The sequence below is a fragment of the Polaribacter sp. genome (assembly GCF_051251875.1).
Taxonomy (GTDB): Bacteria; Bacteroidota; Bacteroidia; order Flavobacteriales; family Flavobacteriaceae; genus Polaribacter.
Genome location: NZ_JBPOGL010000019.1, coordinates 1 through 57,671, shown reverse-complemented (window position 1 = coordinate 57,671; position 57,671 = coordinate 1). Strand labels below are relative to the sequence as shown.

General features: G+C 30.7%; 50 protein-coding genes and 1 pseudogene (1 of these 51 running past the window's edge). 17 read left to right on the top strand and 34 right to left on the bottom strand.

Annotated features, from left to right (window positions below; genetic code table 11):
* The 3 genes in view from ACSHW5_RS10090 to ACSHW5_RS10080 are tightly spaced (at most 58 nt apart) and all read left to right on the top strand, a layout consistent with a single transcriptional unit that may run on beyond the window.
* Window positions 1-479, top strand: partial view of a DEAD/DEAH box helicase gene (locus ACSHW5_RS10090; protein WP_435676006.1) — the 3' portion only. 133 nt of this gene lie to the left of the window's left edge; the window shows 479 of its 612 coding nt (coding positions 134-612); the start codon falls outside the window, past its left edge; its stop codon occupies window positions 477-479.
* A 49-nt stretch (window positions 480-528) separates the two neighbouring features.
* A complete protein-coding gene (locus ACSHW5_RS10085; protein ID WP_435676005.1) occupies window positions 529-1,164 on the top strand; it encodes a thiamine phosphate synthase in 636 nt (211 codons plus the stop codon).
* Between the two features lie 58 nt (window positions 1,165-1,222).
* Window positions 1,223-2,473, top strand: a complete 1,251-nt coding sequence (locus ACSHW5_RS10080; RefSeq protein ID WP_435676004.1) for a mechanosensitive ion channel family protein — start codon at window positions 1,223-1,225, stop codon at window positions 2,471-2,473.
* A gap of 260 nt (window positions 2,474-2,733) precedes the next feature.
* Here ACSHW5_RS10080 and ACSHW5_RS10075 read toward each other — a convergent pair whose 3' ends face one another.
* From ACSHW5_RS10075 to ACSHW5_RS10030, 10 genes are all read right to left on the bottom strand, one after another.
* Window positions 2,734-3,399, bottom strand: a complete 666-nt coding sequence (locus tag ACSHW5_RS10075) for a peroxiredoxin-like family protein (RefSeq protein ID WP_435676003.1) — start codon at window positions 3,397-3,399, stop codon at window positions 2,734-2,736.
* A 32-nt stretch (window positions 3,400-3,431) separates the two neighbouring features.
* A complete protein-coding gene (locus tag ACSHW5_RS10070; RefSeq protein WP_435676002.1) occupies window positions 3,432-4,085 on the bottom strand; it encodes a DsbA family oxidoreductase in 654 nt (217 codons plus the stop codon).
* A 4-nt stretch (window positions 4,086-4,089) separates the two neighbouring features.
* A complete protein-coding gene (locus tag ACSHW5_RS10065; protein ID WP_435676001.1) occupies window positions 4,090-4,785 on the bottom strand; it encodes a haloacid dehalogenase type II in 696 nt (231 codons plus the stop codon).
* Between the two features lie 152 nt (window positions 4,786-4,937).
* A complete protein-coding gene (locus ACSHW5_RS10060) occupies window positions 4,938-5,495 on the bottom strand; it encodes a carboxymuconolactone decarboxylase family protein (protein ID WP_435676000.1) in 558 nt (185 codons plus the stop codon).
* Between the two features lie 73 nt (window positions 5,496-5,568).
* A complete protein-coding gene (locus ACSHW5_RS10055; RefSeq protein WP_435675999.1) occupies window positions 5,569-6,132 on the bottom strand; it encodes a TetR/AcrR family transcriptional regulator in 564 nt (187 codons plus the stop codon).
* Window positions 6,133-6,276: 144 nt separating this feature from the next.
* Entirely contained in the window at window positions 6,277-7,812 is a 1,536-nt protein-coding gene (locus tag ACSHW5_RS10050) for an SDR family NAD(P)-dependent oxidoreductase (RefSeq protein ID WP_435675998.1), read from the bottom strand.
* Window positions 7,813-8,134: 322 nt separating this feature from the next.
* Window positions 8,135-8,779 carry a DUF4291 domain-containing protein gene (locus tag ACSHW5_RS10045; RefSeq protein WP_435675997.1) on the bottom strand — a complete coding sequence of 215 codons (645 nt, stop codon included), beginning with the start codon at window positions 8,777-8,779 and terminating at the stop codon, window positions 8,135-8,137.
* Window positions 8,780-8,848: 69 nt separating this feature from the next.
* Complete coding sequence (locus ACSHW5_RS10040; protein ID WP_435675996.1) at window positions 8,849-9,079, bottom strand: hypothetical protein; 231 nt, start codon at window positions 9,077-9,079, stop codon at window positions 8,849-8,851.
* Window positions 9,080-9,310: 231 nt separating this feature from the next.
* Entirely contained in the window at window positions 9,311-10,852 is a 1,542-nt protein-coding gene (locus tag ACSHW5_RS10035; RefSeq protein WP_435675995.1) for an SLC13 family permease, read from the bottom strand.
* A gap of 37 nt (window positions 10,853-10,889) precedes the next feature.
* Window positions 10,890-12,164, bottom strand: a complete 1,275-nt coding sequence (locus tag ACSHW5_RS10030) for a porin (RefSeq protein WP_435675994.1) — start codon at window positions 12,162-12,164, stop codon at window positions 10,890-10,892.
* A 228-nt stretch (window positions 12,165-12,392) separates the two neighbouring features.
* Between ACSHW5_RS10030 and ACSHW5_RS10025 the strand changes: the two genes are divergently transcribed.
* Window positions 12,393-13,562 (top strand): hypothetical protein, encoded by a 1,170-nt coding sequence (locus ACSHW5_RS10025; protein WP_435675993.1) that lies wholly within the window; start codon window positions 12,393-12,395, stop codon window positions 13,560-13,562.
* An 84-nt stretch (window positions 13,563-13,646) separates the two neighbouring features.
* Here the strand turns inward: ACSHW5_RS10025 and ACSHW5_RS10020 are convergent, their stop codons facing one another.
* The 15 genes from ACSHW5_RS10020 to ACSHW5_RS09950 form a co-directional block, all read right to left on the bottom strand.
* Complete coding sequence (locus ACSHW5_RS10020; RefSeq protein WP_435675992.1) at window positions 13,647-14,270, bottom strand: DUF6515 family protein; 624 nt, start codon at window positions 14,268-14,270, stop codon at window positions 13,647-13,649.
* A 436-nt stretch (window positions 14,271-14,706) separates the two neighbouring features.
* Entirely contained in the window at window positions 14,707-15,009 is a 303-nt protein-coding gene (locus ACSHW5_RS10015; protein WP_435675991.1) for a hypothetical protein, read from the bottom strand.
* 216 nt (window positions 15,010-15,225) lie between these two features.
* Entirely contained in the window at window positions 15,226-15,972 is a 747-nt protein-coding gene (locus ACSHW5_RS10010) for a hypothetical protein (protein WP_435675990.1), read from the bottom strand.
* A gap of 197 nt (window positions 15,973-16,169) precedes the next feature.
* A complete protein-coding gene (locus tag ACSHW5_RS10005) occupies window positions 16,170-16,868 on the bottom strand; it encodes a thioredoxin family protein (RefSeq protein ID WP_435675989.1) in 699 nt (232 codons plus the stop codon).
* Between the two features lie 10 nt (window positions 16,869-16,878).
* Window positions 16,879-17,379, bottom strand: a complete 501-nt coding sequence (locus ACSHW5_RS10000; RefSeq protein WP_435675988.1) for a TlpA family protein disulfide reductase — start codon at window positions 17,377-17,379, stop codon at window positions 16,879-16,881.
* Between the two features lie 349 nt (window positions 17,380-17,728).
* The gene (locus tag ACSHW5_RS09995; RefSeq protein ID WP_435675987.1) at window positions 17,729-18,457 is read right to left on the bottom strand and encodes a LytR/AlgR family response regulator transcription factor; all 729 of its coding nucleotides are present in this window, start codon (window positions 18,455-18,457) and stop codon (window positions 17,729-17,731) included.
* 3 nt (window positions 18,458-18,460) lie between these two features.
* The gene (locus ACSHW5_RS09990; protein WP_435675986.1) at window positions 18,461-19,495 is read right to left on the bottom strand and encodes a sensor histidine kinase; all 1,035 of its coding nucleotides are present in this window, start codon (window positions 19,493-19,495) and stop codon (window positions 18,461-18,463) included.
* Between the two features lie 61 nt (window positions 19,496-19,556).
* Entirely contained in the window at window positions 19,557-21,938 is a 2,382-nt protein-coding gene (locus tag ACSHW5_RS09985; RefSeq protein WP_435675985.1) for a TonB-dependent receptor domain-containing protein, read from the bottom strand.
* 229 nt (window positions 21,939-22,167) lie between these two features.
* Window positions 22,168-23,388: an ABC transporter permease gene (locus ACSHW5_RS09980; protein WP_435675984.1), complete on the bottom strand. Its 1,221-nt coding sequence runs from the start codon at window positions 23,386-23,388 to the stop codon at window positions 22,168-22,170.
* 2 nt (window positions 23,389-23,390) lie between these two features.
* Window positions 23,391-24,134 (bottom strand): ABC transporter ATP-binding protein, encoded by a 744-nt coding sequence (locus tag ACSHW5_RS09975; RefSeq protein WP_435675983.1) that lies wholly within the window; start codon window positions 24,132-24,134, stop codon window positions 23,391-23,393.
* Between the two features lie 6 nt (window positions 24,135-24,140).
* Window positions 24,141-25,346: an efflux RND transporter periplasmic adaptor subunit gene (locus ACSHW5_RS09970; RefSeq protein WP_435675982.1), complete on the bottom strand. Its 1,206-nt coding sequence runs from the start codon at window positions 25,344-25,346 to the stop codon at window positions 24,141-24,143.
* Between the two features lie 11 nt (window positions 25,347-25,357).
* A complete protein-coding gene (locus tag ACSHW5_RS09965; protein WP_435675981.1) occupies window positions 25,358-26,689 on the bottom strand; it encodes a TolC family protein in 1,332 nt (443 codons plus the stop codon).
* A gap of 151 nt (window positions 26,690-26,840) precedes the next feature.
* Window positions 26,841-29,300, bottom strand: coding sequence for a S8 family peptidase (locus ACSHW5_RS09960; RefSeq protein WP_435675980.1), 2,460 nt, complete (start codon window positions 29,298-29,300; stop codon window positions 26,841-26,843).
* 6 nt (window positions 29,301-29,306) lie between these two features.
* Window positions 29,307-30,284: an AAA family ATPase gene (locus tag ACSHW5_RS09955; RefSeq protein ID WP_435675979.1), complete on the bottom strand. Its 978-nt coding sequence runs from the start codon at window positions 30,282-30,284 to the stop codon at window positions 29,307-29,309.
* A 144-nt stretch (window positions 30,285-30,428) separates the two neighbouring features.
* Complete coding sequence (locus ACSHW5_RS09950; protein ID WP_435675978.1) at window positions 30,429-31,205, bottom strand: patatin-like phospholipase family protein; 777 nt, start codon at window positions 31,203-31,205, stop codon at window positions 30,429-30,431.
* Between the two features lie 338 nt (window positions 31,206-31,543).
* Between ACSHW5_RS09950 and ACSHW5_RS09945 the strand changes: the two genes are divergently transcribed.
* Complete coding sequence (locus ACSHW5_RS09945; protein ID WP_435675977.1) at window positions 31,544-32,443, top strand: EamA family transporter; 900 nt, start codon at window positions 31,544-31,546, stop codon at window positions 32,441-32,443.
* Window positions 32,444-32,616: 173 nt separating this feature from the next.
* Here ACSHW5_RS09945 and ACSHW5_RS09940 read toward each other — a convergent pair whose 3' ends face one another.
* Window positions 32,617-33,237 carry a MarC family protein gene (locus ACSHW5_RS09940; RefSeq protein ID WP_435675976.1) on the bottom strand — a complete coding sequence of 207 codons (621 nt, stop codon included), beginning with the start codon at window positions 33,235-33,237 and terminating at the stop codon, window positions 32,617-32,619.
* 608 nt (window positions 33,238-33,845) lie between these two features.
* Between ACSHW5_RS09940 and ACSHW5_RS09935 the strand changes: the two genes are divergently transcribed.
* The 7 genes from ACSHW5_RS09935 (at window position 33,846) to ACSHW5_RS09905 (ending at window position 39,954) form a co-directional block, all read left to right on the top strand.
* Window positions 33,846-35,069, top strand: a complete 1,224-nt coding sequence (locus ACSHW5_RS09935; RefSeq protein WP_435675975.1) for an alginate lyase family protein — start codon at window positions 33,846-33,848, stop codon at window positions 35,067-35,069.
* A 199-nt stretch (window positions 35,070-35,268) separates the two neighbouring features.
* The gene (locus tag ACSHW5_RS09930) at window positions 35,269-35,703 is read left to right on the top strand and encodes an RrF2 family transcriptional regulator (protein WP_435675974.1); all 435 of its coding nucleotides are present in this window, start codon (window positions 35,269-35,271) and stop codon (window positions 35,701-35,703) included.
* Window positions 35,704-35,747: 44 nt separating this feature from the next.
* Window positions 35,748-36,206 carry a hypothetical protein gene (locus tag ACSHW5_RS09925; protein ID WP_435675973.1) on the top strand — a complete coding sequence of 153 codons (459 nt, stop codon included), beginning with the start codon at window positions 35,748-35,750 and terminating at the stop codon, window positions 36,204-36,206.
* Between the two features lie 2 nt (window positions 36,207-36,208).
* Window positions 36,209-36,538 (top strand): 2Fe-2S iron-sulfur cluster-binding protein, encoded by a 330-nt coding sequence (locus ACSHW5_RS09920; protein ID WP_435675972.1) that lies wholly within the window; start codon window positions 36,209-36,211, stop codon window positions 36,536-36,538.
* Window positions 36,539-36,549: 11 nt separating this feature from the next.
* Entirely contained in the window at window positions 36,550-37,272 is a 723-nt protein-coding gene (gene ric, locus ACSHW5_RS09915) for an iron-sulfur cluster repair di-iron protein (RefSeq protein WP_435675971.1), read from the top strand.
* Between the two features lie 8 nt (window positions 37,273-37,280).
* Window positions 37,281-39,509: a nitric-oxide reductase large subunit gene (locus ACSHW5_RS09910; RefSeq protein WP_435675970.1), complete on the top strand. Its 2,229-nt coding sequence runs from the start codon at window positions 37,281-37,283 to the stop codon at window positions 39,507-39,509.
* Between the two features lie 58 nt (window positions 39,510-39,567).
* Entirely contained in the window at window positions 39,568-39,954 is a 387-nt protein-coding gene (locus ACSHW5_RS09905) for a group III truncated hemoglobin (protein WP_435675969.1), read from the top strand.
* A 165-nt stretch (window positions 39,955-40,119) separates the two neighbouring features.
* On the opposite strand, the gene ACSHW5_RS09900 is transcribed toward ACSHW5_RS09905, so the two are convergent.
* From ACSHW5_RS09900 to ACSHW5_RS09890, 3 genes are read right to left on the bottom strand one after another with little or no spacing between them, the layout of a single operon-like run.
* Window positions 40,120-41,001 carry a carbohydrate kinase family protein gene (locus ACSHW5_RS09900; RefSeq protein WP_435675968.1) on the bottom strand — a complete coding sequence of 294 codons (882 nt, stop codon included), beginning with the start codon at window positions 40,999-41,001 and terminating at the stop codon, window positions 40,120-40,122.
* A complete protein-coding gene (locus ACSHW5_RS09895) occupies window positions 41,002-42,501 on the bottom strand; it encodes a mannitol dehydrogenase family protein (protein ID WP_435675967.1) in 1,500 nt (499 codons plus the stop codon).
* Window positions 42,502-42,517: 16 nt separating this feature from the next.
* Entirely contained in the window at window positions 42,518-42,922 is a 405-nt protein-coding gene (locus ACSHW5_RS09890) for a hypothetical protein (RefSeq protein ID WP_435675966.1), read from the bottom strand.
* A gap of 319 nt (window positions 42,923-43,241) precedes the next feature.
* Between ACSHW5_RS09890 and ACSHW5_RS09885 the strand changes: the two genes are divergently transcribed.
* Entirely contained in the window at window positions 43,242-43,979 is a 738-nt protein-coding gene (locus ACSHW5_RS09885; protein ID WP_435675965.1) for an NUDIX hydrolase, read from the top strand.
* On the top strand, window positions 43,979-44,638 hold the full coding sequence (gene hxpB, locus ACSHW5_RS09880) for a hexitol phosphatase HxpB (RefSeq protein ID WP_435675964.1): 660 nt from the start codon (window positions 43,979-43,981) through the stop codon (window positions 44,636-44,638). Before ACSHW5_RS09885 ends, hxpB begins: the two co-directional genes overlap by 1 nt.
* Here hxpB and ACSHW5_RS09875 read toward each other — a convergent pair.
* The 5 genes from ACSHW5_RS09875 to ACSHW5_RS09855 form a co-directional block, all read right to left on the bottom strand.
* The gene (locus tag ACSHW5_RS09875) at window positions 44,635-45,597 is read right to left on the bottom strand and encodes a fatty acid desaturase family protein (RefSeq protein ID WP_435675963.1); all 963 of its coding nucleotides are present in this window, start codon (window positions 45,595-45,597) and stop codon (window positions 44,635-44,637) included. The genes hxpB and ACSHW5_RS09875 overlap by 4 nt on opposite strands.
* Before the next feature lie 485 nt (window positions 45,598-46,082).
* A complete protein-coding gene (locus ACSHW5_RS09870; protein WP_435675962.1) occupies window positions 46,083-49,778 on the bottom strand; it encodes a metallophosphoesterase in 3,696 nt (1,231 codons plus the stop codon).
* Between the two features lie 181 nt (window positions 49,779-49,959).
* Entirely contained in the window at window positions 49,960-52,404 is a 2,445-nt protein-coding gene (gene priA / locus ACSHW5_RS09865) for a replication restart helicase PriA (protein WP_435675961.1), read from the bottom strand.
* Between the two features lie 244 nt (window positions 52,405-52,648).
* Window positions 52,649-52,870, bottom strand: a complete 222-nt coding sequence (locus ACSHW5_RS09860; RefSeq protein WP_435675960.1) for a VF530 family DNA-binding protein — start codon at window positions 52,868-52,870, stop codon at window positions 52,649-52,651.
* On the bottom strand, window positions 52,871-54,508 hold the full coding sequence (locus ACSHW5_RS09855) for an aminopeptidase P N-terminal domain-containing protein (RefSeq protein ID WP_435675959.1): 1,638 nt from the start codon (window positions 54,506-54,508) through the stop codon (window positions 52,871-52,873).
* Window positions 54,509-54,637: 129 nt separating this feature from the next.
* On the opposite strand from ACSHW5_RS09855, the gene gcvT reads away from it, so the two are divergent.
* The 3 genes and pseudogenes from gcvT to ACSHW5_RS09840 form a co-directional block, all read left to right on the top strand.
* Window positions 54,638-55,723, top strand: a complete 1,086-nt coding sequence (gene gcvT / locus ACSHW5_RS09850; RefSeq protein ID WP_435675958.1) for a glycine cleavage system aminomethyltransferase GcvT — start codon at window positions 54,638-54,640, stop codon at window positions 55,721-55,723.
* A 149-nt stretch (window positions 55,724-55,872) separates the two neighbouring features.
* Window positions 55,873-56,988: an SDR family oxidoreductase gene (locus ACSHW5_RS09845; protein ID WP_435675957.1), complete on the top strand. Its 1,116-nt coding sequence runs from the start codon at window positions 55,873-55,875 to the stop codon at window positions 56,986-56,988.
* Window positions 56,989-57,006: 18 nt separating this feature from the next.
* Window positions 57,007-57,591 (top strand): annotated as a pseudogene (locus tag ACSHW5_RS09840) (metal-dependent hydrolase); the annotation flags it as partial.
* Between the last annotated feature and the right edge of the window lie 80 nt (window positions 57,592-57,671).

Sequence of the window (57,671 nt, the reverse complement as noted above, 5' to 3'; positions counted from 1 at the left end):
AAGAAAGTGGTAAAACAACCACACTTGTACTGACCACCCTACAAAAACTAAAATGTGAAGAAGTTGGAACTGCGCCCAGAGCCATCGTTTTGGTAGAAAATAGAGAAAAAGCACTAGAGGCAAACGATGCCTTTTCAAAATTTACAAGATTTACAGAAGTACGCGTTTATATGTGTGATGACAAATTTCATATAGATGTCTTAAAATCAGAAATTTTTGAAGGCGTAGACATCTTAATTGTCACACCTAAAACCATGAACAAGTTGCTTTTATTAGAAGGATTAAACACCAGGCAACTAAAAATATTTAGTATTGATGATGCTGAGTTTTTAGCTCAAAAATCTGCTTATACAGATCTTATGGCCATTACACAGAGCATACATAAATGTCAGTATGTAATTTATTCTGAGAAAATAAATCCAATGTTAACACGTTTGGAAACTCATTTTATGCAGTATTCTAAAAAAATAGTTGTGTAAGTGTTTGCGTATACATTGATCTAATTCCCAAACAAAAATAGCATACAAAATGATACCGAAACTACAGTATACATCGCAAGGAAACATGCCAAAAGAACATATAGAAAATATTCAAAAAGCATGTTCTGCGGGGGCAGAATTGGTGCAATTGCAGGTTCTAAATCTTTCGGAACAAGCACATTTAAAATTGGCAAAAGAAGCGAGAGAAATTACTTCTTTTTTTCAAACGAGATTGCTGATACATAATGATTACAAAATAGCACGGGCAGTAAAGGCAGATGGTGTACATATCAGCGATATAAATATTTCTGCAACCAAAGCCAGAGTGCATTTATACACGTGGCAAATTATTGGTGCTACTGCAAATACTCTACAAGAATGCGAAACATTGCTTGGCCAACAAGTAGATTATATTGGTCTGGGTCCGTTAAAGGCGACAACCACAAATAATGGTTCAACGGTTTTAGGGTACAAAGGCTATGATGTTATTATAGACGCTTTACAAACGGACACTCCCATTATTGGTTTTGGAGGAATTACAACAGCAGATGTTTCCGCTGTTTTAGCAACAGGAATTTCCGGAATAGCTGTTGGAACTGAAATTACTGGGAATTTTGATATTATAAAAAAATTCAACCAATTGTTAAGCGCTTCATCAACAAAAGAGCAACGTCATACTTTTTAATTGAATTGGAAATTCTATTGTAAACAACCATAGAGATTCTCTTTAAAATTTTGTACTCATGAAAATTGAACATCTATTATATGATTATTTAGTGGAAACAGGCATCTCTGCTGCTTCAGCAGCCTATATAAATATGTTTGCGTTGCTAACGGCCGTATTAATCATTGCTTTTTTAATAGATTTTATCATTAGAAAAATTATTGTTCAATTGTTTACACAGTTTACCGTTAAAAGTAAAACTAATTTTGATGATTTATTAGTAAAGAATAAAGTACCACGTAATATTGCTCATATTATTCCGTTAATTTTTACGTTAGAATGCACACCACTTGTGTTTATCGATTTTCAGTATATCGAAAATATCATTCAAAAAGGATTAGAAATATTTACCATCGTTTTAACCCTTTGGATTGTACGAAGCCTACTAAATGCCCTTAAAGACTACTTTAAAACCTTACCGCGTTTAAAAGACAAGCCTATAGATAGTTACATTCAGGTATTTATGATCTTTGCCTGGTCATTTGGATTTTTATCTGCTTTTGCTATTCTAACGGGTATCGAATTTATCAAATTTATCACCACAATTGGTGCGGCTTCAGCGGTTATTATTTTGGTTTTTAAAGATACCATTTTAGGTTTTGTTGCTAGTATTCAAGTTTCTATTAATGACATGGTACGCATTGGAGACTGGATTACTTTTGAAAAATTTGGTGCCGATGGTGATGTCATAGAAATAAACCTATCTACAGTAAAAGTTCAAAATTTTGATAAAACTATAACGACCATTCCTACTTACTCTTTAATTTCTGACTCTTTTAAAAACTGGAGAGGAATGGCAGATTCTAATGGAAGACGTTTAAAAAGATCTTTGAACATCAAGTTGAATAGTATTCATTATTTGTCTGAAAAAGAAGTAAGTGACTTTAAAAAAATTCAATCTATTACCGCTTATTTAGAAACGCGTCAAGCAGATATTGATAGCTACAATAAGCATCAAAACATCAATAAAGAATTGCTTTTAAACGGCAGAAACCTAACAAACATTGGTGTTTTTAGAAAATATATAGAAACCTATATAGAAAATCATTCGGGTACAAACAAAGAAATGATGATTATGGTGCGTCAATTAGCGCCAGGAACTCAAGGAATACCGTTAGAAATATATGCGTTTAGCAACGACAAACGCTGGAAAAATTACGAATACATCATGTCTGATATTTTTGATCATATTATTGCAGCAGTACCTTATTTTAATCTTGAAATTTTTGAATTGCCAAGCAATACTAATTTTATCAATCCAAAACAATAGCCACTCTTTTACTGCTCTTTAATCAAACATCAAAACAAGACAATTGATCACTGACTGTAGTGGTTGAAATCAGAAAAAAAAAAAGAAAGAAAGATGTTACTTATATATTAGGTTGATATCTATAAAATAAATCTTATAGCATCACAGTAAGTTGCAGAAAAAAATTAGAAAATTACAAATAGTTCATTCGTTCAGTTTTATTTGTAAAAGGTTGTCTTTAATAGACAACCTTTTTTATTGTACATAAACCTACAATTGGTTTATTTCAACTTTTTTAAGGACGCTAAGATTTCTAATGGTTCTGCTCTTTCTCTATAATCTGCATTTAAAAAAGCATACTGAATAATTCCATTGGTATCAACAACATAGGTTGCCGCTAAAGGTAATTCATTACTATTATCACCATTTTTTTCACTCAAACCAAAACCAGCTTCATAGATAGCAGCTACCTCATCTGTAAGTGTAAAAACAACACCATATTTTTTTCCTATAGTATTGCCAACATCACTTAACACATCAAACTTTAAATTGTTTTTCTCTGAAGTGCTTAAGGAATTATCGGGTAGCTCAGGTGTTACGGCAAGTAGTGTTGCTCCTGCTTGTTCAAATTCTGGTAATTTTTCTTGTAAATAATGCAAGGTAATATTACAATAAGGACACCAACCTCCTCTGTACCACGTTAAAACAACAGGTCCTTTTTCTAATTCAGTATATAAAGAAACTGGTTTGTTTAGGGTATTATTTAATGTAAAATTGGGTGCTTTATCGCCTATATTTAATGCGTGTTTAAGAACACCAGAATCGGCAACGCTTGTAATACCATCCGCATAAATTTTATTCTTTTCTTTGGTGAATTTCGCAGCGCCTTCTTTGCGTTTTTCAGCTAATAAAGCCTTTAATTCCCCTTTATTTTTTGTGGATTCCATTTTATCTGTTTTTCTAAAAATTATAAAGCGTTTTAAACTGTTTGTTGCTCTTTGATGAATTCTGACAATACTTGCTTAAAAATAGCAATGGGTTGAGCACCCGTTACGGCACTTTTTCTATTAAAAACAATAGTAGGCACTGAATTAACGCCTAAATTTTTCCAATAGTTTTGTTTGAATCTTACTTGGTTTCGTACTTCTTCATTGTCTAATTTAGCCAGACCTTCTTCTGCATTTAAACCAACCTCTAATAAAGCTTGTTTTAAAATATCTCTCTTAGAAACATCTTTGCGTTCACTAAAAAAGGAAGTTGTTAAGCGCATTTTTAATTCGGTTTGTTTACCAAAATCTTTGGCATATTCTAATAAAACATGAGCGTTAAAGGTGTTTACCATGCGCATGTCATCAAAATAATCGAAAGTAAAACCTAATTCCTCTCCAACTTCCGTCATGTTTTGTTTCGACTCTTCTTGTTGTGCTGCAGTTGCACCATATTTTTCTGCAAGATGTTCTGTAATATTTTGACCTTCTGCAGGCATATTCGGATTCAACTCAAAAGGGTGCCATTCAATTTCTATTTGGTCTTGAATATCAAGTGCTATAATTGCCTTTTCTAAACGTTTGTATCCGATGGTACACCAAGGACAAACAACATCAGAAACGATGTCTATTTTTAATTTTTCCATATTATTATTTATAAGTTACGAGTATCTCTACTATTTTTTTTAAGTTTGATGCTACAATTTCTGGTTTGGGAGCTAACGGGAACAATTGTTGGCCAGGTCTTGCCACAAAAGCAGTTCTAAAACCGGCATTCATTGCGCCATATACATCCCATCCATGAGCTGCAATTAACATACATTCTGCTGGCTGAACATTCATTTTAGAAGCTCCCCAAAGATACGTCTCTGTATGTGGTTTAAACTTACCGGTTTCTTCTACACTAAGGCTCTTATCAAAAAAATTAGTGAGTCCGGCGTTTTCAAATTGATTTTTTAAACCTATGGTTGAAGAGTTGGTAAACGCAACTAATTTGTAACCCTCTTTTTTTAATTGAGACAATGCTTCTTTTACTTCTTTATGAGGAGGTAAATTTTGCATTGCATGTACAATTACGTTGCGCGCATTTTCTTCTGAGACTGAAATGCCATGATTTGCTGCAACCATTTGTAAAGCAGCAGCGCCAATATGTCCAAAAGGTTTATAATTTCCGCATGCGGATGTCACTAAAGAATAATGCAACATTGTTGTAAACCATAAAGGCAGTAATTCTTCCTTTCCGCCTAAAGCATCGCCTACCTGTTTTTTCATTTGGGTAAGATCTAACAGCGTTTCATTTACATCAAAAAAAAGTACTTTTGGTTTTAAGGTATGGTTGTTTTTCATCTTTAAAAAATAATGAAGTTATATCTTTTATTTTCTCTTTTTACCAACTTTTTAGTTTGGATAATTCACAGAAATTTCAAACAGTTTTTAATGCTGATAAACCTTCTGAATACGTCAGAAGGTTTAAAATGGTTTTTTTATTTGATAAAGGATTATACCGTTTCTTTACTCCAAGCAAACGCTTTAAAAGGAGCATCTACTGGTGTATTTGCAATGTGGTTTGTATAGTTACTAATTACTTTTTGAGACAAACCTAAAATAATTTCTAACACTTGTTGCTCACCGTAACCAGCTGCATAAAATGCTGTTAAATCTTCTTGATTTACATGACCTCTATTACGAGTAATTGTTAAGGTTAACGTACGTAAAGCTTCTAATTTAGCATTTTCTAAAGGAGTTTCATTACGCAAAGCCTCTGTAATAGTGTCATCTACTTTCATCATTTTTGCAATACCTGTGTGAGCAGGCACACAATAATGACATGCATGTTCTACATTAATTGTTTGCCAAACAACCGTTAATTCTTCTGCATTAAAGGAAGTTTCTGTAAATAATTGATGTAGCGTTTGGTAAGCTTCAAAGGTTTGTGGAGATGATGATAAAACACCGTGTAGTCCTGGAATCATACCGAATCCTTTTTGAGATTTTTCTAACAATGCTTTGCTTCCTTCTGGAGCAGTTTCTATGTTGTTAATTTTTAAAGTTGTCATAATTTCTATTTTAATTTATTATTTATGTTTATTTTAACTAAACAATCGTTTAGTTATTAGGTAAAAAAAATGTTTATATATTTTTAAAAGTCATTTCTATATAATCTTCAATTTCTTGCTTATCGTTTACCCTTGCTGCAGCTGCCAAACCATGTTTTGCTAAGAGTAAAAAATTAGCTTGCTTTTGAACGGTTTCTAAACTTCTTGTTCCCTCCATTTTTAATTTCTCTATGATTAACTCTTTTAAATTATCCATAAAAGCATTCATTTGTTCTTTGATTAACGCATCTTCTGTATTTGAAAACTCATTATACGTATTTGTTACCAAACATCCCTTTATATGGTCGTCTTTAAAATTAGAACTTACAGAATCATAAAAAAATTGTTTGATATCTTCCACTCCATTAGAAGCATTTTTAAATTTATCTAAAACCACATGTACCCTTGCTTTGTAGCATTTTAAACTTTCTAGAAAAAGACCATGTTTATTTCCAAAACTAGCATAAATAGAAAACTTATTAATGCCCATTTCTTTCTCTAGCATTTGCATAGACGTGGTTTCATACCCTTTTCGCCAAAAAAGTTTCATTGCTTTTTCAACAACCTCGTCTTCATTATATTTCTTTTTTCTTGCCATTGGTTCTAAGTACGCCACAAAACTAAACAATCGGTTAGTAATAAAAAAATATTTTAGGTTTTAATTTTATTTTGTGACAACAATTAAGAACAACTTCAAATGCCAACACTATAAATTACATAACATTGAAGATATCATTTTATGCTACCAATCTATAGGAAAATAATCTTTTAAGAATTTACCAGACCAATGTTTACCAGTGTTAATTCCATCAATTAACGGATCCATTACACGGGCAGCGCCATCTACAATATCTAAAGGAGGCTGAAAATCATGCACATCGACCTTTTTCTTTGACAATTCTGCAGGATCTTCATCTGTAACCCAACCTGTATCTACAGCATTCATATAAATACCAGATTTTGCAAATGTTGCTGCCGAAGTATGCGTTAACATATTTAAAGCTGCTTTTGCCATATTTGTATGCGGATGCCTGTCTTGTTTTTTAAATCGGTGAAACTTCCCTTCCATTGCCGATACGTTGATAATATGCTTTTTACCCGTATTTTCCTTCATCATTACATTAGACAAACGATTGCAAAGCACAAAAGGAGCTACAGCATTTACTAATTGCACTTCTACCATTTCTGTAGTTTCAATTTCGCCCAATTTTAAACGCCAACTATTTGTTTTTCGTAAATCTACTTGTTGCAAATCTGCATCTAATTTTCCTTCTGGAAACACTTCTGCCGCTTGTAAAGAGTTATCGAAACTATACGGAATTTGAGATAATTCTGCCGAATTACGCAAACCAATTCCTGGTTCTGGTCCATGCCAAGTTACCGGTAAAACATTGTTCTTACTGGTTTTAGCAGCACTAACACTTAAGTTTGATAATTCTGCCAAACAACTTTCGTGATCTTTAAGCAGCCTTTGTGCTAGTTTTGGTAATTGATTTATAGGTAATTTTTCATTTTCCATTAAATGGAAATAAAAGCCAGACGGTCTTCTTACTGTTTGAGCAGCGTTATTTATTAAGATATCTAATCGATTGTATTTTTGCTCAATATAATTACAAAAAATTTCTACACTTGGTATGTGTCGTAAATCCAAGCCATGAATATGCAAACGATCGCTCCATTGTTTATAATCATCTTCTTTAGAAAACCTAATTGCAGAATCTGCGGGGAAACGTGTAGTAGCAACAACCGTAGCACCAGAGCGCAATAACATTAAAGTAATATGATACCCAATTTTTAAACGAGAACCTGTAATTACTGCTACTTGATCTTTTAAATCTGTAGTTTGAAAACGTTTTGCATAATTTAAATCACCACATGAAGTACACATGGTATCATAAAAATGATGCAATTTGGTAAATACCGCTTTGCAGACATAACAGTTTCTTGGCGATTCTAATTCTGGAGTATCTTCAGGAATTGAAGCCGTAGCTAATAATTTTGGAGCAACAAACAAAGCAGATTCACGAGCAGAACGAATTCCGGTTGATTTTCTTGCATGCTTATCGCTTTCTATCATTTTCCGTTTCGCCGCTTTTTTAGCATCTTTTCTTCTTCGTTGAAACTCGTCTCTATTGGGTCTTGTTAAAGCACCTGCCGCTTTAAAAAGCGCCACTCTTTGTTCTTCAGGAATTTCGAAAATTTTATTGGTATCTTCTAATAAACTCTCTAAGGTAACAATGCAGGCTTTTATATCTAGATTATTGATGCTTTTACTCATAACAACTACTTATTTTTATTCCTTTTAATGATGTTTAACAATGATTATTCATGCTTTTACAAAAAGCCCAAAACTCTTTGTTTTTTTATAAAAAATAAGATTGCTTTGATGTTTTTGAAATCTAAATTAGTTTGCAAAGATAAAACCAATAATTTAGATGACCATTAAAATTTTCTGTGTACCAATTTTCTTACTTTGCTCCTATTCTGAAGGTTAAAATAATATTTTAGTTCAGCTGTAAAATAGCCTTTGGAAAGCATTTTTATCACGAACTATTTTTTAGTTTTAGCAAATGGGCACACATCTTTCACTTAAAATTAGGTTATTCTTCCACCTTTATTTTTAATTTATTGTTTACCTTTTTATCCATCGATATAAATGGTTTTTCTAAAGGAATTACTAATTTATTTAAGTGATTGTTTTTAACATGAACTTGTTGTGCTCTCACAAATTCTGAAATATCTTCAATTTCAAGAATACTTTCTTTCGCATAAGAAGCAATTTCCTTATTTCGAATGCCTAATTGAATGGCTCTACGTTCTAATTTATTTCCGTAGGGATCATGGTCCGGATCCCACTGCAATCTTACACTAGAATTTTTAACAGCTTCTTGCCAATTTTCTTTGGTTTTGTAGATATCTTCTTGATAATTAGAATACACAGCTTCCGCTAAGTAGTGTTCAAAAGATTCACGTTTTAAATGCACGGCTAAAACTATTTCTTGACCTACTTTTTTACCCCAGCCATTTCTGTACATCATCCATAAAAAATTGGGTTTTATCCAAGTCATTCTATTCAAACTAAAAGCACCACCAAAAAATTGATTTTCTACTGCAAAATTTCCAATTTCGGGTCTGTAAGACTGATACACTATCACTTTTTCTTCATTAAATTGTGCCATTATATGATGACCAGATTCTGGCCATTCTTGTAATTGTTCTGTATATAATTTTGTTTTTAATTTCATTTTATGAATGTATTAAAATTGCTTTTTCATCAGCAATTGATATTTCTACTTTACTCTCGGCATTAAAATTTAAAAATCAGCCTCAATACCATCACTAAAAATAATTCCTTTTGTGGGCATATTCGATTCAATTTTTAACGTATTATTTTTTGTAATACTACCATGACCAATAGTAATTTGTGACAACTTACTTAGAAATGGTTCTCTAACTACAAAAATTAGTTTTTGAGCATTCCAACCTAAATTGCTTGTAGCAATAGGAGATTTTTTATGATAAAATTTGCCAATAATATTTGTCATATTAAAGATGGAACTTAGCATGTAAATACTACTCGTAAAATATATTTTATTTTTAAATATTGCTCCAGCAAACGTAATAAATACTTTATAAACAAAATAAATTTAGCATGGTAAAACAAAAAATGTAGCTAAAGTCTTTATAGAAACAATAGCTACATTTTTATAAAATAGGGTGTACAATAATTCTTTAAAAAGTAAAATTGATGAGAATTTTACTTTAAAACACTACCATTAATGCTTTATTACTTTAACGGCTTGTTCTGCCCATTCTGGATACACAGAAGGATCAATATCAAAAATAATAGTTCCCCAAATTATGGTCATGATTACAATAATAATTGTTGCAAAAATATCGATAATAATACCTGTTTTTATCATCTGAAACATTTTTAGTTTTCCCGTACCAAAAACAATTGCATTTGGTGGCGTTGCAATAGGTAGCATAAAAGCCATTGATGCTGCCAAGGTAACAGGAATCATAATTAACAAAGGGTTTACTTTAATTTCTGTTGCCAATCCGGAAATAATTGGTAACATCATTTCTGTAGTTGCTGTATTAGAAGTAAATTCTGTAAGTGTAGACATTATTGCCGTTAAAGTACCCACAAGCATTACAGGAGACATGTCTTTTGTTCCGCTTAAAAGTGCGCCAACATAATTAGACAAACCAGAATCTATAAATCCTTTTGCCAATGCAAAACCACCTCCAAAAAGAAATACAATATGCCAAGGTAATTTAATCATAATTTTCCAGCCCACTAAAGCTTGCCTCTTTTTAGTTGAAGGCACAATAAATAATAACATTGCCACAAAAATAGCTACGGTACCATCATTTAAAAATTTCGGATTTTTAAAAAGAGAACTCCAACCCGGAATGGTTGCAAAACCTATGTTAAGATTAGATCTAAACACCCATAAAACGGCCAAAGAAACAAATAAAATAAACACTCTTTTTTGTTCTGCACTTACTTTGCCCAATGCTTTGTATTTATCACTAAAAAAAGAAGCATCTAGTTTTTCAATTTTCCCTTTTGGTTTATAGGTAAAGTACAATAGAAATAATGAAAAAACAAAAATCATTATTGTAATTGGAAAGGCAAACGTAATCCATTGTCCAAATGAAATTTCTGGAGCTCCAGGATAAATAATCTGAAAAATTCTTAAAAATGATAAATTAGGAGGCGTACCAACCAAGGTTGCAATACCACCAATAGAACAAGCGTGTGCAATAGATAATAACAAACCTGCGGCAAACGAACTTATTTTTCCTTCACCGTACACTTCTTCTAAAGCAGCTGTTACAGAAAAAGCAATAGGTAACATCATCATAGCGGTTGCTGTATTAGACATCCACATAGATAAAAAGGCAGAAGCCAACATAAACCCAAGCATAATTCTAAAAGGGCTACCGCCAACAATAGCGAGTATTTTTAAGGCTATTCGTTTATGAAGTTCCCATTTTTCCATGGCCAAAGCCATAATAAAACCACCAATAAATAAAAAGATGACATAATTAATATATGCGTTTGATATTGCTTTTCCGTCTAAAACGCCAAGAACTGGAAATAAAATAATAGGTAACAAAGAGGTTATACCTATTGGTAAAGCTTCTGTAACCCACCAAAAGGCCATTAAAACAGCAATTGCTGCTGTATAAGTAACCTCTGGTTTACCGGGTTGTAGATCTACGAAAAAAATCATACCAAAGAACACCAGGAGTCCGGCAATAATTAATTTCATATTAATTTCTGTATTCGCTTCAAAAGATGACATAGTTAATTGCTTTTAGTTAATTGTTATAAAGTTGTTACTAGTTAATTTCTATTTGGTACTGCAATACCAACATTCCTTTACGCTGATCAACTTTAAGTTGATTATTTATATTTTGAAAAACGGGTCTACTTTGATATCCGAGACTTAATTTATTGCTATGTCCTTTAAAGAAACAGTTAATTCCTACATCGTACACAACCATTTTATCTTGCAAAGCATCAAAATCTGAATATTGAATCGCAATATTTGGTTGTAATTGATACCTCTTTTTTTGTTTAGAGAGTGCATATCCTAATTGAAAGAAAACGGTGTTTCCTGTTCCCATCATCGGAAAATCATTACCGCTACCATTAAAAGATGTTCCGCCAGAAGTGATGTCATTTGCACCAACATTTCTAATATAATTTGGACCAAAATCTGTAGCATAATATCCTAAATACGTAGTTATTGCGGTTCCTTTTTCTTTATCAATAGGAGCATCATAAAAGACATCAACTGCCCAATTATTAAAATCGTAATATTTTTCTACTCCATTTACAAGTTGTGATGTCATTTTAGGTTGATTCATAAAACCAGCACCTAAGTTTAAAATATTCTTAGTTCCTATATAAGTTCCTGCGCCACCACTATAGGCAGATTTGTTACTTTCATTATCTAGAAACTCATATTTCACATAGCCAGAAACTCTTTTTCTTGGTTTGTTAATGGCATAATCCACTTTTCCTTCTGTTGCTGCAACGCCATATTGTACCGTATTTTTTAAAGACAAAATATAATCGAACTTATGAATTTGTCCTTTTGCCCAGATTCCTAAACCACGAGCAATATCATCATTTTTATTAACGGTAAGCAATGTAAATAAAGGAGCATCTATTGCCATTAAAGATTTACTACTTCTAACATTCCATCGGTTTAAACCTTCCCATCCAGATTCTCCAAAACCTAATGCAAATTCTTTTGCAAATTCATATTCGGCATATAAATCTAACACACCAAACTGAAAATCTCTTTCCGATTTACTATTCATATTATTTCCTCCAAATAATGAATACACATAAAGTTTTGGAGTTAATTGTGCAGAAATTCCCATTCTTAATCTTCTCATAGAAATGTCGAACACATTATTGGCGGCTTCACCATTAATAGTAGTACCGGGATTAGAATCGAAATACCGTGCCCATAATTGCATTCTTACGGACGCTTTTACATAAGTTTTACCAGATTCATCTAGATTTAATTTTAATTTGTTACTCTGCGCATAGCTGCTACTATAAATTAGCATTAGTAACATTAAAAGTTTTTTTGTACTCATCTTAAAATAGTTTTAGTTGGTTTTTAGTTATTAATTAATTGTTTCAATTGATCAAAAATTTTACATGATAATTTTTTATGATCATATTTGATTCGGCCAAACTAAGTTTTAATTTTACAAAATAACGGACTGTTTACATCATTTTACAGTATTTTACAGTATTTTGGCTAGCTTTACGGCGCATCATACGTGATATTACGTAGGTTTAAAACAATAATTAAAGTACGAATGGAAGGAAATCTTAATGATATTTTTAAAAACAAATTACAACTGTTATACGGTGATTATCACCCAATTATCTCAAAATTTGGCAATACTTCTTTTGGTAAAATATCTTCTGATTTATGTATTAGTGCTAGTCAGTTTAGTAAATTAATTTCTGGTTCTGCAACCCAAGGTACCTATATGAGGTCTATTAGAAATTTAGACCAACTTTTAGAGCATCAAAAAGTTTTAAAAGAGAATAAACAGTTAAAAAAGGAGTTTATCAAAATTAAAAAAGAACCAATTACTCCCGCTAAGATTATATATAAAAAGAAAACTATTGCTTTGTATGTTAGTTTAGGTTTGCTACTTGGTTTGATTATAGGTTTGTTTTTTACAATGCAAAAAGCGACTCCAGAATTAGTAAAATCGAATAGTAAACACCCTTTAAGTCCCTTTTTTACAAAAATAGAACACAAAGAAACATATACCGGATTTTTAAATGAAGATGAAGTACAAGATTATTGTCCGTCTAGTGCTTACGAAGGAAAATGGATACTAGCAAAACCTTATAAAATTCCGTTGCCGGGAAGTAAAAATTCTGGAGTGTATCTGTTGGCTAAATCTGCAGATATTACTATGGTAACTTCTAAATATGCTAGTAATAAAGGAAAGGTGTTATTAGGGTTTGAACATTTAACACATGAAATTTGGGTAGACAAAACCAGACAAGCTTTAATTCCCGAATATTTTAATTTAGAAACAAAAACATTTACAGCTTTATACGAAAACTTAGATTTTAATAAAGATGAAAAATTTGTAAAAATTGCTGATTTAAAATCGTTTTATATTGATGAATTTACCATTAATAAAGATTCTATCATTAGAAAAGGACAGCCAAGTGGTAGATATGTAGATTTTATAGATACTAAACTTGCCAATAAATATGAAATTGATGTAGAATATATTTTGAATGAAGTTATTAGCGATCTTACCAAAACAAAATGTAATTCTACTAGGAATGAATTTTGTAATCCGAATAATTTAAAGGTAAATAGCACTATTTCATTTAGTTGTTTTTATTCAATAAATATGGAAAACTTAGGTTTTGGCGGCGGTTATCCGTATACAAAAACAATTCAACTGGTTGATAAAAACTATTCCGATCATTTAATTTGCTCATGTCCTGAATAAAATTTTGATGCTTAATTCTTACGACAAAAAAGAGGATAGTTTTATAAACTACCCTCCTTTTCTTCAACAAATCAACCAAATTATTTATTCCATATCAATAATACCCACTACTTCATAAGCTCTTGTGTCGTTTACCTGTACTTTTTCATATAAGATATTGGCATATTCATAATAGGTTTGTCCATCTATCACTACTTTTTCATAATCATCTGGCAATTCATACACAATAGTTCCTACTTCTGGTTCTACAACTTCATATTGGTTATTTGTATGAATATAAAATGTTCCATTTACATTATAATAGTTGTAATTGTTAAAACGTATACGTTTATAATGAGAAGGTAAAATGCTTACTCTAAATCCTATTTTTGGTGCAATAACAATATATCTACCTCTAGATTGTGTGTAATATTTATTATTTGAATAATAGTAATTTTGTCCTCTATGACTAACTACGGTTCTATTAGGTACATTTCTAACAGAAACTACTTTTTTTGTAGGTTTTTTATACGTTACATTTTTACTAGTAATTCGTTTGGTAGTTGTGCTTTTTTTAGGAGTTGTTGTTGTTCTTGTTGTAGTTTTTGTAGGCGTTTTGGTAACTGTTCTTGTGGTTGTTGTACTTCTACGAGATTGTGCAGATACCTGTGTTGTTAGTGCTACTAAAAACAATGCTGGTAAAATGTATACTTTAATAAATGCTTTCATAATTTTAAGATTTAAAGATTAAACTTTCTTTTTTATACTTCTAAGACTCTTAGATTTTACCTAGGTTTAATGCCTTTTGTTATGAATAGACAAACCCGATAATTGTATCTATGAACAGAATAATTTTATAGACCATATTGGTTTCTTTTAATAAAGAGTTTCTGTAATTTTGATCGAAATAAAAGAAATTGTATTAAAAGTATTTTTTGTGAACCTGAATTTATTTCAGTTTCTTGTGTTGATTCATTATCAATATGATTAAGAGGCTACAACAAGTTCTGAATAACAAATTTTACACTTTTTAAACAGACTTTATTTTTTGATTTGAAGACACAAAATTGCCACGGAACAATTAGTAAATGTTACAGAATATGCTAAAAGCAAAAAAGGCACACTTTTAAAAGTATGCCTTCTTTTTAACAATTTCAAAATTATCTTATTTCAATAAAGCCAATAAACCTGTTAATTCAGTAAGGTTTAAATTAGAACTATTATCTGTATCTAAAATATTAAAATTTTCTGATATAGTACCAATGGCTTCTGTAGTTCCTATAACTTCATCTTTATTTGTATCAAGCAAAGTAAAAAGACTAGATACTTGTTGCACAGTAGAGTTTGAACTTAAAGAACCTAATAATGTTACTGCTTGTTGAAGGCTAGATGATGAGCCAATGTTTTTAATACTATTACAGCTAAACATTGTACCAACTAAAAGGATTGATAATGCAATTTTCTTCATAATTTGTGTTTTTGATTTTATGTTCTGACAAAAATAGTTTTAACTATTAGGTTGATAAAAAGAAATAGACAAACACTACCTTTTTACCTCTTAAAGAGATGGATTAATAGATGAAATATTTAGCGTTATTCATTTTAGAAATTATTTTAACCAACATTAAAAATGTCGGCTTTTATTGTTCCGTAACAAGACTATTTATGTTTTAAATAAAAGACACTAATTTAATTCTTCCTTTAAAGTAGCTAGTAAAATTTTGGTTTTACTATGTAATGTTTTTGTGTAATTTAATTGTATTTTAGTTTGCATCAAACGATCAATAATGCTGTTTTGATATATTTTGTTTTCTAATAAAGCATTGTAATCAGATTTATTTCCAAATTCCTTAATATGTTTATATTTTAAATTAGTATCGGATAGTATGTCTACTAATGAAATGTGTTTTTCTAAAATAGGTTTGGTTTTGTTGGCTACAATATTTTTTATTTTTTCATTCTGATTATTGATTTTTTGAATTTTAATTAAATACATTGCAATTAAATCTTTTAACTTGGTATTTTCTAAAAGCTCCATTTTATTAGTACTCACAATAGATTTTATAGAACTATCCTGAAGGTATACTTCCTTAATAACTATATTTAGAATGGTATCTTTTGCACCTTGTGATAATTCATTGGTTTTTTTACCTACATAATTTAACGTATTTTCTAAATAACCAATGGTTTCTGTAGTTTCTTCTATAGATCGTTTTAACAAACGTAAATTTGTGGTTAACTCTTCTTGTAAGTTGATGTAAATTTCATCTACAAGAATATTGTTTTTTCTAACATCACTTAAATCATTTATTTTCCAAGCTATAGAAACAGCAATAACTATTAACACTATTTCACCTAATGCATACAAAGCATACGATTTAAACTTGCCTAAATCAATTAAATTTCTTCTTATTTTACGAAACAGTTTCATTGTTATATTTTAAATAGAATTTCTTTTGAGGATTCAAAAATCAAGACACGTACAGTAAGGTTTTTCATATTCAGATATTTGTATATAAAAAATGCGTTTTTGTTTACGAGAATTTTCTAGAAGAAAACCCTGGCATAAACAAACACGCATTATTTTTACTATAATTTTAGAACGTTAATAAAAACGTTTTATAACTTTTAAATTGCTTTTACAGGACAACCAATTGCTTTTGTAAAATTTGGAGTAGGTTTTTTACCATTTTCTAATGCATTGATAGCATCCTCTAAATATTTTACCTTAACAGCATCAGCAGATCTTGCATTGTCATCAATTGTACCAATGTATTGTACCTTTTTTTCTGCATCTAATAAAAACACATGAGGAGTTCTAACGGCTCCGTATTTGGGAAAAATTTCCTGATTTTCATCTGCTAAATACACAAACGGAAATTCTTTTTCCTTTGCTCTTTTTTGCATTGCAGCAAAATTTTCTCCGTCATTATCTTCATTTACATTAGGATTAATGGCAACCACCGAATATCCTTTAGCTGCATAGGTATTATGAAGAGAAATTAAACGGTCTTCGTACATTTTAGCAAACGGACATTCATTACATGTAAAAACAACAATATATCCTTTTGCATTGGTAATGTCTGATAAAGAAAACGTACTTTCATCTACATTTTTTAGTTTAAAATCTGTAGCTACATCTCCTATTTTGTAACCTCCTATTTCTTCTAATGTTTTAGATTGTATAGGGCTATGACCTCCTTTTGGTGGTCCTTTACGCTCACCGTTTGGTGGTGGTCCTTTTCTGTCTTGCGCACTTGCGGTATTGGTTATAAATAGACAACTCATTAAAATAATGGTAGCAAAAATTAACTTGGTTTTTTTCATGTTTCTTGTTTTAATTTATTTTATTAATTTCATTTTCAAGGTCTTCTAAACTTTCAAACATACGTTCATGAAAAGTTCTTTTTTTATTGTTGAATAGTATGGTAAATGGTATGGCTCCTGACCAATTAGGGTCTATTTTATCTATCCAACTATTGGCATCCGGATCATCTAAAAGAACCACTTTACTGGTAATCCCTTTTTTCTTTAAAAACGGTTTTAATTTTGTTTCAATACCTTCAGGAAAATCTAAACTCACCAAAGTAATTTTTACATTAGGATGCTGTTTTTGATACGCTTCTAAAATTGGTAATTCTTTTACACAAGGTGCACACCACATAGCCCAAAAATTAACAATATGAACTTCTTTAGAATCTGTGTACAACAACGGTTTTAAAGCATTAAAATTTAAAACAGGTATGTTTGTGTTACTTGTGTTTTTAGTAGTTTGTGAATTACTTTTGGTTGTAAAACCAAGAAATAGCACAGTAATGATTAGAATGTTTTTATACATTTTTATATGAGAATATTAGATGTTGCAAAGTATAAAAGTATTTGTATTCTCTTATTAAAAAAAACAAAATAGACAATACCTTATATTATCTCTATGAAATCGATTGTTTTATAGAAGAGTATTAGAATACTTAATTATTGTTATTCCGACAAAAGAGGAATCTCATAAAGAACATAAGATTAACTTGAGGATGTGATTCCTCAATACTTCGGAATGACAGCTTTGATTTTTCACGCAACTTGTCATTTCAACAAAGGAGGAATCTCATAAAGAATACAAAGATTAGCTTGATGATGTGACTCCTAAATACCTAGGAATGACAGTCGTGGTTAGGAATAACAGTAATTAGTTATAAAGAATTATTATTCACAAACTCCAAAAACCTAGGCTTGTATTGCTCAGAAACGGTAATACGTTGCTGATTGATGATTATCTGACTACGTTCTATTACTTCAATATTTTTTAATGAAACAATAAAAGAACGATGCACGCGCATAAATTGAGTTTTTGGCAACTCTGCTTCTAAAGATTTTAAGCTCATCAACGTTAAAATCGCTTTTGGGTTGTCTTTTAACCAAATTTTAATATAATCTTTTAAGCCTTCAAAATACAAAACGTCTGCCAATTTAATGCGCAATTGTTTGTATTCAGATTTCACAAATAGAAATTCCTTTTCTTCAGAAAGTATGGGGTGTTTTTTTCCTTTTATCAACTCAAACCATGTATTTGCTTTGTTGGCCGCTGCTAAAAACTCGGCATAATCAAAAGGTTTTAAAAGGTAATCTAGCGCTTCTACCTTAAAGCCTTCTAACGCATATTGATCAAAAGCAGTGGTAAAAATTACACGTGTTTCTTTTGGCAACATTTTAGAAAATTCAATACCTGTTAAATCGGGCATTTGTATGTCTAAAAACAATAAATCTACTGGGTCATTTTTAATAAACTCCATTGCTTCAATAGCGCTACTACATTTCTTTTTTAAAACTAAAAAAGGAGTTTTTTCTACATAACTTTCTACTAAATTAAGCGCCATTGGTTCATCATCTACAATAACACAGGTAACTTTTATATTGCTCATAATTTAGTTGGTTTCAATTTTTAATTCCGCCAAAAAACGATTGTTTTGAATAGATGTTTTAAAACTATTTTTATTCGGATATAACAACTTTAAACGTTTTTCAATATTCACAAGTCCGATACCAGAACCACTTTTATCATCAGATTTTTTAGGAAAATTATCATTTTCTATGGTAAACAAAACCGTTTTTTCTTGAGAACTAATATTGATTACAATAGTACTTTGTTTACTTGCCGAAACACCATGTTTAAAGGCGTTTTCAATTAATGATATAAACAATAAAGGTGCAATTTTAATTCCGGTTTCTTCAGATGGAAAATTATATTTCACAATCGTTTTATCAGAAACTCGCAGTTTCATTAAGTCGATATATTTTTTCATAAAATCAATTTCTTTGGATAAAAGAATAGATTCATCATTGGTTTCGTACAACATATAACGCATCAACTTACTTAAACTATGGATTGATTTTTTAGCTTGTTCCGGAGAAATATCTACCAAAGCATAAATATTATTTAAAGAATTAAAAAAGAAATGGGGTTGCAATTGATAATGCAAATGTTGTAATTCTGATTTTAATTTAACATTTGCCGCTTCTTTGCGTTCTGCTTCTGTTTGTATCCATCTTTTGGTGGTTTTTAAAGCTATTGAAAATAATAGAGGAACCATATACGACAACATTTGTACATAAATAAACATTTTAAAAGGCGGACCACTACCCTCCTTTTTAGTCGTTTTCTTTAAGGTTTCTTCAAAAAACAAATCTTCAAAAAACTCTTTTAAAGTAATGCTTAACACAATTATGATTAAATTGATAAAAATAAACTGCACTATTTTATTTGAAAACAAGTATGTATCTATCAATACAAAATAGTTGATATAGAAAATAACAGCGTAAAAACCAATAGGAATCCAGAAGTGTGCAATAACTCTATTCAAATCTTGTTCTTGACCATAAGATAGCAAATAAGGCATACTTAAAAGTACAAGCCAAACTAGTATATGTGAAAAGAGGGTTATTTTTTTATTTTTATGCATTTTTTCTATTTTGAATCATCTTTTACAAACGATTTTTTATCTATTCCTTTTTTTTAATAAACTATCTCCTTCTTCCTCCAGAATACGTCATAGCTTCTCCTTTACCAAATCCGTAGCTAATACCTAAGGTAATAAAACGGCCACGTTGCCCAAAACTATACGTTTCAAACGTAGTTTGAGCCACATATTGTTCAGAAATTCTAGACTCAAACAAATCTCTAATTCCTAAATTTACAATGGCTTTTCCTTTAAATATTTTTTTTCGAATTCCTAAGTCTAAAAAAGCATATCCCGTAACATTACCTTGTACGGTTTCATAACCAGATTGGTAATTGACTGTAAATTCTACATCTACATCTGCCGGTAATCCTATTTTAGTTCCTAATTTTGAAGACCATTGGTTACCAGAAAAATCAAAAACTTGTCCTTCAAAAGTACCCACCCTATCAAAATAATTTACATTAAAATCTCCAGTTATTGTTAACCAATTATTGGCTCTGTATTTCCCATTTGTTTCAAAACCAAAAGCAGCATTTGTTCCTATATTTTCTGGCGTTGTAATGGTAACATTGTCTTCATATTTAGAAACACGCTCTACCATATCTGTTGTATATTTATGATACAAGCTAGAACTTAAAGAGGCTTTACCAATTTTGTAAATACTTGTTAGCTCATAAGAATCTGTAAATTCTGGTTGTAAATCTGGGTTTCCTACACGTACATTAAAGTTATTTCTAATATTAAAAAACGGATTCAAATCCCATAATCTTGGTCTAAAAATACGTTTCGAATATCCTGCTTGCAGCGAAAAATTTTCTCCTACTTTATAGGATGAATGCAAGGTTGGAAAAAAATTAGTAAAATCTTGTTTGTTAGATTGATTGGTATTTGTTAATAGTGTTGTTAAATTGGTTTGCTCTACTCTAAACCCTGCTTTTATGCCCCAATTTTCTTTTTCATAAGCACCTGTAGCATATACGCCCAATACTTTTTGGTTGTATTCAAAATTGTTGGTTAAATCTTGGTTTACCACAAAAACACCGTTGCTTTCATCTCTCACTTCATAATCATTACCAACATCATTAATCACATATTGCGCACCTGTTTCTAAGGTATAGGTTTCTGAAATTGGGTTTGTATAATCTGCTTTAAAAGTATAATCTGCTTGTTGAAATTTTGTATCTGTCTGCTGTTCGCTATTGCTATCAGCACCAGAAATGGTGGTGTTTGTAAAATGAGAAGATTGAACTTTTCCGAAAAAACTACCCAAAGCACTAAACAATAAAGTGTGATCTTCATTATTTTCAAATTGCTTTTTATAATTTAATTCGTACTTATATTTAGGGTTTGTAGCATCTGTAATTTCATTTCTTAACCAACTAGAAATTAAACTATTATTTGAATCAAAATAGCTAAAATTAGTTTCAGATGGTTGCTCTTCTATTTCGTACGCAAAATTACCAGATAAAGTAAGTACATTTAAATCGTTAATATGATAATCGGTACCTAAAGTAAGATTGTAAAAGGTTTCATCTCTGTATTCTATACCATTGCTAAAAACAACTTCATTATTCACTAAATCTCTATTAATAGCTTCAGAATCTCTTGGTAAAGACCTGTAACCAGCGCCTAATTGCGCAAACAAATTAAAACTTTCTGTTCTTCTATTCAAACTCAAACCAATACTATGATTGTCTGGAATACCCGTATTCACAGAAACGGAACCATTCCAACCTCTTTTTTCTTCCTTTTTTAGAATGATGTTTAAAATTCCGGCAGTTCCTGATGCTTCATATTTAGCCGAAGGATTTGTAATTACCTCAATACTTTCTATCATATCTGCGGTAATTGTTCCAAGCGCATTGCTAGATTCATCTGCTAAAACCGATGGTTTACCGTTGATTAATATTTGTACACCAGAGCTTCCTCTTAGGCTAATTTCGCCTTCAATATTTACATTTACAGAAGGCACATTATTTAGTACTTCTAATGCACTTGCGCCTGAACTACTAATATCTGCGCCAACATTAAAAACGCGTTTGTCTAATTTAAAAACAGTTTTAGATACTTCGCCTGTTACCACCACTTCATCTAATGCTTCATTGTCTGCAACCATTAGTATTTTTCCCAAATTTGCTTTTCCATTAGTACTATTAAATACAGTTATGGTTTTTGTTTTAAATCCCATAAAACTTATTTCTAAATAGAAATTAGTTTTAGACGTAGAAATACTGAATTTCCCACTTTCATCTGACGTTGTACCTGCAATTATTTTCTTAGTATTCTTATCATGAATTACCACAGTTGCATACGGAATAGGTTGAGAAGTTGAATCTTCAACCAATAATCCTGTAATTATAGTGCTGCTATTTTGTGCTTTTAAATTACCGATTGTCAGTAAAAAAAAGAGGATAAATAAAGTATTTTCTAGGAAAGTATTCATTCTATAGTATTTTTTAGTATTATTTCTATTTTCTCCTTAAAAAAGTATGAATATAATACTATTTTGCAAATGATAGTAGCAACACCTATTTTTTCATTTTGTTTAATTTTAAAAAAAACAATTCAGTTTTATGATACAAATTTCAGAAATTAAAATACCCAATTAGTATTCAAACAATTGTATTTATTGTTCCTGAAATTTGTTTCTACTTTTTTTATCAAAACATTAATTACTCGTAACGCAAAGCAGTTATAGGATCTAATGCAGATGCTTTTCTTGCAGGATACCATCCGAAGAAAATACCTGTTACCGCACACACTGCAAAAGAAATAATGATAGAATATAAGGCAACACTTGTAGGCCAGCTTAAAAACTTCTCTATAAAAACGGTGGCTCCAAGCCCAAGTATTACGCCTAGCAATCCGCCAGTAATACTTATTAAAATAGCTTCTATTAAAAACTGCATTAAAATATCTGCGCCTTTTGCACCAACGGCCATTCTTAAACCAATTTCTTTGGTACGTTCCTTAACCGAAACATACATAATATTCATAATACCAATACCGCCAATCAACAAAGAAATACTTGCAACTGCCACTAAAAGAAGTGTTAACATTTCACTGGTAGAACTAAAGGTAGAAATCAATTCTTCCATAGAACGCACACTAAAATCATCTTCTTCTGTAGCTGTTAATTTATGTTCAGAACGTAAAATTGTAGTTACTTGAGTTACAGCTTCTGGCGCATCATCTTCACTGACTGCAGATGCCATTATTTGATTTAAATAATCAATGGCTAAAATACGTTTTTGAACAGTGGTATATGGCGCAATTACTACATCATCCTGATCTTGACCAAAAGTATTTTCTCCTTTTTCTTCTAAAACTCCTATTACTTTAAACGGAATATTATTAAAACGAATCATTTGCCCCACAGGTTCTTGTCCATCAGGAAACACATTATCTACTACGGTTTGCCCTATTAAAGCCACTTTAGACGCAGATCTTACTTCGGCATCTGTAAACATACTTCCGCTTTGCAAGTCGACTACTTTAATTTTTAAATAATCTGGGTTTACACCATAAATGGTACTTGGCCAGTTATTAGAACCGTTAATTACTTGTCCGCCACCATTTACCACAGGTGTACTATAACTTAACAAGGTAGCTTGTTCTTTTATAATTTCATAATTTTGAAGCGTTAGTGTTTGTACATTTCCTCCACTTCCTCTAGCAGGTCCTCTTGTATCTGCTCCTGGTCTAATAGTAATCATATTAGAACCCATACTCGAAATATTTTCACGAATACTTTCTTTAGAACCTTCTCCAATGGCCAACATGGTAATTACAGAAGCCACACCAATGATAATACCTAACATGGTTAATAAAGTTCTTGTTTTATTAAGAACAATGGCTTTAAATGCGATTTTTAATAAATTTAATAGTCTCATAATTAATCGTCTTGTTTAGGTAATTTTGCTAACTCTGTTGCTGCAGATTGTACATGATCATTTCTATAATCTTTGATGATTCCACCATCTTTTAACACAATAGTTCTGTTACTAAAAGTAGCTATATCTGGCTCATGTGTTACAAACGTAATGGTGATTCCTTTTTTATTTAACTCTTGAAAAAGTGACATAATTTCATAAGAAGTTCTGGTATCTAAATTCCCTGTAGCTTCATCTGCAAGAATCATTACCGGATTGTTTACCAAAGATCTTGCAATGGCAACACGCTGTTGTTGCCCACCAGAAAGTTGCGATGGCGTGTGATCCATTCTATCACCTAATCCTACCATTTCTAATGCTTTTATGGCACGTTCTCTTCGTTCTTCTGTAGAAACCTTACTGTTGTACAATAGCGGTAATTCTACATTTTCTATCGCAGATGTTCTGGCTAATAAATTATACGATTGAAAAATGAATCCTATTTTTTCGTTTCTAATGGTTGCCAATTCATTTCTACTTAAATCTTTTACAGATACTCCATCAATTTCATAAGTTCCGGCCGTTGGTTGATCTAAACATCCTAAGATATTTAAAAGTGTACTTTTACCAGAACCACTAGAGCCCATAATTGTTACAAACTCTCCTTCTTTAATATCGAAAGAAATACCTCTTAATGCATGAACCGTTTCGGTTCCCATGGTAAACTCTCGTTTTAAATCTGCTATTTTAATGATTTCTTTACTCATGGTTTTTTATTTTTTTTTGCCTCCTGGACGTTGTGGCATAAACGGACTTTCATTAGAATTAGTTCCCGATCCTGCTGCTGCTTTTGTAGTTTCTTTTAAACTATACACTAATTTATCATCCTTAGAAACACCACTTAATATCTGAACATTTACACCATCACTTGCGCCTAAGGTTACTGTTTTTGGAGTAATACTTCTATCTTTATTTAATACCCAAAGCGTCGTTTCATTTTTTGCAGGAAAATTGGTTGCTTCCAGTATATTATGATGTGCATTATAGGTTGATAAAGTTTCTGCTAATGGACTAAAATTAATCGCTTTTGCTTCTGCTGTTAAGACATCATTTAGTTCTAATGTAAAAATTGAAATGGTTGCTGTTAATCCTGGTTTTAATTTTAAATCAGGATTATGAGCTTTAATAACCACCGTATAGGTTACTACATTTGATGTTACTGTTGGGTCTAATCGCACCTGAGTTACTTCTCCTTCAAAAGTTTCACCAATATACGCATCTACTGTAAACTCTACTCTTTGCCCCTCTTTAACCTGACCTATATCTGCTTCATCTACATCTGCTTCTACTTGCATTTCTTTTAAATCTTGCGCAATGGTAAACAAGGTTGGTGTGCTTAAACTTGCTGCAACCGTTTGTCCTTCATCAATAGCTCTCGATAATACTACGCCGTTTATTGGCGAATAAATATTGGCATATCCTAAATTTGTTCTTGCAGATTGTAAGTCTGAATAACGTTGTGTAACCGTTCCTTTTGCGGTTTCGTAATTATAGGTTGCCTCATCAAAATCAGCTCTACTGATTACTTGATTGTCAAACAAAGATTTTTGTCTGTCGTAAATTGTTTTCATGTAATTTCTTTGACTTACAGCGTTGTCATAACTTGCTTGCGTTTGCGAAAGAGACGATTTTAAATTGGTTTTATCCAACTCTGCAATTAGCTGACCTTCTTTTACGATGCTGTTATAATCTACATATATTTTTTCTACAACTCCAGAAACTTGTGTCCCTACTTCTACTTGTGTAATTGGTTCTATAGTTCCGGTAGCAGTTACCATAGTGGTTACATTTGCTTTTTTAGCAATTACTGTTTTGGCTTGTATAATAACGGCATCGTCACCTTTTATAAAAGAGTACCCTACAATGGCAAGTACAATAACAACTATGCTTATTATGATAATGTTTTTATTTTTTTTCATGATTTTATTGATTAAAGTTTGATATCGTTTCCTTGATAAAATTGTAATAATTGATGGTATAAAATATTTAAGTATTTAGCTTGTAAATAGTTTTGTTGTGCGTTGGTAAATGTATTTTGACTAATCACTAAATCAGTAGTACTTAAAGCGCCTAATTCGTATTTTTTTTGCGCTAGTTTATAAGATTGTTCCGACGCTACTTTAGAGGCTTCTGCTGCAATTACTTGTTCTTGTGCAGACAAGGCATTTTGATATGCAGTTTCTACCTTTTTATACACTTCTTTTTCTGTAGATAGCTTTTGTATTTCTGCTTTTTCTATGTTGATAGATGCCGTTTGTACCGCTGATTTCGTTTGATTTCTATTAAAAATAGGAATGGTTAAAGTCAACCCTAATTTTTGATTGAAATTCACATCAAACTGATCAGAAAATGTATTATCGTTAATACTTGTGTACCCAGAACCTAAACTTCCTGATAAGGATAAAGTGGGTAAAAAACCTCCTTTTGCAATGTCTAACTGTTTTTTATTGGCTTCAATATTTAAGTTGCTCGATTGTATTTCTGGTAAAATTCCCAATGCCTTTTCATACACATCAACTTTGTTTAATTCAAGATTTTCCAAATCCATATTTTCATCGATAGATTCAATTTCTAACTCTTGAATTGGAGATAATTCTAACAATTGTTTTAAAGCAATAATGTATTGTTGATAGTTGTTTTTAGCAGCAATAACATTGTATTTATTGGTTGCTGCCTGACTTTGAGCTTCTGTATAATCGTTTAAAGCAATGGTTCCTGCATCTAAACGAGATTTTGCTCTTTGTACTTCTGTTTCAGAAGCTAACAAGTTATTTTCTGCAATGGTAATACTTTCTTTGCTATACAATGTTTGTAAATAGATTTCTAAAATATTTAAAACAATGTTATTTTGTGCTACTTCTTCTTCAAAAACACTTTGGTCAAATAAAATTTTATTTTGTGCTATTTGATTGGTAATTTGATTTCCTTGAAACAAGGTCATAGAACTATTAATCCCCACATTTGTACTGTGTATTTGGTCTGTTACATAATCACTTGTAATAGGATCTATCGTATTTCCACTAGAAAAATTTTGCGAAGCACTTCCAAATAAATTTGGCAATCGAGATGATTTTGCTTTGTTATAATCTATTTCAGCAATGTTTTTAGTAAGCATAGCATCTTTAACCGTAATGTTGTTTTCTAAAGCATAATCAATGCAATCTTGCAAAGACCAAACTTTAGATGCCGAATTTGTAGCTACTTCTTGTGCAAAAGAAAACTGCACAAATAGGACGCTAAGAATGAGGATATATAATTTCATTTTTTTGAGTGTTTTAATTGAACACATCAAAGGTGAAATTATATACTATCTTATAAAAAGGTAATAGACGTTTGGTAGAATTGACTATACGAAAGCGGTTGTTTTATGGATGAGAAATTTATGATTGAATGAGAAGATTAATAGATATTTATTAAATATCAATAGGTATTGATACAGTAATTTGATTTAATACATCATTATATATGTCAATATCAGCTTCATTTGTTTCAATCGAAATGATTAAACTATATCTAACCGATGAATCATAACGTTTGAGTTTTTTTCTATTCTTCCACCATCCACCAACAGGATAAACTGCAATTTGATTCCTTAACGCTAAATCTGCAGCTGAACCTTCCCAAATATCTTTATGAATACTACCTTTATCTCTTATGTGACTTCCCAACACCCAATTCTCACTACCTTCAGCAACATAATCATCTTGTTCATCTTTTATAGATTTACTAACTCGAGATTTAAAAGCCTTTTGACTTTCATTTTTATCAATCATTTTAAATCTTAAACCGTGTGATTTATAAGATTGATCATTAGCATATCTTTTATTTCCAGGATTTGGTTCAATAAAATATGATAAAGTCACTATTAGTTTTACATCCAATTCAGCTAAATCAGACAATATATCTGTTGGCCAAGGCAAATCAAATAAATGAAAAATATTTGTTTTTACTCTACTATCTTCAAACTTAAAAGGTTTTAAAGTTCTTTCAGCGATAATGCTTAATGAATTTTCAGCACTATACTTAGCTTTGTTTAAATTAGGAATTCCATAGCCTACTCTAGATAAAAGTCTAGATTTTTCTTCTGAATTTAATTTTTTTAATCTTCTATTGTTCAACATTATATTACTCCAATCTGCAGAATGAATTATTAATGCTCTAATAGTTTCTGGTAAATAGTTTGGGTATTTTTGATATAATTCAGCGGCAAACTTTGAGGCTAATGCTACTGATGCACTTGTATCTGAAAAAGTAGTAATTGCAGAACCTCCAATGCCACCTACTCCTGTCGATAGAAGTTTTAAAGAATCGTGATCTAAAATACCGGAATTAAATATTCCATCATTACCTCCTTCAAATACAACATCTGGCTTTTTTGGCCATTTTTTATGCCAATTTATTGATGTAGAATTACATGGAGACATTTGACCTTTTTGAGCTAATAATTCTGCACTTGGAAATTGATTTACATCTAATCTATCTTTATTAGTGAAAGCTCCAACAGTAATAGCATTAAAAGATTGTGCAGGATCCTGTATTGAAAAATCATCATTAGATAATGGATATGTTAATCTATCATTTAAAGGTAAATTCCCACCAGATATTAATACTAAAGTATTATAATTTCGTTCATTTAATGAACCAAATAACTTTTGATCAATAGCGGCAGACCAAGAAGATGGTCTCCCTAGATATTGGTGATCTGGAGCTGTAACAGCCAAACAAACAATTCTTTTATTTCTAGGATTCATAATTTCTCCAATAGCAATAGCTTCAAGAGTTATTTGTCCATATAAATCTGGATCATTTGCTTTCCTATCAACAATCTTAATGCTTTCTATATTATTAGAAACATTGATTTGCGTACTAGAAGTTAGTGGTTCATTCAAATCCCCATATATAATAAGACCAGCCATAGGAGTTCCGTGTCCTTGTCTATAGGAGTCAGAGTTTGTCCAAGTTGGGTTTACTGAGTCTAAATTTCTTTCTGAAATTAAATCTTCTAATAAAGGGTTAACACGATTAACACCTGAATCTAAAAGACAAACAGAGATGTTATTTTCATCTATTTGGTTATTTATTCTACTACGTAAATCACTTACAAAATCACCCTCCCAATCTTTATCAAGATTTGTGAAGAAATCTGTAGTTTCAATTGGTTTTCTAATTTCTGCTAAATTATCTATATAAAGTAAACGTTCTCCTAGTTCTTCAGGAGTAGCTTTAATTAAGCCTACTATATTTTCTGGAAAAACAAGTAGCCTATTATTTGTTAATATAGTATCTGTGGATAATGAACTTAAAGTTTCTTTTACAACTTCTTGATTAGATCCACTAAACCAAACCTCCCACCATACACTTACACCCGAGCTTGGAAAATCTATTTCGGGTTCTTGCCAAAAACTTTCTAAAGTAGCTGCTCTAATATTTTCAATATTTGCAATTAAATTTTGATTTTTGGGTTTGCCAGTTTTTGTTTCTTCCGTTAAGTATTTTTCAACTTTATTTAAAAAATTCGAAACGGCTTTTTTATTTAAATAAACAGAAATTTTATAAATAATCTGTTGATTACCTTCATAATCAACACTGAATTGAGCTTTACAAGATGCAAGTCTATAATTTCCGGCAACATCTTCAAAACTATCAAATGCTAATTCGAAATTTAATGCAGATTCAAACTCTATATAAACAAATTCATATTCTTCATTTCCGTCTGTAAATTCAGATACAGCAGAACTAAAGGAGTTTTTTAAGCCTAAACCATGTCCTCTTCTATCTCTATCATCTTTATATTGGAATTGTCCACCACCATATGTACTATATGGCAAAGAAGTATTATTTCCATTAAGAAAAATGTGATTTAAATTTGACATATTATATTAGAAAGATGTTTTTCTAGAGTCAATTACTTCAAATAAAAATTCTAAGCTTGATTCTTCCTCTCCATAAATTATAATGTTTTTCAGAAAGTCTTGACAAATTTTTTCTAAATCTGAAAAATTTAGTCCAATAGATTTTTTAGAAAGCTCTTTTAGAACATTATCATCTATTACTTCGCTTTTAGAAAGCTCTCTTTTGTAATATTTAAAAATTTGCTCTTCTGTAGGCAATGGATAAGTTATAATATCATCAAATCTTCTGAATAATGCATCATCCAAATTTTCAGGCATATTTGTCGCAGCAATTATTAAACTATTCGAGTCATCCTTTTCAATTTGAAGTAAAAAACTATTAAGAACTCTTTTTATTTCTCCAACCTCATTTCCTTGACTTCTAGTTGTTCCTATACTATCAAATTCATCAAATAAATAAACAGCTCTAAACTCCTTCATTGTATCAAAAACTAAACGAAGTTTTGCTATTGATTCTCCCATATATCTACTAATTAGACCATCAAGTCTTATTACAAAAAGAGGAATACTCAATTCATTAGAGATTACTCTAGCAGTCATTGTTTTACCACAACCAGGAGGTCCTGTTAATAATAATTTCTTTCTTGGGAATAAATTATGCTGTCTTAATTTTTCTATTTGACGTTGTTCATCTAAAACTCTTTGAATAGATTTATTTAACTTCATAGATAAGACCATGTCTTTCAATCTATCATCAGGTCTTGAAAATTCCAATAAATCATTAAGTTCTTTTTGCGCAGGATTGACAGCTAATCTCTTTATCTTACCTTCATTAATTTTTGATTTTTTAGAATCTTGAATTATTTTTTTTAATTCTTCAGCAAGTTCTTGATGTCCTTTACGTGCTTCTGCTGCTGCTATTTGCATAGCTGTAGCATAGAAACGAGAATCATCTCCTTCACTGAAAGATCTAATCAAACTTTTTATTTGTTCAGCAGCTGCCATTTAACGTTGTTCTATTTTGATGTAAAAATATACAAAAAAAATATGATAACTATAAAAATCATTTTCTTTAAATATAAATTAAATTATATTTCCTTATATTATAATATTATCTAAAACTTAGTCTTTAAGGTTTATTAAACCTAACTAAATACAATTCAAATACTCTTTTCCAATATTATAAATATCTTCAGAATCTTTATTATCCAATCCAGAATACTCAGACAACGGAAAACTAATAGTAAGTTTAGTAGCTGCAAACTTAAAATTTTCTGCAGCATGCGCTTTTAAAAAAGTAGCATGAGCAATTACTTTAAAGGTAGAGTTTAATTGTTGCGGAGTTTTTGTAGCAGGTTCAGCTACATAACTACCTATAATTGGTAATCTAGATTTTAGGAAAGGATCAATTGGGAAATTATCTAAAATACCACCATCAGAATACAAGGTTTTATTAATAATAATTGGCGTAAAAATACCAGGAATAGCACAAGAAGCCAACACAGGTTTTAATAATTTACCTTTACTAAAATATCGTGGTTTGCCACTTTGCATGTTAGAAGCTGTAATGTAAATTGGAATTTCTAATTCGCTAAATTTCTTTTTAATTTTATTTTCTATAATCGATTTGAATAAAAAAGTATCAAAAAGACCAGCTTTTGTTATGCTAAAAAATGAAAACTTAAAAAGACTTGTTTTTTTAAATATCTGTAAAATATCTTTTGTAGAAATGCCAGACGCATACAAAGAAGCCACTAAAGCGCCTCCACTTGTCCCAGAAATAGCATTTATTGTTAGGCCAAGTTCTTCAATTTTTTCTATCAAAGCTAAATGTGCAGCGCATTTAATACCACCACCAGATAAAACTAAATTTACAGGTGTTTTTACATTTAATTTATAAAGTTTGGCACTGTTATTTTTAAGCACTTTATTTTTTTTTATCTCTAAATCATCAGGAATTTCATCCTTAGAAAATACAGGTAAATATACTTCATAAATATCTCAGTTTCTATTTATAACTGAGTAATTATGAATTCAATTTTATCTTTCTAATGAGAACAATTAAGAACTTATGCTAATTTTTAAAAGTCAAACAACATCTTTCAAAGGTACTTAAAAACCCTCTAAGAGTTTCGTTTTCACTGTAAACAACTAGAAGTAATCAAAAGTAAATCAATTAATTACAAAACAAAAACGATATACAAAAACAATAAAACTACCAATTGGTTTTAGGTAGCTACAAAATTAATATCTTCGCGCGCATTATGTGGATGTACCTTGGACTTTTAGCCGCCTTATTTTTAGGCTTACACAATTTATGTAAGAAACATGCCGTACAAGGAAATGAAGTTTTCCCTGTACTTTTAGGCACCATTTCTTCTGGTTTTTTATTGATTCTTCCTTTATATATTGGCTCTTTATATAATCCGGAATATATGGATAAAATACACTTTCTGATTACCGATATTCCTTGGAAAACACATGGGTTTATCTTTATTAAATCGGCAATTATGGCTGCTTCTTGGGTATTGGCGTATCAAGCTTTAAAGCATTTGCCAATAACAATTGTAACACCCATACGCTCAGAAGGTCCTTTTTTCACCTTTATTGGTGCTATTATAATTTACCAAGAACGACCTAATTTTTTACAATGGATTGGTTTTTTTCTCATTATTTTCTCCGTTTTATTATATTCTAAAATAGGAAAAAAAGAAGGCATCAATTTTAAAAGAAACAAATGGATATTTGCCATTATTGCGGCTACTTTTTTAGGCGCTTCTAGTGGTTTATACGATAAGTTTTTAATACAAACAGTTTCCCTGAATCCACAAACATTGCAATTTTGGTTTTCGTGGTACACCATGCTTATTCTACTAGTTATTTTGTCGATTACTTGGTTTCCTTTTAAAGAAAAACGAGCGTCCTTTAAATGGCGTTGGACCATTCCTTCAGTAGGTGTTTTATTAGTGCTTGCGGATTACTTTTACTTTAAAGCATTACAAGATCCTGAGGCATTAATTATGTTATTATCTGCCATAAAAAGAAGTCAAATACTTATTGCGGTAGTTGTTGGCGGACTACTTTTTAAAGAAAAGAACAAACGAAAAAAATTAGTACCGTTATTCGGAATTATGTTAGGTGTATTTTTGATTTTGTTTTCTTAAACCAAAAAATCCTAGAATTTCTGCTCAATCAGCATGAAAACTAAATGGAAAATTATACTCCCGTAGATAGCACAGATTTACGCGGATAAATAAATTTAAAAATCTGATAATTTCTGCGTTATCAACGGGAAAATATAGTGAAAAACGATATGTATTTTAATTATTTGAGTAAATTAAGACATCAATTGAAAAGAAATCTTAATACCCGTTATCACCATACCTGTTCCTATAATGGCAATTATCAATCCCATTATTTTACCAATTACAGAGATAACATTATTACCTACTACTTTAACAATAAAATCGCTTAATATAAAAGTGTAATACGCTAGTAAACTCATAAAACCAAAAATAGCAATTACCAATATAATGTGTATTGTTTGAACATTTGCTACAAAATTCATTGCAGTAACAATGGTTCCTGGACCAGCCAAAATAGGAATTGCCAATGGCGATACAGCAATATTTTCATCAACATCAACATTTTTAATATTTTTTACATTAGATTGTTTTGATTGTAGCATTTCAAAACCAATATAAAAAATTAAAATTCCACCTGTAATTTTAAAAGCAGGAATACTAATATTAAACAATTCGAAGATATATTTACCTAAAAGCACAAAAACAGTTACTATTATAAACGCAATAATATTGGCTCTTTTATTAATATCTCTTTTGGTTTTTTTGTCTAAACCTTGGGTTAAAGACACAAAAACTGTCATGTTTGAAATTGGATTGGTAATGGCAAAAAAACCTGTAAATACGGTTATTGAAAATGTAATTAAATTATCCATTCATCGTAAAGTTTGAGTTTGTATAAGATAAGAAATGTTAAGATTAATTAAAAATTAATCTTAACATTTCAACAAAAATAGATTAAGTATTGTTAACTGCGAAACAATTTAAACACTTACTATTTTTTTGATTTTAATTTCATTATAAACATCTGAACTCGTGGGTAAAAAAAGGTATTAGCAGTTACTTTAATAGTATTAAAACTTCGCTCCTTTCTTTTTGCACTATATAATGTAAATGTAGCCATACAACTCCAAATTAAATTTGAAACAAAAGACGGTATGGCGTTGTAATAATAACAATTAATGACTATTAAAAGTACTCCAAAAAGGTTTAAATACATGGAGTAATTAAAATATTTATTATTTTCTACAAGTGTTAGTCCGTAAGCAAGAATTAAAAAGCCAGACCCGGACCATTGTTAGATAATTAGAAAAACTTTTAACAACTTAAATACTTATAACTTTAAATAATTTGTTTACATTTAAAGATAAAAAACAACAGAAAACACCTAGTTTACTTCTTTTCAATCATAATTTTAGACAAACATTTAATTTATATGTATTTTTGGATTCAATAACACCTAAAAGTTTAATTGATGATAAAAATGGAAAAAACCATATTTTCACTTATAATTATTTGTTTCTTAAGTGCAACAACATTTTCAAATTCATTTATAGGTTTAGATTCCTTGAGCTTGGCAAAAACAAAAAAAATGATTGCCAACGGAACCGCATCAATAGAAACACGTATTACCTATCAAAAACTAATAAGCAAAGCAGATGTACTGTTAAAATCTCCAAACCCAACGGTGATGCATAAAACGCTAATTCCGCCTACCAGAGACAAACATGATTATTTAAGTATTAGTAGATATTGGTGGCCAAATCCAGATTATAAAGACGGTTTACCTTGGACCAAATTTGACGGATTAACCAACCCAATAACGCAAACAGATGATGTAGATAGAAAAAGATTAGGTGTTATGAGTAAAGGAGTTTGGACACTTAGTTTAGCCTACTATTTTACAAATAATGAAATGTATGCTCAAAAAGCAATTAGCATGATTGAAACTTGGTTTATAAACCCCAATACACTTATGAATCCGCATTTAGAATTTGCACAAAGTGTACCTGGTATTGCTATAGGAAGACCTTCTGGTATTTTAGATGGCCGCACTATTGTAAGGTTTGTGCCAGATGCAATTCATCTATTATCTACTTCTAAACACTGGTTAAATAGCCATCAAGAAATAACTACAGATTGGTTTTCTGAGTACTTAACCTGGTTAAAAGAAAGCGACCTTGGCATAAAAGGAAGTAAGCAAGAGAACAATCATGGTTCTTGGTATAAATATCAAGTGGCCTCTTTAGGTTTGTTTTTAGGTGATACCACATTAACAAAAAAAACGGTACAATTGGCACAAAAAAGCTTAGACAATATGCTAGATGATAAAGGCGGACAGCCTCTTGAATTAGCAAGAACTAGACCTTTTTTTTACAGTTGTTTTAACTTGCAAGCACTTGCAAATATTGCCGTAATTGCAGATAAAATTGGCATAGATATGTGGCACTATGAAACAGACAGTAAAAAAAGTTTAGCCTTAGCTATTAACTATTTAACACCTGTTCTTGAAGGAAAAGAATGGCATAATAATATGCTAGATGAACTTGATTATACCGCTTTAATTCCTATAGTTTCTGAAGCTTCTAAAAAAGTAAATACAGAAGAATACAATAAAATATTATCAAAAATTATAAAAATTACAGAAGAAGATAGAATAGAACAAAATGAAGTTTTAGATGCCTATTACTTGTTTAAAAATGATTAAACAAAAATCTAATTAACGTATTTAATACATAATATTCATTTATCTTTACGTTTATATTTGTGTGTGTACCCATTGTCTGCACTACTTTTATACTGTCATTTATATAAAATTAGAACACTTCTAAAATAAAATAAATTTTATAAAGGATAAGTTAGTCTTCTTTTAAAATATGTATTAAATTTGCCAAATTATAATTAATATGTTTTCAAAATCGTGCGAATATGGTCTTAGAGCAATCATTTATATTGCTCAACAGAGCACTAAAGATGAAAAAGTAGGTATGTTATCAATATCTGATGCTATAAATTCTCCACAAGCTTTTACAGCAAAAGTATTACAACAACTTACACGTGCTAAAATTGTAAGTTCTATTAAAGGTCCGCATGGAGGCTTTACTATTGAAAGTTCTAAAATGGATACTATTAAACTAAGTGATGTGGTAAAGATTTTAGATGGTGATTCAATTTATACAAGTTGTGGATTAGGGCTTAAAAAATGTAATGAAGATTCGCCCTGTCCCCTACACTTTCAATTTGTTGAAGTAAGAGACAAACTTAAAGAAATGTTAGAAAACACCACATTAGCAATGATTGTTAAAGATATGAATACTGAATTATTCTTTTTAAAAAGATAAAAAAAATTAAAATAATAAAGGATAAAAAGACCCTTTTATATGTTATGAAAAAAACGGTAATTATTATTACATTAATTTGGATTGGTTTTGTCTGTTCTATAAGTTTTATGGAAGCTTGGTTAAAATTTCAGGCGCCAAACATCACAATCCCTTTAGGTTTGGGAATTGGCAAGCTCGTTTTTGCTGCTTTAAATAGAGTAGAAATTTTCTTTTCTCTTGTCCTTTTTATAAGTTTTATCATCAATTTTAAAGAGCTAGAATCAACAGAAACCTTTACTGTTTCTACCATAATTTTAACTGTGCTATTACAAACATTATGGTTGTTGCCGGTTTTAGATGAAAGAGCAACGTTAATCATACAAAACATACAAGTACCAAAAAGCAATTTACATTTTGTAATTGTATTCTTTGAAATTACAAAAGTTGCCTGTCTTTTAACTTTTGGAAATATACAACTAAACAAACTGCAAACCACCAATTTAAAAACCTCTAAACCACTATAAAAATGAAAGAAAACCAGGTGTTTAGAGTAACTGTCACAGATACTTACAATGATATATTTCATTTGGCATTTACCAAACACCAATACCCAAGTTTAATGGCACTGATTGCAAATACTTATCCTGAAGAATTTGGAGAATGTAAAGGAAGAGGATTGTGTGGAACTTGTCATGTAAAAATAACACAAGGAATTTTACAAGAACCCATAGAACCCAATGAAATTAAAACCCTCAATAGTGTTTACAACACAGACAACAATAGTCGTTTAGCGTGCCAAATAATGTTAAATAAAAAGATAAATAACATCACTTTTAAAATAATTAATGATAATTAAAACAACCAAGAATGAAAATTAATAATAAAACTCTTGTAAGTGAAATTGTGGCAGAAAATTATAAAGCTGCAACCATTTTTAAATCTTATGGCATCGATTTTTGCTGTAACGGCAATAGAAGTATAGCAACTGTTTGCGCTGCTGATGATGTAAATGAAGCCGAATTAATACATCAATTAGTAAGTTCTTTTGAAACTGAAACGGACACCAACGATTATAAAACATGGGACATCGATTTTCTTTCGGATTATATTTACAACAAACATCATAAATATGTTGAAAAGAAAATACCTGAAATTAAACAATACCTCGATAAAATTTGCAGAGTACATGGCGGCAGACATCCAGAGCTATTAGAAATTAACAATTTATTTACAGGAAGTGCTAATGAACTAACCATGCACATGAAAAAAGAAGAACTAATTTTATTTCCTTATTTCAAAAAATTAGCGGTAGCACAAAGAAATAAAACCACTGTTTCTAGTCCACAATTTGGCAGTGTAACAAGCCCTATTGCAATGATGCATGAAGAACATGATAACGAAGGGCATCGATTTAGAAAAATATCTGACTTGTCTAATAATTACACACCACCAAAAGATGCATGTAGCACTTATAAAGTGTCCTTTTCTTTACTACAAGAATTTGAAGAAGACCTGCACAAACACATTCATTTAGAAAATAATATTTTATTTAAAAAAGGAGTTGAACTAGAGCAAACTCTACAAAATTAATAGAACGCATGAGAAAAACTTGGATCGCATTTATTAGCGTTGTAACACTTTCATTTATAGCACTAATTTGGGTAGGTACAGAAGTATACCAGACACAACCACCCATTCCAGATAAAGTAATTGTAAAAGATTCTGGAGATGTTTTTTACACAAAAGAAGACATTCAAATTGGACAGAATGTTTGGGAATCTATTGGAGGTATGGAAGTTGGATCTATTTGGGGTCATGGTAGTTACGTAGCGCCAGATTGGACCGCAGATTGGATTCATAGAGAAGCCACCTATTTATTAGAATATTGGGCTCAAACAGATTTTAAAACAGCTTACAACAATTTAGATGTAGAAAAGAAAGCTGCTATTAAAGCTCGTTTAATTAAAGATATTAAAACAAATACCTTTAACAAAAGCACCAAAACAATTTCTATTTCAAACGAAAGATTGGCGGCTATAAAAGCAAATATTACGCATTATACCTCTATTTTTTCTGATGGAAAAGCAGAATACGCAATCCCAAAAGGGGCATTAACAGATCCTGTTAAATTAGAACAATTAAATGCTTTTCTTTTTTGGACTTCTTGGGCAGCAAGTACCAACAGACCAGAAAAAGAATACACATATACTTCTAATTGGCCGCACGAACCTTTAATTGATAACCTTATTACAAAAGACTCCTTAATTTGGTCTGGACTATCTATTGTATTGTTACTTTTATTTATCGGAATTCTTACTTTTTACTATTTAAGAAATCATGAAAAAGGAGAATTAATTTCAAAACCAGAAAGTGATCCGTTAACAGGAATGAAACTGTACAGCTCACAAAAAGCAGTATTAAAGTATTTTATTGTTATTTCACTTTTAATTGGTTTACAAGTTGTTTTAGGTGTTATTACTGTACATTATACTGTTGAAGGACAAGCTTTTTTTGGCTTTGATTTAGCCAATTACTTGCCGTATGCTGTTACCAGAACTTGGCACACACAATTGGCTGTTTTTTGGATTGCGGCAACTTGGTTGGCTACTGGTTTATTTTTAGCCCCAATGATTTCTGGCAAAGAAATGAAATTTCAAAATTTTGGAATTAACTTCTTATTCATAGCATTGCTTGTAATTGTATTAGGCTCTATGTTAGGAGAATGGTTAGGAGTACATCAATTTTTAGATTTAACTACCAACTTTTTCTTTGGACATCAAGGATATGAATATATGGATTTGGGTAGGTTTTGGCAAATATTTCTTGGTATTGGCTTGGTTTTATGGGTTGTTATGGTTGGAAGACATATTATGCACGGAATCCGTAAAAATGATGATTCTAAACAACTACTTATTATCTTATTAGTTTCTGTAATTGCAATTGGTATGTTCTTTTTCTCTGGATTAATGTATGGAGAAAACAGTAGTTTACCCGTAATTAATTATTGGAGATGGTGGCTTGTACACTTATGGGTAGAAGGCTTTTTTGAAGTTTTTGCAACCGTAGTAATTGCTTTTATTTTTTCTAGAATGAAAATCATTTCAACCAAAACTGCTGGCCGAGTTTCTGTAGCTTCTGCAACTATATTTTTAGCGGGCGGAATTATCGGAACTTTACATCATCTGTATTATTCTGGTACTCCTATTCAAGCCATTGCTTTGGGTGCCACTTTTAGTGCATTAGAAGTTGTTCCGTTAACATTGATGGGATTTGAAATTAGAGAAAACTGGAATCTTTTAAAAAGTAGACAATGGATGCAAAAATACAAATGGCCTATCTTTTTCTTTATAGCTGTAGCTTTTTGGAATTTTGTTGGCGCAGGAGTATTCGGGTTTTTAATTAATCCGCCAATTGCATTGTACTATATTCAAGGTTTAAATACAACGGCTGTGCATGCTCATACAGCATTATTTGGTGTGTATGGAATGCTAGGAATGGGATTTATTCTAATTTGTTTACGTTTTTATTCCAACAGAATTTGGGAAAACAAAAAACTAAAAAGAGCTTTCTGGCTTTTAAATATTGGTTTAGTAGCCATGGTTCTTTTCAGTTTGCTACCCATAGGAATCATTCAGGCGTATACCTCAATTACAAAAGGTTACTCTTTTGCTAGAGATGCAGATTTACTTTATTCTCCGGTAGTTCAAACCTTAAAATGGCTAAGAATGATAGGAGACATTATTTTCTCTATAGGTATCTTTTACTTCTGTTGGTTTACTATTTCTGAAACGGTATACAATTACAAAAGAAAAAATACGTCCATTTAAACATAAAAAATCCTCGAGGTCTTGCCTCGGGGATACATGGCTTCTAAAAATATTTATAATGAAACAAATACAGCAAAGAGAAGATATCCGTTTATTGGTACACACTTTTTATGATGAAATAAGAGTTGATAATCTGTTAGGTCCTATTTTTAATAGTCATATAAAGAATGAACAATGGCCTGCACATTTAGAAAAGTTAACAGATTTTTGGGTAACTGCTCTTTTTGGTGAGAATTGTTTTAAAGGAAACCCTACGATGAAACATAGAATTGTAGACAAAAATTTAAACCATTCTATTAGTGAACATCATTTTAAACAATGGGTTTCTTTATGGCATAAAACCATAGATTCTTTGTTTGAAGGAGCGCTTGCAAATAGAGCAAAAAAAGCATCGGAAAATATGGCTGTTGGTCAATTTGGTGCTATTCTAAATTTTAGAGAATAAAAAAACTCATTAGCAGTTTCAATAGTAAATAGGATTGATTTTCCCTAAAATGGAAAAGATTTGAATCTTACTAAGTAATTTAAAACTTAGTCTTGTTGATTCAAATCTTTTTTTAATTCCAGAAATATCTTGTAAAAAAATGCTTCGGGGGAAATTAATTTTATACTAAGAATTGATAAATTTATCAATATCTTCTTTCCTTATTTCTGGATTTGCACCTTCACTACCAGCTACAATTGCCCCAACAGCACATGCCAAATTTAGTGCATCTTGTGGTGCTGTATTATTTAATAATTGAGTTATAATAGTTGCCAAAAAAGAATCTCCCGCTCCTACTGTGTCTACAACTTTTACTTGATAACCACCATTATAATAAAATGTATTATCTACATATAAAATAGCACCATGACTACCTTTGGTTACACAGATGGTTTTTGCATTGGTTTCTTTTGCAACAAACTTAATTATTTGTTCTAAAGATTGCGATGTTGCTCCTAATTCTTTCGCTATTTCAAATATTTCATCGTCATTAAACTTTACAAAATCAGCTTGATTAATTAAATATTTAAGCACCGCTGTTGTATAATATGGTGCTCTTAAATTCACATCTAAAATTTTATATTTTGCCAATTTTAAAAGCGCGTAAAGTGTGCCTCTAGAAACATCATCTCTAGCCACCAAACTACCAAACACAAAAGCTTCAGAATTAGATACAATTGTTTTCGCTTGCTCGGTCAATGCTATTTTATCCCAAGCTCTTGGAAACATAATATCATAAGATGCAGAACCTTTTGCGTTCAACATTACTTTTACTTTTCCTGTTTTATAATTTTTATCAACTTGAACTCCATCCGTATTTACTCCTTTGGATTTAAAAAATTTTAAAATTTTAGTTCCTCTTTTGTCATCTCCAATTCTACTAATCATTGTAACGGAGTTGTCAAAGTCTTGTAATCTAGCAGCTACGTTTAAAGGAGCTCCTCCTATTTTTTTGTGCGTAGGAAACACGTCCCAAAGCACTTCGCCAAAACATGTAATATTTGCCATCTAAATTTTATTTAAAACTGTACTATTTATATCTTTTACAGATTTCTCTATGCCATTTTTAACAATATCTTGATAAGAAGAAGTGTAAGCTTCTAAAAACGTTTTCGAATCTTTAAGTTGGCCAAAAATGGATGCTATTTCTAAAAATGCTTTTGGGTTATTTCTAGATAGAATTGCTTTTTCAGTTAACACAGGTTCCATAGCATCTTTTATCATTAATTGCGAACCATTTTCATTTACGCCAACACTATAGATTGCAAAAGCAGCAATGATAAATGCAGCATGATTTATTGTTCTATTATGCTCTAATTGAGCATAAACTGTAGGTAAAATAAAAATTGGAATTTTAGCGGAACTCTCAGAACAAATTCTTTCAATTTGATCTTTGATATAGGTATTTCCGAATCTTTGGATTAATGAGAATTTATAATTTTTTAAGTTTACTCCTTCTAAATCACCTAAAGTTGGTGTTACTTCATTTCCCATATATATTCTTAGAAACGAACTGATATCTGCATCATTTGCGGCTTCATCAATGGTTGAATATCCAAATAATGCGCCTAAAATACCCAATACAGAATGGCCTGCATTTAGTAAACTTAATTTCATTTTTTCATAGGGCACAACATCCTTTACAAACTGTGCTCCTACGGTTTCCCAAGCCGGTCTTCCTGCTGCAAAATTATCTTCTATAACCCATTGTTTAAAAGGCTCACAAACTACTGGCCAACCATCATCTAAACCTGAAGTTTCTTTTAATTTTTCGATATCTAGTGCAGATGTTGCTGGCGTAATTCTATCTACCATAGCATTCGGAAATGAGACGTTTTCATCAATCCATGAAACTAATTCAGGTGCTGCTACTTTTACATAGCTTAACAACATTTTTTCGGTCATATGTCCGTTTCCTTGTATATTATCACAAGATTGAATGGTTACACCTTTTATACCATTTTCTTTACGCAATTTTAGAGCTTGTGTTAAATAGCCAAAAATAGTTTTAGGAGCATTTGGAGTTTCTAAATCATGCTGAATTAAAGGGTTTTCAAAATTAAATTCTCCTGTTGCTTCATTGTAATTATAACCTCCTTCTGTAATGGTTAAACTGATGATTTTAACCTCTGGATTCGCCATTTTTTTAATGACTTTTTTAGGGCTTTCTGGTGCAAATAAAACTTCTACCATAGAACCGATAATTTGTTTTGTTAACGAACCATCTAATTCTTTTATAATCAAAGTATATAAGCCGTCTTGATCTTTTAATATGTTGTAAATTTTAGTATCAAAATCTAGCAATGCAACACCACAAATTCCCCAATCAGATTGTGAATTGTTGTGTAGTAATTGATCTGTATAAAACGCTTCATGCGATCTATGAAACCCACCAATACCCACATGTACAATACCTGTTTTTATCTTAGTTCTGTCATAAGTAGGAGAAGTTATTTTAGTGCTAATTTCTCCTAAATTCTTTTGATTTAATTTAATTATATTTTCCATGATTTTATTTATTTATTTAAAGAATTACCTCGTTAAAACGATTAGAAGAATAAATTGAAAATTCTTTGTAATTTGCTTTAACATATCGTTGCGTAGTTTCATTCCAAACCTCTACACCTTCAAAACTAGCGATAGCCAAAACACCTAAAGTAAATTTACTGTTTTTAAAATTGTGTTCTAAATTAGTTGCAAATAATTCTCCTGAGTGCACAACAAATCCATGCCATAAATGCATGATTTTTAAATGCCTACCAAGTGTATATGCCTGATATTCTTCTTTGGTATTATTCTCTTGAGCATCGATTGTTTGAAATGCAAATAAAATGAATATACTTAATATTAGTGTACGCAAATTTATTTGCTCGGTAGTTTTTGAGGTACATAAAGTACGTTGTCTTAAATGGTGTTCTGTTCTTTTCATTATCTCTGTTTTAAATAAATGATCGCTATTAATTGAAAACCTTTTAATAAAACGTCAAAATGACGTTTGTTGTACAAATGTATATAAAAAAACAATACAAACTCTAAAAAAATATATATTCAAGATAATCCTTAAAACAATCAAAATTGATACTAGTTGAATGTATACATAGTAGTTTGTACACTATTATGAAATAGAAAAGAAATATTTTTTTCTATTCCATTAGATAAAATCAAAGATATACCATCAATTAATGTGCATTTAACGTTTATTAGTTGTTTTTAAAATATTAATGTAAATTTACATCCTAAATTATATTATGGAAATTAATAAAGTCCCAAATTTATCGGTAGATTGTGTTGTTTTTGGTTATGATACCGATACAAAATCATTGAATGTTTTATTAATTAAAAGATATTTAAAAGCAAAAACTAGCAATGAAGTTCTTGTTGATGATTATGTACTAACAGGATATCATGTATACGAAAGTGAAACGTTAGATGACGCTGCTTCTAGAGTTTTAAAAGAATTAACAGGTTTAACCAACCTCTATAAAAAACAATTTAAAGCTTTTGGAGACCCGAACAGGTTAATGAATAAAAAAGATGTTCTTTGGATTAAAAATGAGGATTTCAATTTTAGAACCATTACAATTGCCTATTACTTTTTATTAAAAACAGAAGACATTGATGTAATCAATAATAAATATGAAGCAAAATGGTTTCCATACTCTACCTTACCAAGTTTAGGTTTTGATCACAAAAAAATTATACAAGAAGCGTATGAAGATTTAAAAACAAAATGTTTGCATGAACCTATAATTTTTGAGCTTTTACCAGATAAATTTACCATCAATGAAGTGCAAGAAGTATATCAATCTATATTGGGCATCGAAATAGATAACCGGAACTTTAGAAGGAAATTAATCAATAAAAAGTATATTGTGCCCTTAGATGAAAAACAAATTGGAGTTTCAAAAAAACCAGCACAACTCTATATGTTTAGTAAAGACATTTATAATAAAATGTATCAAAAAAATTATTTAATTAGCATTTAATGACTTTAAACACATTTATATTTGACATGGATGGTGTTATTATAGACTCTGAACCTTTTTGGAGACAAGCACAAATAGAAATTTTATCTACTTATAATATTACCGTTTCAATAGAAGACTGTATTAAATACACCATGGGTAAAAGAATTGACGATGTTGCCTTAACCTGGTGTCAATTACATCAATTACCAATAGATCCTAAAGTATTAGAACAAGAAATTATTACTGCTGTAGTGCTATTAATTACCCAAAAAGGAAAAGCTAAAAAAGGTTTGTTTGAATTGATAGATTATTTATTTAAAAACAACTTTAAAATTGCCCTAGCTACCTCTTCTAGTAAACTTATAATTAACGCCGTTTTTAACAAACTAAATATTGCGCAATATTTTAATGTTGTTTGTAGTGCAGACAATGAAGCATACGGAAAACCACATCCGGCTATTTATCTGAAAGCAGCAAAATTGCTTCAGGTTAATGCAGGTAATTGCCTGGTTTTAGAAGACAGTGTAACTGGTTTAATTGCTGCAAAGGCCGCTAGTATGCACACTATTGTAATTCCCGAAGACAAAAATGATCCACGATTTACATTGGCAAATAACATGTTCTCATCAATGTTAGATGTTGTTTATTATTTAAAAACGATAGAAACACAGTATTAAACCAAGACTACTTCTTCTTTTTTACCTAACATTTTAAGCATTTTTGTATGATCTACAATCGCTTGAAACATCGATTTTTTAACATGATAAGGCATGCCAAATTCTTGTGCCGTTTCTGAGATAATTTTTGTAAGATTTTTATAATGTACATGGCAAACATCTGGTAAAACATGATGCTCTACTTGGTAATTTAAACCACCAAGCAACCAAAATAAAAGATTACTATTTGGAGAAAAATTACAGGTAGTTTCAAATTGATGTGCATACCAATTATTATTCATTTGTCCATTTGTATCTGGCAAAGGAAACTCATTATCTGGCATAATATGCGCTATTTGAAAAACAACGCTCACCAAAATACCTGTAACCATGTGCATGCTTATAAAGGCCAATAAAATAATCCACCAAGAAAAAGGCAACAATATCATTGGCAAAACCAATGCATAAGAATAATATAATAATTTCCAAGCAGACATGCTAATGAGTGCTTTTTTGTATTCATTTTTTTTGCTCAAAAATCCCATGTCTCTAAATCTTTTTAAACGAACAAAATCTTTTGTAGTAATCCAAGATATAGTAGAAATACTATAAAAAAACCAAATGTAAATATGCTGAAATTGATGTACCCAATAATGCTTTGCGTGTGGCGAAAAACGCAAGAAAAAAGGCGCGTTCAAATCATCATCTGCATGATCTATATTGGTATACGTATGATGTAAAATATTGTGTTGAATTTTCCAAACCGTTGCATTGGCACCAATCATATTAAAACTATACCCTAAAATAGTATTGATTGTTTTATTTTTAGAATAAGATCCATGAATAGCATCATGCATTACACCCATTCCTATTCCTGCCATTCCCAATCCGCTAAGAATATATAAAGAAAATAATCCCCATACGTTATTTACGATTCCTGAAGAAAGTAAAATTAATGGTAAAAAAAATAAACTCAACATAAAAACAGTTTTTATCACCATAGTTGCATTGGCGTTTCTAGTTGTTTTCTGAGTTTTAAAATAATTTTTTACTCTTTTTCTTAATGTTTTTGCAAAGTCTGGATGAATTTCTCTTGAAAATTTTGGAGTATCGATGGTATTTCTTTTTTATATCATTTATAGTTTTCAATCATAATAATGAAATACTTATAAAATAGCTTCTATTTTATACACGTTCTTCACAATAGTATTGAAAATCATTCACGATTCAGATTATATACACTGAACTTCGTTTATTAAAAAATGAAGAAAGCAAAGTTTCGATAAACTAAAAAAGAACCATCTAAAAATTTAATATGGCTAAATTAGGTTAAATAAATAGGAATTAATTATAAAGATTTACTAATTATTGTATTTTATATACAAATAGTATTACAAAAAAAGAAACAACCTTATCAAGATTGTTTCTTTTAGAATATTTAAATCATTAAAAAAAGATGCGTTTTCTAAAAACCAAAACCTAATTTAAAGGCAAATCGCATTCCATCATCACTATTAAAAGCAGATACGTTTGCTGTCATCATGCCCGCCATATTTACAAAAAAACCACCACCAACGGAAGTGTTCCAATTGTCTTTATTAAAGCTAGGGTTTGCTACAAGGCTGTTATCAATCCAAATACGTCCGTAATCTAAACCTCCATAAATACCTAAATTAATGGGTAGTAAACCTGTTTTTAAATTCTTAAAATTCCAACGAATATCAGTAGATTGTACAAAGGCTGTTTTCCCTGTAAACCGTTCGTTTCTATACCCTCTTAATCCTGTATTTGCTCCTAAAGTTGCGGCTTGATAAAACTCAAAATCGTTTCCTAAATTAAAATGACCTCTAAAATTTGTTGCTAAAACAACTTGACCGCTAGCAACTAGTTTGTAATCGAAACCCAATGCAGGAATTACATAACCAAATCCTTTATTAGAATCTATATTATTTTTATAACCTACTTGCAAATCTACCTGCATCCCTAAAGTTGGAAACGCCTTGTTGTCTTTATTTTCAAACTGATAAACGGCATCTAAACCATAGAAATCATCATTAACTTCCTTATTATTTCCAATATATTGATTTATAAATCGTCCGTTTGTTCGTTCTACTTCATTAGATTCATAAAAAACACCTGCCTTTAAATATCCTCCTAATTGTCCGTGCCAAATTAACGAAGGCATAACTTTAAATGTTCTTATTTTTACTCTATTATAATTAAAATCTGTATCAAAACCATCGTTTTCATCGGCTTCTGGATTTGCAGTACTATTTCCAAAACCGAAAAAATTAATAGCATAATTAGGACTGTTAAAATGAACATCCAATCCTAAATTTAGCCTCCCAAAAACATGTGCAAATTCTCCTTTATAATCTAATTCATACCCTTGTGTAGCAAAATAATAAGACGCTGCCACTGTATGCTGAGAGGTAAACGGATTGCGCTCAAAACCATAAGCAGTATACGTATTACTAATACCTAATTTAAAACCATCATCAGGATTAGAACCCAACGTTGGTATTATTTGATTGGTATTATTTTTTAATTTTTTATAATCGTACACATTGGTTTTATAAGAATCTGTAAGTTTTAAGGTTGCTTTTTTAGCTTTAGAAACATCATTTTTTTTACTTTTATAATCATACACCACAATTTTACCACCTTCTGGAACCATATAGGTATCGTTATTCTGACCTCCAATCAATCTAATTTTTATCTTGTCATTTTTACCTTTTACCTCAAAAACATCATCATCATCTAAGCCATAAATCCATATTTCTTTAGTGTCTTTTTTGTTGTAGGTTCTCTGGTGAAAAACATCAGCTTTTTTACCTTTTTTAATTCTATTTCCCACAATTTTTACTTTCCCATTATTTAAACATTCTATGGTAAAATAATCATCCTTATTGGTTCCTTTTATTACAGAAAATTTATTAATCAACTCAAAATACCTATCAGAAATAGCTTGTAAATTAGTTCTTCTTGCTTTTAATTTTTGCTTTATATCCTTCAAGTTTTTATCGCGTACTTCTTGCGGAAAATTTAAAAAAGACTTTTCTATTACAGCATCTGTTATTCCATTTTGTAGCACTTTTACTTCTGCATCCCAATCTGCCTTAGTTGCTCTTTGAATTAGCTCCATATCTAAAGGATATGGTTCTACATTTACTCCTCTTACATCTACCAAATCATTACTATATTTACGTAACAATCTTGCTGTTGGAATTACAGCAACAGCGGCAGATAACAAAGCACCGTCAGACATTATAGAAAAGGCCTGATCTCTATCTCTAGGCAAAGGTCTGTATACTTTTTTGCCATTTTCTTTAAACTCAATCCAACGCCATTGGTCTTGGTGTCTGTCCCAATCTCCAATTAACATATCAAACAATCTAGCTCTTATATATGCGCTTTCATCAATTACAATATCTTCATCTTTATGAAGTTTTTTCATGACATCTTCTGTACTAATAATTTTATCTTGAAAGCCAAAACTGGCCAAGTGACTATGACCTTCTGAAGTGTGTTCTTCAATCATGTAAAGTTCATCTCCAAACTCACTATTATATCCTCCTAACGCATTTTGTTTTGGAATATAATATAAAATAGGATTTGTATGATAAATACCCACAGCATCCGACAAATCTCCAATAACAAAAGGCGCATAGGGATGAGAACCTGCAAATACATCCAAAATTAAATCTTCTGTACTTGTTTCATTAAACTTACCTTCTATATATTGATCTTTAAACATTACAGCTTGTAAATATTGTACTGCATTTTTTCTGAGTGCTCTCATTACATATTCTGCACCATTTTTGTCTTTAAGTCTTAATGATTTTGATTGATTACCACCACCTTTTCTTACAATAGTAACTCCACCATACAAGGTATCTAAATTTACCGTTGGCGCTGTTACTAGCGTGCTATATAATTTTCGGTAACGTTCTCCCCATAAATATTTATAAAAACCAGATTTTTTGGTTTCTTCATTTGTATAAATTGATGCTGATTTCTCCTTTGGAAAACTCTTAGGATAGGTAGTAAACGTTTTCTTCTCATTAGGTTTTAACACCTCTGTTTCAAAAACAATTTTGTTATTTTCTGTTTGATAAAAACGCAGGTATGAAGATCCGTCTTTAAAAACATCTAGCCGTGCATAACCAGGAACTCCATAAGAAAACTGTCCGCCACCAACATTTCTTGTGGCTGAAACTTTAGATCCAGAACCACTTACAATCTGATGTAAATTATCAGATATTAAATACTGTAAATTATGATCATGTCCAGAAACAAAAATTACCTTTTTATTTTCTTGAGAAAGTGTTATTAAACGTTTTTTAAACTCATTATAACGTTTGTTTTGAATATCTACATTAGCAACACCACTTGTTTTTCTAATAATATTTTTTAATGTTCCTAATACTGGCAAAGGTTTCATGTGGCTGGCAAAGTTAAATTGACCTCCATGAGAACCATTTGTATACATTGGGTGATGCACTGCAACAATGGTAGTTTTACCTCTAGATTTTTTAATAAGACTGTTATATTCATCAAAAAAAGCAACACGGGTTTTAATATCACAATCATCATTTATGGTTGGATATTTATCCCAGTTGGTTAAATACCATTGGCTATCTATTAAAATTAACTCAATATCTTTTGAAATATGAATTTTTTCAATAGGACAACCATTTTCTGGTAAAAAAGTATTTTTACCCAAAGCCTTTTCAACATATTTTTCCTGTCTTTTTAAACCTTCTAACCCATTGCTATACCAATCATGATTACCAGGAATAAAAATAGTTTTTCCTTTAAATTCTGAACTAGCTGCCGTTTGTATCTCCATTTGATGCTCTGCCAAAGCACGGTTTTTATCTGATTTATCAGGAAAACCTTTTGGATAAATATTATCTCCTAAAAAAATTGCAGTACTATTTTCTGAAGCTTTGCTTAATGCTGTTTTAAAAGCGGTTAATGTTTTTGATATTTCTCCGATTGGAGAATTCCCAGCATCTCCAATTAAATAAAAAGAATGCCTTATTTCTTTATCTGGAAATTTTTGTTGATTAGATGCGTCTTTGTATTGGGGTTTATAAGTAGCACAAGCGCTCAATATCAGCACAATAAACAGCTTTAGGTATGATTTTTTTATCATTTTTAAATAAATTTGGTGTACTAAGATAGAGACACTTTTGCCTTAATTCCAAATCATTTTAATAATGATTGCTATTAAAGTTGAATTCCCTGTTATTATTTGAAAGAAAAATTTTAATCAAATCTACAAAATAGTGTTATTTTATATTGAAATATTACGTATTCTATAGGTTGATAAAAAACTAAGCATCTACATCTATGATAAACCGAATAGGTCTAAAGTCTTTCACAGATTCAAACGTGTTTTTAATTTTTTGAATTTGATTTTTTGTGTTTTTTAGTGATTGTTTAGGCGGAATTTTAATCACCAAATTTTTAATATATTGATTCCGAATTCTACTAACTGCCGGCGCAGTTGGTCCTAAAACAAACTCACCAAATGAATTCTGTAGCGATTTTGCCAACCAATTAACTCCTGCCTCTACTTTGTTATAATCTTTGTGTTTCAAGGTAATTTTTATCAACCTATAATACGGTGGATATTTATATTGCCATCGCTCTTGCAACTGCTCTTTAAACATGGCTGTATAATTGGTTTCTGATACTTGCTGCAAAATTTGATGATAAGGATTAAAAGTTTGAATAGCTACTTTACCTTGTTTTTTTGCACGTCCTGCCCTACCGGAAACTTGTACCATTAATTGATACGCTCTTTCATGCGCCCTAAAATCTGGAAAATTTAACATCCCATCGGCATTTAAAATTCCTACCAAGGTAACATTATTAAAATCTAAGCCTTTAGACAACATTTGAGTCCCTACTAAAACATCTATTTCCTTAGCTTCAAAAGCTCCTATAATTTTCTGATAACCAAATTTTCCACGCGTGGTATCTAAATCCATTCTGCCAACAACAAAATCTGGAAATAATGCTTTTAATTCTAATTCTATTTGTTCTGTTCCAAAACCTTTAGTATCTAAAGTTGCTTTACCACAAGCGCCACAAGAATTTGGCATTGCACGCTGGTAATTACAATAATGACAACGCAACTCTTGCCTAAATTTATGAAACGTTAAACTAACATCGCAATTGGGACACTGAGGAGAAACGCCACAGGTTTTACATTCTACAACTGGCGAAAATCCGCGTCTGTTTTGAAATAAAATAACTTGTTCTTTTTCGTCTAAGGCTTCTTTAATTAACAGCAATAATCTATCAGAAAAATTACCATTCATTAATTTTTTCTTATGCTTTTCCTTAAGATCTATCAATTCTATTTTTGGCAATTGTACATTTCCAAAACGCCTATTTAATGCTACAAAACCGTATTTTTTTTGTTGTGCATTAAAATAACTTTCTAAAGATGGCGTAGCAGAACCTAATAGTACTTTTGCCTTATGAATATGCGCCAAAACAACAGCAGAATCTCTAGCATTGTATCTTGGTGATGGTTCATATTGCTTATAAGAAGTTTCATGTTCTTCATCAACTACAATTAAACCAAGATTAGAAAAGGGTAAAAAAATAGAAGACCTTGCCCCTAAAACAATTTGTGCTTTAGCTTGATTTTCTAAGACATTATTCCAAACTTCTACACGTTCATTTAAGGAATATTTAGAGTGAAACACCGCTATTTGTTTTCCAAAATAGACTTGTAAACGTGTTATTATTTGGGTGGTTAAAGCTATTTCTGGCAATAAAAATAAGACTTGTTTACCAGCATCTAAAACATCCTGAATTAACTTTGTGTATACCTCTGTTTTACCAGAACTTGTAATTCCGTGAAATAAAGTAACATTGTTGGTTTTAAAAGATGTTGTTATTTCTGAAAGTGCTTTTTCTTGAAATTCATTTAATTGTTTTAAATCGTTTTTAGATCCTTCAAAATTTATTCTATCTGTTTGAATATGATAAAACTCAAAAATATTTTTATCTACTAAGGATTTTAATATGGATGAAGATACCCCTGTTTTTTCTTCTAAATCTTTTGCTTTAATTGGTTTTTTTGCTGTTGATAATTGAAAGAATCCTAAAACAGCTTCTCGCTGCTTTTTAGCTCTAGACAAGGTTACCATCAATTGTTCTAAAGAAGCATCACTAGCATAATCTGCATGCAAACGAACATATTTAATCAATTTTGGTTTGTATTGTTCGTAAATTTCTTCTTTAATATAAATTGCCGCTTTTTTTACCAATTCATTAATAATTGGCATTACTTTTTTCTTACCTAAAATAGCTACAACTTGATGTATGGTTAATTGCGATTGATGCTGCAAAGCTTCATAAATTAAAAACTCATCATCTAACAACAACGTTTCTTCCGTAAAAGCTTCATTTTTATAAATAATAGTTTCGCTTTCTAGCAAAAATGCTGAGGGTAAAGCAGCTCTAAAAACTTCGCCTAAAGAACACATATAATAAGAAGCAATCCATTGCCAATGCTGTAATTGCAGTTCATTAACCAACGGTTTTTCATCTAAAATTTGATGTATTTCTTTTGCCTCATACAACGTTGGTGCAGTTGTATGTATATTTAAAACCAACCCAGTATACATCTTTGTTTTTCCGAAAGACACGGCAACTCTAATTCCTTTTTCTAAGAAATTAGCTTCCTCTTCCGTTACGGAATACGTGAAGGTTTTTTGAATAGGAATGGGTAATATAACGTCTATAAAGTGTGCTGTCACTTTGAATGGTTTTACGATTGAAATGAGTAAAATTGTTTGGAGATGTCATGTTTAAAAAAGTTCTCGATACAATTTCGATAGAAAAAATCGAAATCACCCGAACTGACATTCTTAAAATTCATAAAGTTTAAAATTACGTCTAAAAATATGCTTGTCATTTCAACAACAAGAGAAATCTAATTACATTTAGTAAGTTATTTTCTCTAATTATTTAAAAATACAAGAGAATCTTCAAATAAACTACTTAATCAATCATGTTTTTTAAGTAAAACTGTTCTACTTTTTCTCTTGCCCAAGGCGTAGTCCTTAAAAACTTTAAACTAGATTTATAGGTAGGATTGTTTTTAAATGCATTTATATTTAAAGTATCTCCTAATTCTTCCCAACCATATTCTTTAAACAATTGCTCTAACATGGTGGCTAATTTTATTCCGTGTAACGGATTATTGGGTTGTTCTTTACTCATTTATTTATCTAAATTTGGTAAAACAAAATCATCTAATACAGACTTTTTTGCCATCATTTTTTCAATTTCTTCAGTAGTTCTTGGCGCTTCCGAAGATAAATTAATAGGACCATTTTTAGTCACCAAAATATCATCTTCTATTCTAATACCAATTCCCCACCATTTTTTATCGCAATTACTACCTTCAGGAATATAAATTCCAGGTTCCATGGTAACCACCATATTTTCTTCAAAGTTTTTATAATTTCCAGGATCATGCACATCTAAACCAATATGGTGCGACGTTCCGTGAGGAAAATATGAATGATATTCATCAACAGATTTTATAATTCCTAATTTATACAAACCTTCATTTATAATTTTTCTAGCAATATCATTTGGCAATCTCATACTTGTACCAATGGTGTATTTTGCAATCCCGGCTTCTTGCGCTTCATAAACTAAATCATAAATAGCTTTTTGCGCTGTAGTGAATTTTCCATTTGCAGGAATTGTACGAGTAACATCTGCTGTAAAACCTCTGTACTCTGCACCCAAATCCATCAAAACCAACTCATTACCAACTTTTGTTTTATTATTTTCTATATAATGTAAAATACAACCATTATTACCTGCGCCAACAATAGATGGATATCCTTCATATTCTGCGCCGTATTTTTTATACACAAATTCATGAATTCCTTGCAATTCCGTTTCAGACATGTGTGGTTTCATAGCTTTCATTACTTCTATTTGACCAATTGCAGAAATTCGAACCGCTTTGGTTAAAAGTTTTAATTCTTCGGCAGTTTTAACCTCTCTCATGGTTGCCAAATTTTTAGACAGAAATACCAGGTCTAAATTATTCTTTGGAATTGCATTTAATTGTAGACCTATTTTTTGCTTCAATTCTTTTTTAATGGCAAGATTATCTGAAGTGGCATATTTTACAATAAGTTCGTCAGATTTTAACTCCGGATTCGATTCTAAATCTCTATGAATTCTAACAGCCAAATTCTCTAAATCTTTTTCTGGCACATTGGCAATCATCTCTTTAAAGTAGGCTACTTTGGGGTCTTCATTAATATGCTTATCATAATGTGTTTGATCTTTAAAACTTGCAACTAGGTCAAACAAATCTGCATTATCTCCTCTGGCATCTCTAAAATCGTCTCTAAATTTTTCTACAAAAACCGATGAAAAATCAGCAAAATTGATGTTTTTTTTCAGAAAATCTTCAGCATTTAATGCTACCCTAAAACCCAAGTCCTTTTTTGCTCCTTCAACGCCCAAACGTTTGCCATTCCACATTTCTGCCCTAGCATTTCTCTTTTGAACATATAAAATCTCATTATATTCATTTCCTTGAGCATCTTTTTGAAATTCAGAAAACAAAACTAAAACCGCATTTGGTTCTCTATACCCTGTTAGATAATAAAAACTAGGATCTTGATGAAATACATAATCTACATCATTTGCCCTATTTCTTATTGAATTAGAAAACACCACAGCAACTGAATTTTCTGGCATTTTTACACGTAAAACTTCACGTCTATTTTTATGAAAATCTTTTGACAAATAATCACTTGGTTCTTGTGCAAATCCATAAAAGGAAAAAACAAAAAGTACACTAAAAATGAATTTTATACAGTGGTTCATAAAAATATATTAGGTATATTTTTCAAATGTAATTATAATTCTTTTTTTCTTGAAAATATTAACAGATTATTAGTGATTGATTATTGCATTATTTTCAATAATTTAGCTGAAATTTATAGAAATCTATATATGAAAAACATAGCATTACATACTATACACACAAATTTAGGAGCAAAAATGGTGCCTTTTGCTGGTTATAATATGCCTGTACAATATGAAGGAGTTACAGCAGAACATTTAACAGTAAGAGAATCTGTTGGTGTTTTTGACGTAAGCCACATGGGTGAGTTTTTGGTTACAGGTGAAAATGCATTGGCTTTAATACAAAAAGTAACTTCTAATGACGCTTCTAAACTAGCTATTGGTGATGCACAATACAGCTGTTTTCCGAATGAAGAAAACGGAATTGTAGATGATTTAATTTGTTATAAAATTAAAGAAAATCAATATTTATTGGTTGTAAATGCTTCTAATATTGAAAAAGATTGGAATTGGATTTCTAAATATAATGAGGAATTTAATGCCGATTTAAAAAACTTATCTGAAGGATATTCTTTATTAGCCATTCAAGGTCCTAAAGCTGTAGAAGCAATGCAATCTTTAACTTCTGTAGATTTGGGGAGCATTCCTTTTTATAAATTTAAAATTGGAGATTTTGCAGGCATCGAAAATGTGATTATTTCTGCAACCGGTTATACAGGTTCTGGCGGTTTTGAAATTTACTGTAAAAATGAAGAAGTAGCACAAATTTGGAATAAGGTTTTTGAAGCTGGAGCAGATTTTGGAATTAAGCCAATTGGTTTAGCGGCAAGAGATACCTTGCGTTTAGAAATGGGATATTGTTTGTACGGAAATGATATTGATGACACAACATCACCTATTGAAGCAGGCTTAAGCTGGATTACAAAATTTACCAAAGATTTTGTAAATTCAGAAGCTTTAGCAAAAGAAAAAGAACACAAACCTGAAAAACGTTTGATTGCTTTTACTTTGGATGAAAGAGGAATACCAAGACATGGTTACGATATTGTAGATGGCAGCGGAAACGTAATTGGCGTAGTTACTTCTGGTACTATGAGCCCTTGTTTACAAAAAGGGATTGGTATGGGTTATGTTCCTAGAATTTTATCGAAAGTAGGAACACAAATTCATATTCAAATTCGTAAAAAAGCCATTCCGGCAACCATAGTAAAATTACCTTTTTACAAAGGATAAAAAACTTAAGAGAATTTCTCAAGTACTATATCTGTTAGATTTCCGCAGTAAATTTTTTAGTCAATATAGATTTCTACGGCAATCAAAGAGACAAAAAGTTGTCGGATTATTAACGACAACTTTTTTTTTAAATCACGTATCAAAAAAATATGAATTGTTTATTAACTGGAGTAACGGGAATTGTTGGTAGTCATATACTTTTTGAATGGTTGCACAAAGCCATTGTAGAAAAATCTGTAAATCATCTTTTTGTAATCATTAGAGCCAACGAAAAAACTGCCGAACAACGCTTATTGGCAATTTTAAAAGACACCTCTCGTCCGGAATTTTTAAATGATTTTTCTTTGGAAACTTGTTTAGAAAAAGTCACAATAATTTCGCATGATTTAGCAAATATTAGCAAAGAAGTGTTAGACAATTATAATTTTGACACGGTAATACATTGTGCAGGTTCTACAAATTTATCTAGCACAAGCGATTCTAAAAAAACGGTTCACTCTCAAAATTATTTGGTTACCAAGCAGCTTTTAGACCAGTTACCAAAACAGGTAACTCGTTTTTTATACATTAGTACAGCGTATTCTTTTGGCATACAAAATGAAAAGGTAAATGATACTATCGGAAACTATGCCGTTACCGATTTTAGAAATCCATACGAGCAATCTAAATACGAAAGCGAACGTTTTGTGAAGGAAACTTGTACACAAAAAAATATAGCTTCTCAGATTTTAAGACCAAGTATTATTTGTGGTCGTTTACTTCACAAACCTTTCTTTGAAACCCCAAAATTTGATGTTTTCTATGCTTGGGCCATCTTTTTAGATAAATATGCAATAAAATCTAAAGAAGCTTTTAGAATTTGGATTGACAAAAAAAGTGGTTTAAATATTGTACCTGTAGATTTTGTTTCGAAAGCAATTTTATACGCTTTTTTAAATCCGCAGATAAAAGAATTGAATATTGTAAACCCAACACAGATATTGCACAAAGATTACGTGGGCGATGTTTTAGAGTCTTTTGACGTAAATACCTACGAATATGTAACTGAAAAGCCCGCAGAATTAAACACTTTTGAGAAACTGTATTACAAAACCATTGGTGATATTTTTGAGAATTATATTTCCATTCCAGATTTACAGTTTCATGCTGGTTTGATTTCAAAACTTATTCAGCAGTTAAAATTAGAAAATACCTTGGGTGTTCATGCCAATTTTATGAACTTAATTAATTTTTCAGTAGAAAAAAAGTTTAGAAAAAGTTACTAATTATAATACCCATAAAAGTTGGATTCATTAACGCAAATTGTTTTAGGTGCTGCAGTAGGCGAAGCTGTTTTAGGAAGAAAAATAGGCAACAAAGCCATGTTTTATGGTGCAATTGCAGGTACAATTCCTGATTTAGATATTTTTGCCAATTTTTTTGCAGATAAAGTAACCGCTTTAGAAATGCATAGAGGTTTTACACATTCTATCTTTTTCTCAGTGCTCTTTGCTCCTATTTTGGCTTTTTTAGTCACCAAGTTCGAAAAATATAAAAATGTAAAAGATTGGTCTTGGCTTTTCTTTTGGTGTTTTTTAACGCATCCTATTTTAGATGCACAAACCACTTGGGGAACACAACTTTTTTGGCCTTTAGATATTCGATTGGCTTTTAAAAATGTTTTTGTTGTAGATCCTTTTTATACAATTCCGTTTTTGATTTTGTTGATTTTAGCAATGCGTCAAAAAAAAGAATCTAAAAAAAGGCGTTTTTATAATAATTTAGGACTCATAATTAGCAGTTCTTATTTAGTGCTCACACTTGTTTTAAAAGGAATTTCATATCAAACTTTTACCAAAGAACTAGCTACACAAAACATCGAATACAAAGAATGTATTATACTGATATAGGTTGACCTTTTTTTAGGTTAATTTTTCAATTTTTACCGAAAGTTATTTCCGATTTCTTT

Bases quoted from the DNA above. Each gene is read 5' to 3' on its own strand.
- ACSHW5_RS10075 (WP_435676003.1), bottom strand. From the start codon at position 3,399: ATGGAATCCACAAAAAATAAAGGGGAATTAAAGGCTTTATTAGCTGAA.
- ACSHW5_RS09900 (WP_435675968.1), bottom strand. From the start codon at position 41,001: ATGGCAAATATTACATGTTTTGGCGAAGTGCTTTGGGACGTGTTTCCT.
- ACSHW5_RS09955 (WP_435675979.1), bottom strand. From the start codon at position 30,284: ATGGCAGCTGCTGAACAAATAAAAAGTTTGATTAGATCTTTCAGTGAA.
- ACSHW5_RS09970 (WP_435675982.1), bottom strand. From the start codon at position 25,346: ATGAAAAAAAATAAAAACATTATCATAATAAGCATAGTTGTTATTGTA.
- ACSHW5_RS09935 (WP_435675975.1), top strand. From the start codon at position 33,846: ATGGAAAAAACCATATTTTCACTTATAATTATTTGTTTCTTAAGTGCA.
- ACSHW5_RS10015 (WP_435675991.1), bottom strand. From the start codon at position 15,009: ATGAAGAAAATTGCATTATCAATCCTTTTAGTTGGTACAATGTTTAGC.
- ACSHW5_RS09940 (WP_435675976.1), bottom strand. From the start codon at position 33,237: ATGGATAATTTAATTACATTTTCAATAACCGTATTTACAGGTTTTTTT.
- ACSHW5_RS09875 (WP_435675963.1), bottom strand. From the start codon at position 45,597: ATGTTGAGTTTATTTTTTTTACCATTAATTTTACTTTCTTCAGGAATC.
- ACSHW5_RS10005 (WP_435675989.1), bottom strand. From the start codon at position 16,868: ATGAAAAAAACCAAGTTAATTTTTGCTACCATTATTTTAATGAGTTGT.
- ACSHW5_RS09965 (WP_435675981.1), bottom strand. From the start codon at position 26,689: ATGAAATTATATATCCTCATTCTTAGCGTCCTATTTGTGCAGTTTTCT.
- ACSHW5_RS10035 (WP_435675995.1), bottom strand. From the start codon at position 10,852: ATGTCATCTTTTGAAGCGAATACAGAAATTAATATGAAATTAATTATT.
- ACSHW5_RS09910 (WP_435675970.1), top strand. From the start codon at position 37,281: ATGAGAAAAACTTGGATCGCATTTATTAGCGTTGTAACACTTTCATTT.
- ACSHW5_RS09995 (WP_435675987.1), bottom strand. From the start codon at position 18,457: ATGAGCAATATAAAAGTTACCTGTGTTATTGTAGATGATGAACCAATG.
- ACSHW5_RS09980 (WP_435675984.1), bottom strand. From the start codon at position 23,388: ATGAGACTATTAAATTTATTAAAAATCGCATTTAAAGCCATTGTTCTT.
- ACSHW5_RS10025 (WP_435675993.1), top strand. From the start codon at position 12,393: ATGGAAGGAAATCTTAATGATATTTTTAAAAACAAATTACAACTGTTA.
- ACSHW5_RS09975 (WP_435675983.1), bottom strand. From the start codon at position 24,134: ATGAGTAAAGAAATCATTAAAATAGCAGATTTAAAACGAGAGTTTACC.
- ACSHW5_RS09985 (WP_435675985.1), bottom strand. From the start codon at position 21,938: ATGAATACTTTCCTAGAAAATACTTTATTTATCCTCTTTTTTTTACTG.
- ACSHW5_RS09960 (WP_435675980.1), bottom strand. From the start codon at position 29,300: ATGTCAAATTTAAATCACATTTTTCTTAATGGAAATAATACTTCTTTG.
- ACSHW5_RS09860 (WP_435675960.1), bottom strand. From the start codon at position 52,870: ATGAGTAAAGAACAACCCAATAATCCGTTACACGGAATAAAATTAGCC.
- ACSHW5_RS10000 (WP_435675988.1), bottom strand. From the start codon at position 17,379: ATGTATAAAAACATTCTAATCATTACTGTGCTATTTCTTGGTTTTACA.
- ACSHW5_RS09845 (WP_435675957.1), top strand. From the start codon at position 55,873: ATGAATTGTTTATTAACTGGAGTAACGGGAATTGTTGGTAGTCATATA.
- ACSHW5_RS10080 (WP_435676004.1), top strand. From the start codon at position 1,223: ATGAAAATTGAACATCTATTATATGATTATTTAGTGGAAACAGGCATC.
- ACSHW5_RS09990 (WP_435675986.1), bottom strand. From the start codon at position 19,495: ATGCATAAAAATAAAAAAATAACCCTCTTTTCACATATACTAGTTTGG.
- ACSHW5_RS09945 (WP_435675977.1), top strand. From the start codon at position 31,544: ATGTGGATGTACCTTGGACTTTTAGCCGCCTTATTTTTAGGCTTACAC.
- ACSHW5_RS10020 (WP_435675992.1), bottom strand. From the start codon at position 14,270: ATGAAAGCATTTATTAAAGTATACATTTTACCAGCATTGTTTTTAGTA.
- ACSHW5_RS10085 (WP_435676005.1), top strand. From the start codon at position 529: ATGATACCGAAACTACAGTATACATCGCAAGGAAACATGCCAAAAGAA.
- ACSHW5_RS09930 (WP_435675974.1), top strand. From the start codon at position 35,269: ATGTTTTCAAAATCGTGCGAATATGGTCTTAGAGCAATCATTTATATT.
- ACSHW5_RS10060 (WP_435676000.1), bottom strand. From the start codon at position 5,495: ATGACAACTTTAAAAATTAACAACATAGAAACTGCTCCAGAAGGAAGC.
- hxpB (WP_435675964.1), top strand. From the start codon at position 43,979: ATGACTTTAAACACATTTATATTTGACATGGATGGTGTTATTATAGAC.
- ACSHW5_RS10030 (WP_435675994.1), bottom strand. From the start codon at position 12,164: ATGAGTACAAAAAAACTTTTAATGTTACTAATGCTAATTTATAGTAGC.
- ACSHW5_RS09895 (WP_435675967.1), bottom strand. From the start codon at position 42,501: ATGGAAAATATAATTAAATTAAATCAAAAGAATTTAGGAGAAATTAGC.
- ACSHW5_RS10070 (WP_435676002.1), bottom strand. From the start codon at position 4,085: ATGGAAAAATTAAAAATAGACATCGTTTCTGATGTTGTTTGTCCTTGG.
- ACSHW5_RS09925 (WP_435675973.1), top strand. From the start codon at position 35,748: ATGAAAAAAACGGTAATTATTATTACATTAATTTGGATTGGTTTTGTC.
- ACSHW5_RS10055 (WP_435675999.1), bottom strand. From the start codon at position 6,132: ATGGCAAGAAAAAAGAAATATAATGAAGACGAGGTTGTTGAAAAAGCA.
- ric (WP_435675971.1), top strand. From the start codon at position 36,550: ATGAAAATTAATAATAAAACTCTTGTAAGTGAAATTGTGGCAGAAAAT.
- ACSHW5_RS10065 (WP_435676001.1), bottom strand. From the start codon at position 4,785: ATGAAAAACAACCATACCTTAAAACCAAAAGTACTTTTTTTTGATGTA.
- ACSHW5_RS09920 (WP_435675972.1), top strand. From the start codon at position 36,209: ATGAAAGAAAACCAGGTGTTTAGAGTAACTGTCACAGATACTTACAAT.
- ACSHW5_RS10050 (WP_435675998.1), bottom strand. From the start codon at position 7,812: ATGAGTAAAAGCATCAATAATCTAGATATAAAAGCCTGCATTGTTACC.
- gcvT (WP_435675958.1), top strand. From the start codon at position 54,638: ATGAAAAACATAGCATTACATACTATACACACAAATTTAGGAGCAAAA.
- ACSHW5_RS10010 (WP_435675990.1), bottom strand. From the start codon at position 15,972: ATGAAACTGTTTCGTAAAATAAGAAGAAATTTAATTGATTTAGGCAAG.
- ACSHW5_RS09870 (WP_435675962.1), bottom strand. From the start codon at position 49,778: ATGATAAAAAAATCATACCTAAAGCTGTTTATTGTGCTGATATTGAGC.
- ACSHW5_RS09855 (WP_435675959.1), bottom strand. From the start codon at position 54,508: ATGAACCACTGTATAAAATTCATTTTTAGTGTACTTTTTGTTTTTTCC.
- ACSHW5_RS09905 (WP_435675969.1), top strand. From the start codon at position 39,568: ATGAAACAAATACAGCAAAGAGAAGATATCCGTTTATTGGTACACACT.
- ACSHW5_RS10040 (WP_435675996.1), bottom strand. From the start codon at position 9,079: ATGACAAATATTATTGGCAAATTTTATCATAAAAAATCTCCTATTGCT.
- ACSHW5_RS09890 (WP_435675966.1), bottom strand. From the start codon at position 42,922: ATGAAAAGAACAGAACACCATTTAAGACAACGTACTTTATGTACCTCA.
- ACSHW5_RS10045 (WP_435675997.1), bottom strand. From the start codon at position 8,779: ATGAAATTAAAAACAAAATTATATACAGAACAATTACAAGAATGGCCA.
- ACSHW5_RS09885 (WP_435675965.1), top strand. From the start codon at position 43,242: ATGGAAATTAATAAAGTCCCAAATTTATCGGTAGATTGTGTTGTTTTT.